The organism is Streptomyces sp. NPDC045846 (genome assembly GCF_056431605.1).
Genome location: NZ_JBWKKJ010000011.1, coordinates 288,358 through 344,176, shown reverse-complemented (window position 1 = coordinate 344,176; position 55,819 = coordinate 288,358). Strand labels below are relative to the sequence as shown.

At 73.2% G+C, this 55,819-nt stretch carries 51 protein-coding genes (2 of these 51 running past the window's edge); 27 read left to right on the top strand and 24 right to left on the bottom strand.

Features of this window, described 5'->3' with window-relative positions; genetic code table 11:
* The 3 genes from AC07F3_RS30470 to AC07F3_RS30460 all read right to left on the bottom strand — a co-directional run.
* Window positions 1-1,557 carry the 5' portion of a transporter gene (locus AC07F3_RS30470; protein WP_479117621.1) on the bottom strand. It extends 51 nt beyond the left edge of the window, so only the first 1,557 of its 1,608 coding nucleotides appear in the window; the start codon lies at window positions 1,555-1,557; the stop codon falls past the left edge of the window.
* Entirely contained in the window at window positions 1,554-2,378 is an 825-nt protein-coding gene (locus AC07F3_RS30465; RefSeq protein ID WP_479117620.1) for an ABC transporter ATP-binding protein, read from the bottom strand. The genes AC07F3_RS30470 and AC07F3_RS30465 overlap by 4 nt, the downstream gene beginning before the upstream one ends.
* 67 nt (window positions 2,379-2,445) lie before the next feature.
* Window positions 2,446-3,135 carry a bifunctional DNA primase/polymerase gene (locus tag AC07F3_RS30460; protein ID WP_479117619.1) on the bottom strand — a complete coding sequence of 230 codons (690 nt, stop codon included), beginning with the start codon at window positions 3,133-3,135 and terminating at the stop codon, window positions 2,446-2,448.
* 259 nt (window positions 3,136-3,394) lie between these two features.
* Between AC07F3_RS30460 and AC07F3_RS30455 the strand changes: the two genes are divergently transcribed.
* Both AC07F3_RS30455 and AC07F3_RS30450 read left to right on the top strand, forming a co-directional pair.
* Window positions 3,395-4,777: a transcriptional regulator gene (locus AC07F3_RS30455; RefSeq protein WP_479117618.1), complete on the top strand. Its 1,383-nt coding sequence runs from the start codon at window positions 3,395-3,397 to the stop codon at window positions 4,775-4,777.
* Window positions 4,778-4,868: 91 nt separating this feature from the next.
* Window positions 4,869-6,431, top strand: a complete 1,563-nt coding sequence (locus AC07F3_RS30450; RefSeq protein WP_479117617.1) for a hypothetical protein — start codon at window positions 4,869-4,871, stop codon at window positions 6,429-6,431.
* Window positions 6,432-6,455: 24 nt separating this feature from the next.
* On the opposite strand, the gene AC07F3_RS30445 is transcribed toward AC07F3_RS30450, so the two are convergent.
* Window positions 6,456-7,640 (bottom strand): ABC transporter substrate-binding protein, encoded by a 1,185-nt coding sequence (locus AC07F3_RS30445; RefSeq protein WP_479117616.1) that lies wholly within the window; start codon window positions 7,638-7,640, stop codon window positions 6,456-6,458.
* Here AC07F3_RS30445 and AC07F3_RS30440 point away from each other — a divergent pair.
* The 3 genes from AC07F3_RS30440 (at window position 7,618) to purU (ending at window position 9,345) form a co-directional block, all read left to right on the top strand.
* Window positions 7,618-7,794, top strand: coding sequence for a hypothetical protein (locus tag AC07F3_RS30440; protein ID WP_479117615.1), 177 nt, complete (start codon window positions 7,618-7,620; stop codon window positions 7,792-7,794). The genes AC07F3_RS30445 and AC07F3_RS30440 overlap by 23 nt on opposite strands.
* A 196-nt stretch (window positions 7,795-7,990) precedes the next feature.
* On the top strand, window positions 7,991-8,437 hold the full coding sequence (locus AC07F3_RS30435) for an SCO4402 family protein (RefSeq protein ID WP_114040492.1): 447 nt from the start codon (window positions 7,991-7,993) through the stop codon (window positions 8,435-8,437).
* Between the two features lie 56 nt (window positions 8,438-8,493).
* Window positions 8,494-9,345 (top strand): formyltetrahydrofolate deformylase, encoded by an 852-nt coding sequence (gene purU / locus AC07F3_RS30430; RefSeq protein ID WP_479117614.1) that lies wholly within the window; start codon window positions 8,494-8,496, stop codon window positions 9,343-9,345.
* A 94-nt stretch (window positions 9,346-9,439) separates the two neighbouring features.
* On the opposite strand, the gene AC07F3_RS30425 is transcribed toward purU, so the two are convergent.
* Window positions 9,440-10,864, bottom strand: coding sequence for a zf-HC2 domain-containing protein (locus AC07F3_RS30425; RefSeq protein WP_479117649.1), 1,425 nt, complete (start codon window positions 10,862-10,864; stop codon window positions 9,440-9,442).
* An 8-nt stretch (window positions 10,865-10,872) separates the two neighbouring features.
* Window positions 10,873-11,457: a sigma-70 family RNA polymerase sigma factor gene (locus AC07F3_RS30420; protein WP_479117613.1), complete on the bottom strand. Its 585-nt coding sequence runs from the start codon at window positions 11,455-11,457 to the stop codon at window positions 10,873-10,875.
* A gap of 210 nt (window positions 11,458-11,667) precedes the next feature.
* Here AC07F3_RS30420 and AC07F3_RS30415 point away from each other — a divergent pair, with 210 nt between their 5' ends.
* Together AC07F3_RS30415 and AC07F3_RS30410 are read left to right on the top strand one after the other, a co-directional pair.
* A complete protein-coding gene (locus AC07F3_RS30415; RefSeq protein WP_114040495.1) occupies window positions 11,668-12,042 on the top strand; it encodes an STAS domain-containing protein in 375 nt (124 codons plus the stop codon).
* A 99-nt stretch (window positions 12,043-12,141) separates the two neighbouring features.
* Entirely contained in the window at window positions 12,142-12,672 is a 531-nt protein-coding gene (locus AC07F3_RS30410; protein ID WP_479117648.1) for an EF-hand domain-containing protein, read from the top strand.
* 9 nt (window positions 12,673-12,681) lie between these two features.
* Here AC07F3_RS30410 and AC07F3_RS30405 read toward each other — a convergent pair whose 3' ends face one another.
* Complete coding sequence (locus AC07F3_RS30405) at window positions 12,682-13,626, bottom strand: phosphatidylinositol-specific phospholipase C (RefSeq protein ID WP_479117612.1); 945 nt, start codon at window positions 13,624-13,626, stop codon at window positions 12,682-12,684.
* 37 nt (window positions 13,627-13,663) lie between these two features.
* Window positions 13,664-15,199, bottom strand: a complete 1,536-nt coding sequence (locus AC07F3_RS30400) for a class I adenylate-forming enzyme family protein (RefSeq protein ID WP_479117611.1) — start codon at window positions 15,197-15,199, stop codon at window positions 13,664-13,666.
* Between the two features lie 149 nt (window positions 15,200-15,348).
* Between AC07F3_RS30400 and AC07F3_RS30395 the strand changes: the two genes are divergently transcribed.
* The 3 genes from AC07F3_RS30395 (at window position 15,349) to AC07F3_RS30385 (ending at window position 18,311) form a co-directional block, all read left to right on the top strand.
* Window positions 15,349-16,512: an acyl-CoA dehydrogenase family protein gene (locus AC07F3_RS30395; protein ID WP_479117610.1), complete on the top strand. Its 1,164-nt coding sequence runs from the start codon at window positions 15,349-15,351 to the stop codon at window positions 16,510-16,512.
* The gene (locus AC07F3_RS30390; RefSeq protein ID WP_479117609.1) at window positions 16,512-17,390 is read left to right on the top strand and encodes an acyl-CoA dehydrogenase family protein; all 879 of its coding nucleotides are present in this window, start codon (window positions 16,512-16,514) and stop codon (window positions 17,388-17,390) included. The genes AC07F3_RS30395 and AC07F3_RS30390 overlap by 1 nt, the downstream gene beginning before the upstream one ends.
* A gap of 399 nt (window positions 17,391-17,789) precedes the next feature.
* Window positions 17,790-18,311, top strand: a complete 522-nt coding sequence (locus AC07F3_RS30385) for an ATP-binding protein (protein ID WP_479117608.1) — start codon at window positions 17,790-17,792, stop codon at window positions 18,309-18,311.
* Between the two features lie 249 nt (window positions 18,312-18,560).
* Here AC07F3_RS30385 and AC07F3_RS30380 read toward each other — a convergent pair whose 3' ends face one another.
* A complete protein-coding gene (locus AC07F3_RS30380) occupies window positions 18,561-19,487 on the bottom strand; it encodes a cyclase family protein (protein ID WP_479117607.1) in 927 nt (308 codons plus the stop codon).
* An 86-nt stretch (window positions 19,488-19,573) separates the two neighbouring features.
* On the opposite strand from AC07F3_RS30380, the gene AC07F3_RS30375 reads away from it, so the two are divergent.
* The 3 genes from AC07F3_RS30375 (at window position 19,574) to AC07F3_RS30365 (ending at window position 23,298) form a co-directional block, all read left to right on the top strand.
* A complete protein-coding gene (locus AC07F3_RS30375) occupies window positions 19,574-20,500 on the top strand; it encodes an SDR family oxidoreductase (protein WP_479117606.1) in 927 nt (308 codons plus the stop codon).
* 612 nt (window positions 20,501-21,112) lie between these two features.
* Window positions 21,113-22,252, top strand: a complete 1,140-nt coding sequence (locus AC07F3_RS30370) for an acyl-CoA dehydrogenase family protein (protein WP_479117605.1) — start codon at window positions 21,113-21,115, stop codon at window positions 22,250-22,252.
* Window positions 22,249-23,298 (top strand): Zn-dependent alcohol dehydrogenase, encoded by a 1,050-nt coding sequence (locus tag AC07F3_RS30365; RefSeq protein WP_479117604.1) that lies wholly within the window; start codon window positions 22,249-22,251, stop codon window positions 23,296-23,298. Before AC07F3_RS30370 ends, AC07F3_RS30365 begins: the two co-directional genes overlap by 4 nt.
* 28 nt (window positions 23,299-23,326) lie before the next feature.
* Here AC07F3_RS30365 and AC07F3_RS30360 read toward each other — a convergent pair whose 3' ends face one another.
* The gene (locus tag AC07F3_RS30360) at window positions 23,327-24,331 is read right to left on the bottom strand and encodes a GlxA family transcriptional regulator (protein ID WP_479117603.1); all 1,005 of its coding nucleotides are present in this window, start codon (window positions 24,329-24,331) and stop codon (window positions 23,327-23,329) included.
* A gap of 117 nt (window positions 24,332-24,448) precedes the next feature.
* On the opposite strand from AC07F3_RS30360, the gene AC07F3_RS30355 reads away from it, so the two are divergent.
* Both AC07F3_RS30355 and AC07F3_RS30350 read left to right on the top strand, forming a co-directional pair.
* Entirely contained in the window at window positions 24,449-25,756 is a 1,308-nt protein-coding gene (locus AC07F3_RS30355; protein WP_479117602.1) for an MFS transporter, read from the top strand.
* 81 nt (window positions 25,757-25,837) lie between these two features.
* On the top strand, window positions 25,838-26,515 hold the full coding sequence (locus AC07F3_RS30350; protein ID WP_479117601.1) for a hypothetical protein: 678 nt from the start codon (window positions 25,838-25,840) through the stop codon (window positions 26,513-26,515).
* Between the two features lie 271 nt (window positions 26,516-26,786).
* On the opposite strand, the gene AC07F3_RS30345 is transcribed toward AC07F3_RS30350, so the two are convergent.
* The 4 genes from AC07F3_RS30345 to AC07F3_RS30330 all read right to left on the bottom strand — a co-directional run bounded on the left by AC07F3_RS30345 (window position 26,787) and on the right by AC07F3_RS30330 (window position 32,544).
* Window positions 26,787-27,377 (bottom strand): flavin reductase family protein, encoded by a 591-nt coding sequence (locus tag AC07F3_RS30345; RefSeq protein ID WP_479117647.1) that lies wholly within the window; start codon window positions 27,375-27,377, stop codon window positions 26,787-26,789.
* Window positions 27,378-27,463: 86 nt separating this feature from the next.
* Window positions 27,464-28,276 carry an enoyl-CoA hydratase/isomerase family protein gene (locus AC07F3_RS30340; protein ID WP_479117600.1) on the bottom strand — a complete coding sequence of 271 codons (813 nt, stop codon included), beginning with the start codon at window positions 28,274-28,276 and terminating at the stop codon, window positions 27,464-27,466.
* Window positions 28,277-28,372: 96 nt separating this feature from the next.
* Window positions 28,373-30,598, bottom strand: coding sequence for an acetate--CoA ligase family protein (locus tag AC07F3_RS30335; protein ID WP_479117599.1), 2,226 nt, complete (start codon window positions 30,596-30,598; stop codon window positions 28,373-28,375).
* Window positions 30,599-31,401: 803 nt separating this feature from the next.
* On the bottom strand, window positions 31,402-32,544 hold the full coding sequence (locus AC07F3_RS30330; protein WP_479117598.1) for a flavin-containing monooxygenase: 1,143 nt from the start codon (window positions 32,542-32,544) through the stop codon (window positions 31,402-31,404).
* Window positions 32,545-32,771: 227 nt separating this feature from the next.
* On the opposite strand from AC07F3_RS30330, the gene AC07F3_RS30325 reads away from it, so the two are divergent.
* Together AC07F3_RS30325 and AC07F3_RS30320 are read left to right on the top strand one after the other, a co-directional pair.
* Window positions 32,772-33,224, top strand: a complete 453-nt coding sequence (locus tag AC07F3_RS30325) for a DoxX family protein (RefSeq protein ID WP_479117597.1) — start codon at window positions 32,772-32,774, stop codon at window positions 33,222-33,224.
* Window positions 33,225-33,370: 146 nt separating this feature from the next.
* Window positions 33,371-33,805 (top strand): Zn-ribbon domain-containing OB-fold protein, encoded by a 435-nt coding sequence (locus AC07F3_RS30320; RefSeq protein WP_479117646.1) that lies wholly within the window; start codon window positions 33,371-33,373, stop codon window positions 33,803-33,805.
* A 390-nt stretch (window positions 33,806-34,195) separates the two neighbouring features.
* Here the strand turns inward: AC07F3_RS30320 and AC07F3_RS30315 are convergent, their stop codons facing one another.
* Window positions 34,196-34,846 (bottom strand): pyridoxine/pyridoxamine 5'-phosphate oxidase, encoded by a 651-nt coding sequence (locus AC07F3_RS30315; protein ID WP_479117596.1) that lies wholly within the window; start codon window positions 34,844-34,846, stop codon window positions 34,196-34,198.
* 99 nt (window positions 34,847-34,945) lie between these two features.
* Window positions 34,946-36,121 (bottom strand): thiolase C-terminal domain-containing protein, encoded by a 1,176-nt coding sequence (locus AC07F3_RS30310; protein ID WP_479117595.1) that lies wholly within the window; start codon window positions 36,119-36,121, stop codon window positions 34,946-34,948.
* 608 nt (window positions 36,122-36,729) lie between these two features.
* Here AC07F3_RS30310 and AC07F3_RS30305 point away from each other — a divergent pair.
* Window positions 36,730-37,917: an acyl-CoA dehydrogenase family protein gene (locus AC07F3_RS30305; RefSeq protein WP_479117594.1), complete on the top strand. Its 1,188-nt coding sequence runs from the start codon at window positions 36,730-36,732 to the stop codon at window positions 37,915-37,917.
* Window positions 37,918-37,955: 38 nt separating this feature from the next.
* Window positions 37,956-38,414, top strand: coding sequence for a nitroreductase family deazaflavin-dependent oxidoreductase (locus AC07F3_RS30300; RefSeq protein ID WP_479117593.1), 459 nt, complete (start codon window positions 37,956-37,958; stop codon window positions 38,412-38,414).
* Window positions 38,415-38,512: 98 nt separating this feature from the next.
* Here AC07F3_RS30300 and AC07F3_RS30295 read toward each other — a convergent pair whose 3' ends face one another.
* Complete coding sequence (locus AC07F3_RS30295; protein WP_386037238.1) at window positions 38,513-39,160, bottom strand: TetR family transcriptional regulator; 648 nt, start codon at window positions 39,158-39,160, stop codon at window positions 38,513-38,515.
* 427 nt (window positions 39,161-39,587) lie between these two features.
* On the opposite strand from AC07F3_RS30295, the gene kbpA reads away from it, so the two are divergent.
* From kbpA to AC07F3_RS30280, 3 genes are all read left to right on the top strand, one after another.
* Complete coding sequence (gene kbpA / locus AC07F3_RS30290) at window positions 39,588-40,379, top strand: AfsK-binding protein KbpA (RefSeq protein ID WP_479117592.1); 792 nt, start codon at window positions 39,588-39,590, stop codon at window positions 40,377-40,379.
* A gap of 161 nt (window positions 40,380-40,540) precedes the next feature.
* Window positions 40,541-42,898 (top strand): protein serine/threonine kinase AfsK, encoded by a 2,358-nt coding sequence (gene afsK, locus AC07F3_RS30285; protein ID WP_479117591.1) that lies wholly within the window; start codon window positions 40,541-40,543, stop codon window positions 42,896-42,898.
* A gap of 335 nt (window positions 42,899-43,233) precedes the next feature.
* Entirely contained in the window at window positions 43,234-44,022 is a 789-nt protein-coding gene (locus AC07F3_RS30280) for a putative protein N(5)-glutamine methyltransferase (protein WP_479117590.1), read from the top strand.
* Window positions 44,023-44,025: 3 nt separating this feature from the next.
* On the opposite strand, the gene AC07F3_RS30275 is transcribed toward AC07F3_RS30280, so the two are convergent.
* The 4 genes from AC07F3_RS30275 to AC07F3_RS30260 form a co-directional block, all read right to left on the bottom strand.
* The gene (locus tag AC07F3_RS30275) at window positions 44,026-44,643 is read right to left on the bottom strand and encodes a hypothetical protein (protein WP_479117589.1); all 618 of its coding nucleotides are present in this window, start codon (window positions 44,641-44,643) and stop codon (window positions 44,026-44,028) included.
* Between the two features lie 97 nt (window positions 44,644-44,740).
* Window positions 44,741-45,502 carry an enoyl-CoA hydratase/isomerase family protein gene (locus tag AC07F3_RS30270; protein WP_479117645.1) on the bottom strand — a complete coding sequence of 254 codons (762 nt, stop codon included), beginning with the start codon at window positions 45,500-45,502 and terminating at the stop codon, window positions 44,741-44,743.
* Window positions 45,503-45,510: 8 nt separating this feature from the next.
* On the bottom strand, window positions 45,511-45,942 hold the full coding sequence (locus AC07F3_RS30265) for a Zn-ribbon domain-containing OB-fold protein (RefSeq protein ID WP_479117588.1): 432 nt from the start codon (window positions 45,940-45,942) through the stop codon (window positions 45,511-45,513).
* Between the two features lie 3 nt (window positions 45,943-45,945).
* A complete protein-coding gene (locus tag AC07F3_RS30260) occupies window positions 45,946-47,094 on the bottom strand; it encodes a lipid-transfer protein (RefSeq protein ID WP_479117587.1) in 1,149 nt (382 codons plus the stop codon).
* A 142-nt stretch (window positions 47,095-47,236) separates the two neighbouring features.
* On the opposite strand from AC07F3_RS30260, the gene AC07F3_RS30255 reads away from it, so the two are divergent.
* A complete protein-coding gene (locus AC07F3_RS30255) occupies window positions 47,237-48,829 on the top strand; it encodes a FadD3 family acyl-CoA ligase (RefSeq protein WP_479117644.1) in 1,593 nt (530 codons plus the stop codon).
* Between the two features lie 24 nt (window positions 48,830-48,853).
* Here AC07F3_RS30255 and AC07F3_RS30250 read toward each other — a convergent pair whose 3' ends face one another.
* The 3 genes from AC07F3_RS30250 to afsR form a co-directional block, all read right to left on the bottom strand.
* On the bottom strand, window positions 48,854-49,018 hold the full coding sequence (locus tag AC07F3_RS30250) for a hypothetical protein (RefSeq protein WP_479117586.1): 165 nt from the start codon (window positions 49,016-49,018) through the stop codon (window positions 48,854-48,856).
* A 208-nt stretch (window positions 49,019-49,226) separates the two neighbouring features.
* Window positions 49,227-49,436: a hypothetical protein gene (locus tag AC07F3_RS30245; RefSeq protein WP_479117585.1), complete on the bottom strand. Its 210-nt coding sequence runs from the start codon at window positions 49,434-49,436 to the stop codon at window positions 49,227-49,229.
* Window positions 49,437-49,638: 202 nt separating this feature from the next.
* Window positions 49,639-52,650, bottom strand: a complete 3,012-nt coding sequence (afsR, locus tag AC07F3_RS30240) for an SARP-family global regulator AfsR (protein ID WP_479117584.1) — start codon at window positions 52,648-52,650, stop codon at window positions 49,639-49,641.
* A 229-nt stretch (window positions 52,651-52,879) separates the two neighbouring features.
* Here afsR and AC07F3_RS30235 point away from each other — a divergent pair, with 229 nt between their 5' ends.
* From AC07F3_RS30235 to AC07F3_RS30220, 4 genes are all read left to right on the top strand, one after another.
* Complete coding sequence (locus tag AC07F3_RS30235; RefSeq protein WP_479117583.1) at window positions 52,880-54,100, top strand: amidohydrolase family protein; 1,221 nt, start codon at window positions 52,880-52,882, stop codon at window positions 54,098-54,100.
* A 320-nt stretch (window positions 54,101-54,420) separates the two neighbouring features.
* Window positions 54,421-54,834, top strand: a complete 414-nt coding sequence (locus AC07F3_RS30230) for a PaaI family thioesterase (RefSeq protein ID WP_479117582.1) — start codon at window positions 54,421-54,423, stop codon at window positions 54,832-54,834.
* Window positions 54,835-55,048: 214 nt separating this feature from the next.
* Window positions 55,049-55,330: a hypothetical protein gene (locus AC07F3_RS30225; protein ID WP_479117581.1), complete on the top strand. Its 282-nt coding sequence runs from the start codon at window positions 55,049-55,051 to the stop codon at window positions 55,328-55,330.
* A 201-nt stretch (window positions 55,331-55,531) separates the two neighbouring features.
* Window positions 55,532-55,819, top strand: partial view of an LLM class F420-dependent oxidoreductase gene (locus AC07F3_RS30220; protein WP_479117580.1) — the start only. It continues 657 nt past the right edge of the window; only the first 288 of its 945 coding nucleotides appear in the window; it begins with the start codon at window positions 55,532-55,534; the stop codon falls past the right edge of the window.

Here is a 55,819-nt window from a genome sequence, read left to right as displayed (position 1 = left end):
GGGGGCCGCCGCCTTCAGGCCGAGCCAGCTGATGAGTGCGCCGTACGCGGCTCCCAGGGGGAGCAGCAGCCACAGGGCGTCGTGGTTGGCGGACACGTGAAGCCAGATCGCCAGCGCGATCATCGGCGCGCACAGCACCGTGCTCACCGCCATCCCGCCCAGGATGGACAGGAACGCGATGCCGCCCTGCCCGGGCGCCACGTTCTTGCGGCTGTCCTGCGGGATCGAGTACGCCAGCGTCGCCGACGCCACCGAACCCGTCGCCAGCATCGCGCCGAGCAGCGCGAGCGCCAGCCCGATGACCTCGGGCAGCTTCGCCCAGTCGCCGAGCAGGCCGGCCGTCACCGCCGCCACGAGCAGGGTGTACGGAAGCGTCACGAGCAGCAGCGCCAACGCCCGGGCGCGCAGCTCCAGATAGGCGTCCCGGGTCGAGGAGATGGTCAGGAGCACCATCCAGAACGCCGAGGTGTCCTGCCCGAACTGGTTGTACATCTGCATGCCGAGCATGCCCGTGGCGAAGCACGCGAAGTAGACCGTGCCGCTGCCCTGGAGGGCGTTGAAGACCGGCACGATCAGGCCGATGGCGAGGGAGGTGATCCACGCGGCCTTGGTCTTGGGATCCCGCCAGGCGTAGCGCAGCGTACGCAGCATCACGGTGCCGGTGCGGCCCTCGGGGAGCAGCGCGACGAGGCCTTTGCCCGAGGTGTCCTTGCGGGCGGCGTCGGCGGCCTGGAGCGTCGAGCCGTCCGGCGTCGTCATCAGCTGCACGAGCGAGCGCTGCCAGGCGTACAGGAGGAGGCCCAACCCGGCCGCGCCGAGCAGGAGTTGGGCCGCCGCGCGGCCGTACGCGCCGGTGCTCGCCGAGTCGACCGCGCCGATCGCGGAGGCCGGCGGCAGCCAGCGCACCACGTGCGCGACCGGGTCGAGGGCGGAGAGGCCGCCGGTGCGGCCGAGCCGCTGCGCGCCGAAGTTCACGAACTGGATGCCGACCGCGATGACCAGGCCGCTCAGCACGGCGAGGTCGCGGCCCTTGCGCGAGGTGAGGAGCCGGGTGTTGGCGGTGGCGACGGCGCGGGCGAGCGCCACGCACCCGAGCAGCGCCAGCGGCACCGCGAGGACCGCGGTCACCGCCGCGCCCGTCCCGTGCGCCACGGCGATCGCCGAGCCGAGGATCAGGCAGAGCGTGAACAGCGGCCCGATGCCCACCAGGGAGGCCGCGAGCAGCGCGCCGACCAGCGGTCGCGGCCGCAGCGGCAGCATGACGAGCCGGGTCGCGTCCAGGGTCTCGTCGCCCCTCGGGAAGAAGAGCGGCATCACGGTCCAGCCGACGGCCGTCAGCGCCACGGCCAGCACGGTCAGGGTGCCGGCGTGCTCGTTCCCGCGCAGCGCGATCAGGCCCAACAGTTGCAGTGCCGCGAAGAGCAGGGCCAGGACCGCGGAGGTGATGTAGGCGGCCCGGCGCCCGCCGGACTGCCGCAGCCCGTTCCTGAGCAGCGACAGCTTGAGGCGTACGAAGAGGGGCGTCAGGGCGGCGGCGTGGGGCGTGGGCGCGGTCACCGGGCGCCGCCACCGAGCCAGTCCAGCGAGTCCCCGGTGTCCCGGCCGCTCGCGCCGACCAGTTCGAGGAAGGCGCTCTGCAACGAGGTAGCGTCGCCACGGACCTCGGCCAGCGTGCCCTGGGCGCGGATGCGGCCCGCGGCCATCACGGCCACCCAGTCGCACAGCGACTCCACGAGCTCCATGACGTGACTGGAGAAGACGACGGTGGCGCCGGAGGCGGTGTAACGCTCCAGGACGCCGCGGATGGTCTGGGCGGAGACCGGGTCCACGCCCTCGAACGGCTCGTCCAGGAACAGCACTTCGGGGTTGTGCAGCAGCGCCGCGGCGAGCCCGATCTTCTTGCGCATGCCGGTCGAGTAGTCCACGACCAGCTTGTGCTGGGAGCCCGCGAGGTCGAGTACGTCCAGGAGCTGGGAGGCCCGCTTGTCGACCTCGGCGCCGGGCAGACCGCGCAACCGCCCGGAGTAGCCGAGGAGTTCGCGTCCCGAGAGCCGCTCGAACAGGCGCAGCCCCTCCGGCAGCACGCCGATGCGGGACTTCACGGCGACCGGGTCGCGCCACACGTCGTGCCCGGCGACCTCGACCGTGCCCTGATCGGGCCGGAGCAGCCCGGTCACCATGGACAGGGTGGTGGTCTTGCCCGCGCCGTTCGGTCCGACCAGACCGATGAACTTGCCCGCGGGCAGCTCCAGATCGATCCCCGCGACCGCGATCTGCTCCCCGAAGCGCTTCCACAGTCCCTGGACGCGGACGGCGGGCGGCGCCGTACGCGCTCCGCCCGCCGTGTCCGCCGATGTCTTGGACGCCTGGTCCGGCATGCTCGTGCCTTTCGTCCCCGTGATGATGTCTACCTGGACACCATAGGAGCCGGGGGCGGCGCGAGCGCTAGGGGCGGCGCGACCTCGCCGCGGCGGCCTCGCGTCCACAGGCGTAGGCGAGCGGGCTGATCAGTTCCTCGGCGTCGGGCAGCCAGCGGTTCGCGGGGGTCGGGCGGCGCGCCCACTGCACCGCGCCGGACCCGCCGACCCGGGTCGGCGGCGCCGCCACGTAGTCGCCCTCGCCGCGCGTGATCAGGTCGACCGAGGCGGGCGTCCACCCCAACTTGCGGACGAGATCGGGGACCTTGGCGCCCGCGCCGGGCAGTACGAAGAAGAGCATCCGGCGGTCGGGGGTGCAGGTGACCGGGCCGAGCGTGAGCTCCATCCGCTCCATGCGGGCCAGCGCCAGGAACCCGGCCGACTCCGGTACGTCGATGGCGTCGAAGGTGCGCCCGGTGGGAAGCAGGATCGAGGAACGGGGGTGCTTGGACCACAGACGGCGGGCGGCGCCCGCGCTGCCGGTGGCCTGCGTCGCCCAGTCGGGCCGGGCCGGATGCGCACCCGGTTTCGGGCACGCCGCGTCACCGCACGAGCAGCGCTCGACCCCCTCGTGGGCCTCGAGGGAGGTGCCGGGGAAGACGTCCCAGTGCCGCTCCTCCGCGTACCGTACGGCGCTGTCCAGGAGCTGTTCGCCGCGCTGCTTGGGGATCTGTGCGGATTCCGTATCCGTGACCGTGCCTGTGATGGTTTCTTCCACGACGGACTCAACTCCGCCCACCACCGAGGGTTACGGGCTCGGCGAGCGTGGGATCAGCGGTATCGGTCCTGCATATGGGGCGCATGGGTGCATGGGCGGGGGCGCGCGTGAGGCTGTGTGTCGGTCGGCGGGTAGCCATATGCGGGGGAAGCACACAGGAATTCTGGCAATGACGCCATATTCCCGATTCCCCTCGTTTCTCTGCATATTCGCAGGGCAATGATCACTGTGCTGATCACTGCCGCTCCAGGGGGTTCTCATGGCAGCCAGGCCTCTCGTCGCCCGCCAGCCCAACGAACGGCTGCAGGCGCTCATCCAGGAAGCCGGATGTTCCAACGCCGGCCTCGCCCGCCGCGTGAACATGGTCGGCGCCGAGCGGGGCCTCGACCTCCGCTACGACAAGACGTCCGTGGCGCGCTGGCTGCGCGGACAGCAGCCGAGGGGGCGGGCGCCCGGCATCATCGCGGAGGCGCTCGGCCGCAAGCTGGGCCGTACGGTCACGATCGACGAGATCGGCATGGCCAACGGCAAGAACCTCGCCTCGGGGGTGGGGCTCCAGTTCTCGCCCACCGTCCTCGGCGCCATCGAGCAGGTCTGCGAGCTGTGGCGCAGCGACGTGGGGCGGCGCGACTTCCTGTCCGGCTCCACCGTGGCGGCCTCGGCGCTGGTCGAGCCGAGCCGGGACTGGCTGATCACCGGGGCCGACGCGCAGGTCGCGCGCAACGCGGGCCAGCGCGTGGGCACCGCCGACGTCGAGGCCGTCAAGGCGATGACCGAGGCGCTGGTGCAGCTGGACCACCGGTTCGGAGCGGGGCACGTGCGCCCGGTCGTCGTCCACTACCTCAACAGCGTCGTGTCCGGACTGCTGGCCGGGTCCTACCGGGAGTCCGTCGGGCGGCAGTTGTTCGCGGCGGTCGCCCGGCTCACCGAACTCGCCGGATACATGGCCGTCGACACCGGCCAGCCCGGCCTCGCCCAGCGCTACTACATCCAGGCGCTGCGGCTCGCCCAGGCCGCCGACGACCGGGGGTACGGCGGCTACGTCCTGGCCGCCTCCATGAGCCACCTCGCCGCGCAGCTCGGCAATCCGCGCGAGATCGCCCAACTGGCGCGCGCCGCACAGGAGGGCGCGCGCGGCCGGGTCACCCCGCGCGCCGAGGCGATGTTCTACGCGGCCGAGGCGCGCGGACACGCGCTGCTCGGCGACGCCCGCACTTGCCAGACGGTGGCGGGCCGGGCGCTGACCGCGCTGGACGCGGCGGACCCCGAGTCCGGCGACGACCCGGGCTGGATCGCGCACTTCGACCACGCCTACCTCGCGGACGAACTCGCCCACTGCCACCGGGATTTGGGCCAGCCGGAGGCGGCGGCCCGGCGGGCCGAGGAGTCGCTGGCCGGGCACCCCGAGTCGCGGGCCAGGCGGCGCGCCATCGGCCTCGTCCTGCTCGCCACCGCGCAGGTCCAGCAGCGCGAGGTCGAGGAGGCGTGCGCCACGGGCACCCGCGCGGTGGAGCTCCTGTCCACGCTGCGCTCCAACCGGGGCGCGGACTATCTGGAGGACCTCCAGCAGCGCCTGGAGCCGTACGGGGACGAGCCCGCCGTGCGGGAGTTCGGGGAGCGTCTGGAGGTCCAGGCGGCCTGAGCGGAGCGGGTTGAGGGAGGGCTTGGCAAGGGCGTAGGGGTACCCGGTAGCGTGAACCGACGATTCCGTAGGTCCACGTACAGGAGTTCCGGTGACGCAGAGCCGACAGGGTGACGAGCCGCAGCTTCCGGCTGTACGGCCCGCGCACGAGGGTGTCGTGCTGCCCGCCGACGGAAGCGGCCCCCGTGCCGGGGAGCCGTTGCCCGCGCCTCCTGGAGCCCAGCCCTGGGGTCAGCCCTGGGGCCCTCAGGGCCACGCCTCGCAGCCGCCGCCTCCCGTCGGCCCGCCGCAGGGACCGGCGACGATCGGGCGGCCCCTCCCGCCCGAGAACGGCGGCCGGGACGCGGAGGCCACGCAGTACATCGCGCCCGTGCCCGCCGGTCCGGGCGGCGAGGCGACGCAGTACCTCGCCCCGGTGGCGGGCGGCAACGGCGACTCGGAGGCGACCCAGTACATCGCGGCCACGCCCGGAAGCTCCGGCGGCGAGGCGACGCAGTACCTCGCGCCGGTGGCGGGCGGCAACGGCGACTCGGAGGCGACCCAGTACATCGCGGCCACGCCCGGGAGTTCCGGCAGCGAGGCGACGCAGTACCTCGCGCCCGTGCCCGGCGGTTCGGGCAGTGAGGCCACGCAGTACATCGCCCCGGTCTCCGGCGGGGCCGGAGCGCTGCCGCCGGAGCACGCCAATGAGGGGACCGCCTTCCTCGGCGCCCGGGCCCCCGGCCAGGACGCGGGACCGACCCAGATGCTGCCGCCGGTGCCCCCGGCCCCGCAGGACGCGCCGTACGGGATACGCCCGGGCGCTCCGGGCGAGCGGCAGCCGCCCGCCGAGTTCGACAGCCTCTTCCGGGCCGACGGCCCGCCCCAACAGGGCTCCGAATCCGCCCAGTTGCCCCGCTTCCAGCCCTCCGTGCCGCTGAACAGGCCCCAGCAGCAGCCGCCCTACCAGCCGCCGCAGCCCCCGTACCAGGAGCCCGCCGGGCAGCCGTCCGGGTACGAGCCGGAGGCGCCCCGGCGCAAGTCGCGGGTCGGCCTCATCGCCGCCGTGGTCGTCGGCTGCGCGGCGATCGGGCTCGGCGCGGGCGCGCTGCTCAGCGGCGGCGGGGACGACGCCAAGAAGGACGACAAGCAGCCCGCGGGCGTCAGCTCGCCCGCCACCGGCGACGGCGGCGGCGCGAAGGCGGCCGACGACCCCGCCAAGGCGCAGGCCGAGGCGCTGGACAAGGTGCTCGCCGACAGCGGCAGCAGCCGGGACGCGGTGATCGGCGCCGTCGCCGACATCCGCAAGTGCGACAAGCTCGACCAGGCGGCGGCCACGCTGCGCTCGGCCGCCAAGCAGCGCGGTGACCTGGTGACGCGCCTGGGTCAGCTATCCATCGACAAGCTGCCGAACCACGACCAGCTCTCCGCCGCGCTCACCAAGGCGTGGCAGTCCTCGGCCGCGGCCGACGACCGCTACGCGGCATGGGCGGACGCGGTCGCCGGTGACAAGGGGAAGGGCTGCAAGGACGGGCACGCCAAGCGGACGAAGGACGCGGGGCTTGGCGACAAGGCGAGCGGTGAGGCGACCAAGTCCAAGCAGGAGGCCTCCGGGCTCTGGAACGCCATCGCCACGAAGTGGAACCTGACCAAGCGGGGAGCCACCCAGCTCTAGCGCGCCGGGCGGCGCCCGAGGCGGTCAGCCGTTCGCGGCGGTGTTCTCCAGGGTGGGACTCACGTCCACGAAGCCCTTCTTCAGGGAGACCAGCCGGCCGTCGCGCACGACCTGGAACGTGACCTGGCGGTTGACGATGCGCGGGAAGTCCGGGGCCGCCAGCATGTCCTCGAAGCGCCAGCGCAGGTCGGGAGTGAGGCCGCCGGTGTTCACGCTGACGCCCTTGTTGAGCGCGCGCACCACGTCCACGGCGCGCACCGAGTCCTGGCCGAGCGACTCGACGACCTTCTTCAGGGCGGTGTACGCGATCCACGTGGTCTGCACCCCGGCGTCCGCCGCGTCGATCGCGTCGTCCCCGAAGGCCTGTTCGCGGATGACCTTCTTCATCGGGTCCCAGCGCGGGTCGTCGGCCTCCGGGTACCAGCCGGTGACGTACGCGCCCTCGAAGGGGCCGTCCTTGCCGCCGGTGCGGTCGATGAGCGGCTGGCCGATGGAGCCGATGACGGACGCCACCCGCACCTTCTGGTCGTCGCTCTCCACCCTGCGGAAGGAGTCGAAGAAGGTCTCGGTGCGGTCGCCGAGCACGGCCGTCACGCAGCCCTTCCTCGCCTTCTGCTCGGCCGCCTTGCGGCCCAGCCGGTTCACCTGCGCGGGATCCGCCCCGGCCTGCGCGAGGGCGCGCTGGGCCTCGGCGGTGTAGTCGCCGGCGTCCTCGGTCGTGCGGATGTCGGCGACCGGCTTGCGGTGCACGGCGAGCAGCCCGGCGTTGAGCAGCGCCGGCAGCACGTCGCCGGCGATGGTGTCGGGGCGTACCAGCGAGACCGCTTCGCAGTCCGGGGCGAGCTGCTGCCCGCTGCCCGCGATGAGCGCGGCCTGGCCGCCGTTGACGGGGTAGGACAGCGCGCTGGTGAACTCCTGGTCGGATATGCCGTATCCGCCGAGATAGGGGATGCCGGCCACTTCGAGGGAGGGCATGAAGGCGCTGCCGTACTGGCTGTAGGAGCCGACGACGGCGACCGCCTTCTCCTTCACCGCGCGGCGCGCGCAGTCCGAGGCGCCGGTCGCGGTGTTGTGCTCGTTGCAGGTGTGGACGTTCAGCTCGTGGCCGTCGATGCCGCCGTTGGCGTTGACCCAGCGGGCGAAGGCCTTCGCCATCGCGGGCATGCCGGGGGTGTTGGTGGCCGAGGTGCCGTCGGGGGCCCAGGTCATCACGGTGATGGGCTCCCTGGAGCCCCCCGCGACTCCAGGGAGTACACCGCAGCCGGTCAGGACGCCGGCGCCGACCGCCGAACACGTGGCGAACACGGCGGCCTTCGAGCTGATCGAACTGATCGAGCGCCAGGGCCTGGTCGAGCCCCGATGACGCCGCCATCCGTAACCGGTCATGTGCCCACACACTTCCGCCTCATGGGTAACGGGGAAGTGAGCACGCTTCAACGCAGGGTGACACACAGGTGAATTGCGGGGGCCGGTCGGGCGGCGATCGTGGGGAACGTACGATCGAAAACGTGCAGCAAGGTTCAGCAAGCCCTTCCCGTCGCGGCCGTCGCTCCTCCACCATGGGCGGCATGCCGTTGAATGACATGCCGTGGTGGCGCTGGCGTACGAACGTACGGTCCGCGCTGCACATGCTCTCCGACCCCGTCTTCCACGAGGAGACCTGGCTGGCCGGGCGCGAGGGGTTCGGGGACGTCACCGACGCCGTGTACCGCCTGGTCGAGGACACCTGGCTGGACAACTGGTCCGCCGAGAAGTACGTCGGCACGATCTTCCGCGACTCGGGCGAGGCCGCGCTCGTCGACCTCGCCGTCCTGCGGGTGCTGCGCATCATGCACCAGGTCGGCGCGGACGCCCCGGTCTCCGCCTACCTCGCCCACCACGCCTGGCCCGAGGCCGTCCGCGCGGCGCGTGAGGCGCACGTGCGGCTCGCGCAGAGCGACGGCGAGGACCCCGACGCGCCGCCGCGCTCCCTCGAAGTGCTGCGCATCCTGACCCGCTCGGCCTGAGGTCCGGATCCTGGGCGGGAACCTGCGCGGGTGCCGGATTGTGGCATCCTGCCTGGATGACTGACCAGTACGTCCTCACGCTCTCCTGTCCGGACAAGCAGGGCATCGTGCATGCCGTGTCGAGCTATCTGTTCATCACCGGATGCAACATCGAGGACAGTCAGCAGTTCGGAGACCGCGACACGGGTCTCTTCTTCATGCGGGTCCACTTCTCGGCCGAGGCCCCGCTGACCGTCGACAAGCTGCGCGCCAGCTTCGCGGCCGTCGGCGACTCCTTCGAGATGGACTGGCAGATCCACCGCCCCGAGGAGCGGATGCGGATCATCCTCATGGTGTCGAAGTTCGGGCACTGCCTGAACGACCTGCTGTTCCGCTCCAGCTCCGGCGCGCTGCCGGTGGAGATCGCGGCGGTCGTCTCGAACCACACCGACTTCGCCGAGCTCGTCGCGTCCTACGACGTGCCGTTCCACCACATCCCGGTCACCAAGGACACCAAGGCCGCGGCCGAGGCGCGGCTCGTCGAGCTGGTGCGCGAGGAGCGGGTCGAACTGGTGGTGCTCGCGCGCTACATGCAGGTGCTCTCGGACGACCTGTGCAAGGAGCTCAGCGGGCGGATCATCAACATCCACCACTCGTTCCTGCCGAGCTTCAAGGGCGCCAAGCCCTACCACCAGGCGCACGCGCGCGGCGTGAAGCTGATCGGCGCGACCGCCCACTACGTGACGGCCGACCTCGACGAGGGGCCGATCATCGAGCAGGAGGTGGAGCGCGTGGGCCACGAGGTCACCCCCGCCCAGCTCGTCGCGATCGGCCGGGACGTCGAGTGCCAGGCGCTGGCGCGGGCCGTCAAGTGGCACGCCGAGCACCGCATCCTGCTCAACGGCCGCCGTACGGTCGTCTTCGCGTAAGCCGTACGCGGGCGGGACTCCGGGGCAGCGTCAGCCGTACGCGGGCGAGCCTTCCGGAGCGGTGGGAGCCCGGCCCGGGTGAGCCTTCGAAGGGTCAGAGCCGGCTCAGTGAGGCGGCCGCGAACAGGACGTCCCTGATGGCCTCGCGGTCGCCGAGCTGGCCCACGGCCGCGTCCTGCGGCGGCACGTGACCGGCGGCCAGTCTGCAGAACTCCACGCCGTCCAGGGCGACATGGGCCACCTCGTGCTCGGGCGAGGCGACGGCCGCCGGGGAGTCGAGCGCGATGTGCCAGTCGCCGCCGCCCACGCCCTCGATCTCCAGGCGCAGCGAACGGCCCGGGGAGCCCGCCGTGACCAGGCCGCGGGCGGGCGCGGCGAGCCCCGCCCGGCGGCGGCCGGCCAGGACGGCGGGCAGGATGCGCGCCGCCAGGTCGATCATGCCGTGCAGATGCGACCCCGACGGCGGGTCGTACGGATAGTCCACGGCCTCCGCGATGTCGCCCGCGTGGATCCAGCACTCGAAGGCCCGGTCGAGCATCGCGTCCTGGAGCGGCAGCGCGAACTCCCCGTAGGACACGTCCAGTTCGGCCACGCCCCGGCCCGCGAACGACACCGTGCGGATCAACGTGTGGGACTGCTCGCGCCAGGGGTCGCGGACCGTGCGGGTCAGCGGGTACTGCCCGGCCCGCCACAGCGCCTCGGTGCGCGCGGTGGGGCCGCCCGCCGCGGCCTCGGCGTCGAGCGGCACCGGCTCGTCGAGGCCGAGCGCGGTCGCCACCAGCGCGTCGACAGCCATCAGGTGCCCGATGACTCCGGCGACCGTCGTCCGTCGGGTGGTCCGGCGCTCCTGCTCGAACCACTTCAGACGCACCGGCGCATGCCATTCGGCGTCCCCGAAGTCGTTGAGCAGCGCGGCCTCCGCGTCGTACGGGGCCGCCCAGGCGGGCACCGGAATGCGGGCCGGGCGCCGGACCAGGCAGTTCTCCAGGACGCGGGAGCGCAGCATCGGGTCGAGGTCGAGGCTGCGCTCGGCCTGGAGCAGCCCCACCGCGTCCCGCAGTCGCAGCGCCTCGTCCGCGCAGGGCGCGCACTCGGTGAGGTGCGCCTCGACGGCGTCGGTCTCCTCGGCGGAGCACGCGGCCAGCGCCCAGGCGCCGAGCAGTGACTTCAGCACGGTGTGCGAGGGCGGCTCCGCGAGCGGGGCGGGTTCCTGCGGGACTTCGGGCACCGCTGCTTCCTGGGGGACGGCGTCGGGACCCGCCGGTTCCGGCTCGGCGGCGGGCGGTTCGGCGTCGGGTTCCGTCGAGCCGGGCGGCTCGGGTTCGGGCTCGGGGTCCGGCTCCGGCTCCGCCGCGCGGGACGGTTCCGGGGGCGGCGGGGGGAAACGGTTTGCCTCGCGCGGCCCGGGCACGAACGCGCCGGAGCCCCGCTCGCCGCCCGTCAGGTCGTCGCCCGCCGCCCGCGGTGACGGTATGCGCGGGGTGTTCTCGTCGTCGGGCCGGGGCTCGCCCTGCTCCATCGGCCCGCTCACAGCGCCCGTCCGTATCCGGGCGGCGCGGCTCCTTCCGGCGGCCGGGTGATGGCCGAGGAGAGCAGTTGCAGGCCGAGCCGCAGGCGCCGGCGCGCCTCGTCCTCGGTGATGCTGAGGTCGGCGGCGGCCTGCCGGTAGTCGCGGCGCTGGAAGTAGGCGAGCTCCAGGGCGGCGCGCAGCGGGGCGGGCATCGACGTCACGATGTAGTCGGCGCGGGCCGCCGCCGATGCCCGGCGCACCTTCAGCTCCAGTTCCTCGGTCGAGCAGCCCCCGCCGTTCTCCGCGTACGAGGACGCTTCGTCCTGGCGCAGGCGCTGCACGGCCTGGCGCTGGGTGAGCTTGGCGACCCAGGAGCGCATCGAGCCCTGCTTGGGGTCGTAGGCGTCCGGGTTCTCCCACACGTACCCGAAGACCTCGCGGGTGATCTGGTCCGCCGCGTCCTCGTCGCTGAGCACGCGGTGGGCGAGGCTGTGCACCAGGGAAGCGAACCGGTCGTAGAGCTCGCCGAGAGCGGCCGCCTCGCCGCGCGCGAGCCGCTGCTGCATCCGGCGGTCCCACCGAGGTGGTGCGTCCTTCGGCATAGGCTCCCCAACCCTGTCGTCCCCGTCTGTGCCCCTGTGCGCCCGTCCCTGTGTATCTACGAATGTAATGCGACGGGCTGACAATGCACGGAGGTTTGCACCAAGTGCGCCCTCGCAAAGTCCGCTGGTGGTAAAGGGCGTGTTTCGCGGGAGTGGGGCGGGGCAGTGGCGCAACCACGGGGCACGGCAGCAAAGAGAGGGGCCGGCGACGTGACGCTGAGAGTGGACGAGTCGGAGCAGGGTGCGTGGACGGTGCTGCGCGTGAGCGGCGAGCTGGACCTGGTGACCTCACCGGGGCTGCGCCGGCAGGTGCACGCCGTGGTCGCGGACGGCCGCCGGAATCTGGTCCTGGACCTGTCCGGGGTGGTGTTCTGCGATTCGATCGGCGTGGGCGTGCTGATAGCGGCCCGCCGTCTGATGCGCTCCTGCCAGGGCCGGCTGCGGCTGATCCTGCCCGCGCGCGGCGCCCTGGACGGCAGCCATGTGAACAAGGTGCTCGCCGCGCTCGGGGTGCGCCGGCTCTTCGAGGTGTACGGGGATGTGGGTTCGGCCTCCGACGACCTGGCCGAACCCCTCTCCGCGTAAACCCGTCGCGTCCCGGTCACCGGGACCCCGCTCGCGGTACTCGTCCGCGTAACCCCCTCACGCGGGCGCCGTTGGTCGTACGCTCCGGCCATGGACAGCATGGACAGTCCCGAGAGCCCCGAGAGTGCCGAGTACGAGCGCCGGGTGGCCGCCCGCTTCGCCTCCTTCGACCAGGACGGCAACGGCTGGATCGACCGGGAGGACTTCTCGACGGCGGCCGCCGCCCTGCTCGCCGAGTTCGACACGACCGCCCGCTGCGACAAGGGCCAGGCGCTGTACGGCGGCGCGGAGGCGCTGTGGCAGGGCCTGGCCGGGATCGCGGACGTGGACGGCGACCAGCGGGTGACCCGGCAGGAGTTCGTGGGCGGTGCCCTGAAACGGCTGCGGGACCGCACGGACCGGTTCACCGAGATCGCCCGGCCCTTCCTGCACGCGGCGTTCGCGGTGGCCGACACGGCCGGCGTCGGCACGGTCTCCGTGTCCGACGCCGAGCGTGCGCTGCGGGCGCTCGGCGCCTCGCCCGGGGCCGCCGCCGACGTGGCCGTGGCCCTGGACGGGGACGCCGACGGCCGGATCACCGAACCGGACGCGGTGGCCGCGTTCGCCGCCTACTTCACGACGCTGGCGTAGGCGCGGCGGTCAGTGCCGGTTCCAGTCGATCAGGGTGCGCAGGGTGTCCGAGTGGAAGTCGGGGAAGTCCATCGGGACGACCCCGAGGTGGGTCCGCTCGCTCAGGCGCGCGGTGAGGTAGCTCTGCACGCCGGGCATGATCGCGTCGGCGTTGACCTTGGGCCAGCCGCCGCCCGCGTAGCTCGTGAAGTTGATGTAGAGCTGGGCCGAGTCCTGGTCGGTGCGGGCGTTGTCGAACTGCTGGGTGACCTTGGCGGTCTTCTTCGACGGCCAGGACAGGCCCTGGTAGATGTCCTGGAGCCGGATGTACTGGTTGGACAGGAAGTCGTTGTCTCCGCCCGGCCATTGGAGCACCGGCCAGTCGTTGTCGAACTGGGCGATGAGCACGATCCTGCCGCGCGCCTCGCCGAGCGTGGGCACCCGGTCGGTGATCAGGAACCGGGGCCGCCAGCCCTTCTGGTCGAGGTAGACGTCGAGGACGTTCTTGAAGTCGGCGCCCACGTCGTTGCTGGTGCCGTTCTCCTTCTTGAGCCGCATGAGGAGCACCTCACCGGGGTGCGCGTCGAGGAAGGCGGCGCTCTGGGTGAGCACGTCGCCGAACGTCATGCCCTGGTAGAAGGCGCCGTGGTAGATCCCGAAGGCGTCCTTGAGGTGGCCCTGGAGCCCGTTGGCCCGGATGTCGAAGAAGCGGATCCCCTGCTGCAACTGCTGGGTCAGGCCCCAGTTCTGGGTGTGCGACCACTCGGTGCCGTTGTTCGGGTTCGTACAGCAGGAGTCGTGCGTGCCCGGGATCGTCATGCGCAGCAGCGAGAGGCTGTCGGGCAGCGCCGCCATCCAGTCGGCCGGGTTCGCGCTCGCGCGCGGCCGGACGGCGGCGCGCGCCGTGGCCGGGAGGAGCGTGGTGGCCGAGAGCGCGGCGGCGCCCAGTATCAGGTGTCTGCGGGTGAGTTCCATCGGTCCGTCCTCGTGGGGGAGTGACAGGGCGCAGGGGTCATGCCCCGCCGAAGCGCTCCCGCAACTTGTACTTCAGCACCTTCCGCAGCGTCTCGTTCCTCGGCAGCGCCTCCACCACCTCTAGCCGCTCCGGCAACTTGTGCACGGACAGGCCCTGTTCGCGCAGATACGAGGTGATGCCGGGCAGCGTCAACCCGGCTGCGCCCGGCGGCTGTTCGACCACCGCGCACACCAGCTCGCCGCGCTCGGCGTCGGGGAGGCCGACCACGGCGGCGTCGCCGACGCCGGGATGGGTGTGCAGCAGGTCCTCGATCTCCTTCGCGGAGATGTTCTCGCCCTTGCGGATGATGATGTCCTTGATCCGCCCGGTCAGGACGAGGTGCCCGGACTCCTTGACGTGTCCCACGTCCCCGGTGATCAGGAACCCGTCGGCGTCGAAGACGTCCCTGGACTGGGCCGGGTCGAGATACCCCCGGCACACCGCCTCGCCGCGCAGCCGCACTTCGCCGTCGGTGCCGGGCGGCACCGGGCGGCCCGCTTCGTCGGTGACACGGATCTCCATGCCGGGCGGCGGGCGGCCCTCGGTGGTGGCCAGGTTCTCGGCGGTGTCGTCGGGGTCACCCATCGTGATCATGGGGACCTCGGTCATGCCGTACCCGTGGGTGAGCTGCACGCCCATCTCCCGTACGACCGCGTGGTAGACCTCGGGCGGTTTCGGGGCGCCGCCGCCCGCGAGCAGCCGCAGGGTGGGGATCACCTTCTCGCCGGGCCGCTTGCGCTGCTCGGTCAGGAACATCGAGTAGAAGGCGGTCGAGCCGCCGGCCACCGTCACCCCGTGGCGCCGGTACTCCGCCAGCGCGTCCGGCAGCGCGAAGTGCTCGAACATCACCGCGGGAAAGCCGTAGAGCAGCAGCATCACCGTGTAGTCGGGACCGGCGATGTGGGCGAACGGGAAGGCCATGGAGCCGACGTCGGCGGCCGACAGGCGCAGCGCGTGCGCGAGGCAGGAGCCGCCCGCGATCAGCGAACGGTCGGTGTGCAGCACGCCCTTGGGGTCGGACGTGGTGCCGGAGGTCCAGTAGATCCAGCGGACGGAGGTGCCGTCGGCGGGCGGGGGCGGCAGCAACCCCGGGTCGCCGTCCGGCAGTTGGCCGTACGCCTCGAAGAGGTTCCGCGCGCCGAGGCGGCGGGCCATGGCGGTGTGGTCGAAGCCGCGCCACACCCCGGGTGTCGCGAAGAAGTCCGCCTTGGACTCGCGCAGCGCGAAGCCGACCTCGCGGTCCCGGTAGAAGGGGATCACCGGCGACTGGACCGCGCCGAGCCGGGCCAGCGCGAAGGAGAGCACCGCCGTCTCGATGCGGGTCGGCAGCTGCCAGGCGACCACGCTCCCGGGACGCACGCCCATGCCGTACAGCCCCGCCGCCACCCGCTCGCAGCGCTCGCGCAGGCCGCCGAAGGTGAGCGTGCGGTCGCCCTGGAGCAGCACCGGGCGGTCCGGGGTGAGCTCGGCGCGGCGCTCGATCAGCTCCCAGAGCGTGCGCGAGGAGCTCAGTGCGTGTGCGGTGTCGGTCATGACCCAGCCCCCAACTGACGAGCCGTCAGATATCCGGAGAGGGTAGGCGTCCTCTCCTTGCTGGTCCAGAGGCGCGCGGCTAGCCTGCTTCCTGACGGGGCATCAGATATGTGGGTCGATGGGGCCGCGGGCCTGCCGAGGGAGCGCCGATGGACCTGACGTACACCGAGGAGGAAGAGGCCTTCCGGGCCCGGCTGCGGGAGTGGCTGACGGTCTCGCTCCGCCGACTCCCCGCGAGGCCGGACCCGTTGGACTGGCCGGCGCGCCGTGCGTACGACACCGCCTGGCAGCGGATGCTCTACGACGCCGGGTACGCCGGGCTGCACTGGCCCGAGGAGGCGGGCGGCCGGGGGGCCACCCCCACCCAGCACCTCATCTACCTGGAGGAGACCGAGAGGGCGGGCGCCCCCTACGTGGGCGCGAACTTCGTCGGACTGCTGCACGCGGGCCCCACCATCGCCGCCGAGGGCACCCCCGAACAGCGGGCGCGCTGGCTGCCGCCGGTGCTGCGCGGCGACGAGATCTGGTGCCAGGGCTTCAGCGAGCCGGACGCGGGCTCCGACCTCGCGGCGCTGCGCACCCGGGCGGTGCGCGACGGTGACGACTACGTCGTGACCGGCTCGAAGATCTGGACCTCGCACGCCGAAGTCGCCGACTGGTGCGAACTGCTGGTGCGCACCGAGCCCATCAGCGAGGCGGCGCCCAAGCACCGGGGCATCACCTGGCTCGCCCTGTCGATGGACGCGCCCGGCGTCACGGTCCGCCCGCTGCGCACGCTCGCCGGGTCGGCCGAGTTCGCCGAGGTGTTCCTGGACGAGGTGCGGGTCCCGGTGGGCAACCGGGTCGGCGCGGAGAACGACGGCTGGCGGGTCACCATGGTCACCCTGTCCTTCGAGCGCGGCACCGCCTTCGTGGGGGAGGTGGTGGCCTGCCGCCGGACGCTCGCCGAACTCGCGGCGGCCGCGAAGGCGAACGGCCGCTGGGACGACAGCGCACTGAGACGTCAACTCGGCCGCCTGAACGCCGAGTTCACCGCCTTGTGGCGGCTGACCCAGTGGAACGTGAGCGAGGCGGAGCGCGGGGGCGGGGTGCCCGGCCTCGGCGGCTCCGTCTTCAAGCTCCGCTACTCGCACGCCCGCCAGGAGCTGTACGACACCGCGGCCCGGGTGCTGGGCGCCGACTGCCTCGACCTCGACCGCGACTGGACCCTGGACCGGCTCTCCTCCCTCTCGTACACCATCGCCGCGGGCACCTCGCAGATCCAGCGGAACATCGTCGCCGAGCGCGTCCTCGGCCTGCCCAAGGGGCGCTGATGGACTTCCAACTCACCGACGAGCAACGGGCGTTGAAGGCCGGGATGCGTGAGCTGCTCGACGCCCGGTTCGACCACGAGGCCCTGCGGGCCGCGGTGGAGCGGCCGGGCCTCGACCGCACGCTGTGGCGCGCGCTCGGCGAGGCCGGGTTCTTCGCGCTCCGCCTGCCGGAGGACGAGGGCGGGGTCGGGCTCGGACTGCCCGAGGCGGTGCTCGTGTTCGAGGAGGCCGGGCGGGCGCTGCTGCCGGGCCCGCTGGTGGCGACCCACCTCGCGGCCGGGTCCGTGGCGGGCGCGGCCACCGGGGAGACGGTGGTGACCCGGGTCGACGGGGGGTTCGTCTGCTGGCTCGCGGAGGCCGACCACGTCCAGGGCGACGCCCATGACGCGATCCCGGTGCGCTCGCTCGACCCGCTGACACCGCTGCACCGGACGCCCGGGGCGCGCACGTCCACCCTGCCCGAAGCCGTGCTGCTCGCCGCGGCCGAGCAGCTCGGCGGCGCGTCCCGCACCACCGAGCTGGCCGTCCAACACGCCAAGGAGCGCGAGCAGTTCGGGCGGCCGGTCGGCGGGTTCCAGGCGGTGCAGCACCTCTGCGCCGACATGCTCGTACGCACCGAAGTGGCGCGGGCCGCCGTCTACGCGGCGGCCGTGACCGGCGACCCGGACGAGATCGCCGGGGCCAAACTGCTCGCCGACGAGGCGGCCGTGCGGGGTGCGCGCGACTGCCTCCAGGTGCACGGCGGGATGGGCTTCACCTGGGAGGCCGACGTGCATCTGCACCTCAAGCGGGCCTGGGTGCGGGCCGAGCAGTGGCAGTCGGCGGAACAGGCGGCCGAGGCGCTGGCCGACGCGCTCCAGAGCGGCGTCCAGGGGTGACCCGTGCGCGGTACACGGTCACGGTGCGTTGACAACCGGCGGGCCCGGCGCACTCGCCACGAGCCGGACTCGGGGGCGCTCTCCGGTACTCTCCGTGGGATGCGAGAGGTGGTGTGGCCCGGCTCTCCCGGCGTTGCCGATGCGGCGGCTCCGGGCCCGGAAACGCACGCCGACCGCGCCGGACGGGGGCGTCGTACGTGCTCCCGTTCGGTTCTCCGCACGGTGAGCCGCACAGTATGCACCACGCATACTCCTTCGCGCTGGAATATGCCCGAAGCGCTTGTTGCGGTGACTGTACGTCAACCATGCTGTCTCCCATGGGAATCACGTTCTGTGACCCCGATGGTGGTCCCTGTGAGGCGCGAGGCGATGTGTCCGCCGGTTCGGATGGTGTGAACGGTGCAGGTGCTTCAGGTTCAGTTGGAGGTCGGGCCGGATCCCGCCGAGGTGGGCCGGGCCCGGAAGTGGGCGCGCTCGCGACTGGCGGGGTGCGGCATAGGGCTCGATGAGCCGTGTGCCGAGACGTTGATCCTGCTGATCTCGGAGCTCGTCACCAACGCCGTGGTGCACACGGGCTGTCCGGCGGTGCTGCGGATGCTGCTCGGCCCGGCCGAGGGCGGCACGGTGCGGGTCGAGGTGGCGGACAGCAGCTGTTGTCCGCCCCGGCCGCGCCACGCCCAGGGTGACGACACCAACGGGCGCGGGCTCGAACTCGTCGACGGCCTCGCCGACCGCTGGGGCTGGCGCCCCGAGGGCGGGGGCAAGTCGATCTGGTGCGAGGTGGACCGCGACGCGCCCGGAGCGCCGCCCACACCGGAGCTTTCGGGTCATTCGGGGCTCAAGGAGTGTTCGGGGCGCACGGACGGGGCGTACGGGAGCGGGGCGTATGAGGCTCCCCGCGCTGTCACAAATACGGCATAAGTGGTGAACTGCTCAGCAGGTGTTGACGCATCGTTGCGCCCTGATCACCCTGGGATGAGCGATTCGTCGCGAGGGGACGTCGAGGCCCTGCACGGCCTCGGCGAGTGCGGGTCGCGGCACGGCGTCAGCTCCACCAGGGCGAGGCTCCTCTCAGGGCACACGAGGAGCGGAGCCGGTCGCCGATGCCGGGGTGGCGGCGACGGTGCCGCGCTCGGGGCGCGCACGCGGCGCCGCCACCCGTGAGTCCGGTCAGAGAACGGCCACCGGGGCCACGGGCGTTCCGGTCGCCCCCACGAACGGCTCGGGCATGGCGCTAAGCAGGAACGCGTAGCGCGACGCCTCCGCGCAGGCGGTGGACAGCGCCTCCAGGTTCCAGTTCTGGCCCTGGAGCATCCCCATCTCCACCAGGTCGAGGGCGTGCACCGGCAGCCACAGGTCCTCGATCTCCGGCGGGAAGATCTCGAAGGTGAGGGTGTCGTTGGCGACCGCCGCGACGTCCCGCGCGTGGAACCACTCGGGCGTGCGCACGGAGAGCCCCGGGGACGGATACCCGTAGCCGTGCCGGTCCCCGGACAGGTACACCCGCACCTGTCCGGTGCGTACGAGGACGATGTCCCCGGCGCGCACGGTGACCCCCGCGAACTCCTCCGCCTCCGCCAGGTCCTCCGGGGTCACCGCGTGCCCGCCTTCGAGCCGGTCGACCCCCTTGGCGCGGGCCACGTCGAGCAGGACCCCGCGCGAGACGACGTGGCCCGGCTTGTCGATGCCGCTGAACTCGGCGCCGCCGTGCGCGGTGATGGTGGCGGCCGGGCGGCCGTTGTAGATCTTCCCCGAGTGCGAGACGTGGGTGAGGGCGTCCCAGTGGGTGGCCGCCTGGAGCCCGAAGGTCACCGCGTCGTCGCTGCACGCGACGGTGCCGGGTCCGAAGATCTCCTGGTTGATCTGGACCATGGTGTGCAGCGGGTTGATCCGGCCGGGGATGATCCCGGTCTGGACGCCGTCCTGCCGGAGCGGGAGCGCGAGCGGGACGCGGCGGCCGGACCGGACCTCGGCGGCGGCGCCCCTCATCACCTCGTCGGTGATGAGGTTGAGCGTGCCGCGCTCGTCCTCGGACCCCCAACGGCCCCAGTTGTTCACGCGTTTGGCGATGTCGTGGAACTCGGGCGGCAGTGACATACCCGTCCCTCCCGGGGGCTTGTGGTGACGCGTCCGACGGGTCAAAAATCTAACGGTCCGTCAGAAACCGCGGGAAGGGGCCGGACGTGGGGAACTTCTTGGCAGGCAAGGTCGTCGCCGTGACGGGGGCCGGCCGGGGCATCGGCCGCGCCGTCGCGCTCGCCGCGGCCGCCGAGGGAGCCAGGGTCGTCGTCAACGACTACGGCGTCTCGATCGAGGGCGGTGAGCCGAGCAGCGAGATCGCCGAGGCGGTGGTCAAGGGGATCGTCGCGGCGGGCGGCGAGGCGGTGGCCGTCGCCGACGACATCTCCACGATGGCGGGCGGCCAGCGCATCGTGGACACGGCGCTCGCGCGGTACGGGCGGATCGACGGGGTGGTGTGCGTGGCGGGCATCCTGCGCGAACGCATGCTGTTCAACATGTCCGAGGAGGAGTGGGACCCGGTGGTCGCCACGCATCTGAAGGGCACGTTCACAGTGTTCCGGGCCGCGTCGGCGGTGATGCGCAAGCAGGGCTCGGGCACGCTGATCGGCTTCACCAGCGGCAACCACCAGGGCAGTGTCGCCCAGGCCAACTACAGCGCGGCGAAGGGGGGCATCATCTCGCTGGTACGCAGCGCCGCGCTCGGGCTGCACAAGTACGGGGTGACGGCGAACGCGGTGGCGCCCGTTGCCCGCACCCGGATGTCGGCCAACGTCCCCATGGAGCTGAAGGAGATCGGCTCGCCGGAGGACGTGGCGGCGCTGGTGGTCTACCTGCTGTCCGAGCGGGCCCGGGACGAGGGGATCACCGGGCAGGTGTACACGGTCGCGGGCCCCAAGATCGCGGTGTGGGCGCAGCCGCGGGAGCTTCGCGCGGGGTACGCGGAGGGGGGCTGGACGCCGGAACGCATCGCCGACTTCCTGCCGGGGACGGTGGGGGTGGATCCCATGCCGATGCTGGCGCGGCTGGAGGAGATGGCCCAGGCGGCGGCCTCCTCGACCCGTCCCAACGCGGCCCCCCCAACGAGCTGACCGTGCGCCCCTCTTGGCCCCCGGAACCCCTCCCCGTGGCTCCCCGAACCGGCCCACCCGGGGCTCGCCCCCAGCCCGCCCAGGGCTCCCCGGACCGGCCCACCCGGGGCTCGCCCCACCCCGCCCGGGGCTCGCCGGACCGTTCCACTCGGGGGTCGCCCCAGCCCGCTCGGGGTTCGCCCCGAACCCGGTGTGCCTGGGGCTCCGCCCCAGACCCCGGGGGCTTGCCCACCCACCCGCCCGCACAGGGGGTCGAGACGGCGGGCCCCCGGGGGCGCTGCCCCCGGACCCCCGCTCCTCAAACGCCGGAGAGGCTGGATGCCCGGACGACGCTCGCCCGCGGCCCGCAGGTGGCCGGTCGCGCAGTTCCCCGCGCCCCTAACCCGCTTTCGTCCTCGGACCGTGCCCGCTTCTCGCGCAGTTCCTCGCGCCCCTAAGCGGCACCGGTGCTGGCCTGCATGGGCATCTTTAGCCCGTCCGGCGTTTGAGGACGAGCGCCCTTTAGGCGCGAACGGGGTCTGGGGCGGAGCCCCAGGAGCGCACTTCAACCCCCGGAGGGTCTCGGGAAGGGGCGGGGTGGGGGAAAAGGCCGCTCTCTCGACTGGAGGCACCGTGGACTTCCGCACAGACCCGCAGGACGACACCTTCCGCCACACCGCCCGCACCTGGCTGGCCACCCACATGGCCGAGCAACCAACCGATTGGGAAAGGGAGTTGGGCCAGGGCGGATGGATCGGGCTCGGGTGGCCGGACGGAGCGTACGGCAACCGCACCGCCACCCTCACCCAGCAGGTCGCCTGGGCCGAGGAGTACGCCCGCGCCGGCGCCCCCACCCGCACCGGCCACATCGGCGAGAACCTCCTCGCCCCCACCCTCTTCGCCCACGGCACCCCCGCACAGAAGGACCGCTTCCTGCCCCCTATCGCCCGCGGCGAGGAGCTGTGGTGCCAGGGCTACAGCGAACCCGGCGCGGGCTCCGACCTGGCCGGTGTCCGGACCGCCGCCCGCCGCGACGGCGACACGTACCGCGTCACGGGTCAGAAGATCTGGACGTCGCTGGCCCACGAGGCCGACTGGTGCTTCGTGCTGGCCCGTACCGAGGAGGGCTCGCGACGCCACCGCGGCCTGTCGTTCCTGCTCGTCCCGATGGACCAGCCGGGCAGGATCGAGGTCCGGCCGATCCGGCAGCTGACCGGCACGAGCGAGTTCAACGAGGTGTTCTTCGACGGGGCCACGGCGCGGGCCGAGCACCTCGTGGGCGGCGAGGGCAACGGCTGGCAGGTCGCCATGAGCCTGCTGGAGCTGGAGCGCGGGGTCTCCACGCTGGCCCAACAGGTCGGCTTCACGGCCGAGTTGGAGCGCGTCGTCTCGCTCGCGCTCGACAGTGGCGCCGTCCGTGATCCCGTCCTGCGGCGGCGCCTCGTCGACCAGTGGGCCGAGCTGAGGATCATGCGCTGGAACGCCCTGCGCACCCTGGGGGGCTCGGGGGAGGCGGGTTCGTCCAGCGTGGCCAAGCTGCTGTGGGGCGGCTGGCACCAGCGGCTCGGGGAGCTGGCGATGGCGGTACGGGGGGCGGCCGGCACCGTAGGACCGGCCGACTGGGACGAGGCGCGGCCCTACCCACTCGACCCGCTCCAGCACCTGTTCCTGTTCACCAGGGCCGACACGATCTACGGCGGCTCGGACGAGATCCAGCGCACCATCATCGCCGAGCGGGTGCTCGGCCTGCCCAGGGAGGTCCGTGTTCCGTGAGAGGTGTCGTGTTCGACGGGAAGCAGAGCCAGGTCGTCGACGATCTGGAGATACGGGAGCCGGGGCCGGGGGAGGTGCTCGTCGCCGTCGCGGCGGCCGGGCTGTGCCACTCCGACCTGTCCGTCATCGACGGGACGATCCCGTTCCCGGTGCCGGTGGTGCTCGGCCACGAGGGCGCGGGCGTGGTGGAGGCGGTGGGCGCGGGGGTCGGCCATGTGGCACCGGGCGACCACGTCGCACTGTCCACGCTGGCCAACTGCGGGGCGTGCGCGGAGTGCGACCGGGGCAGGCCGACGATGTGCCGCAAGGCGATCGGCATGCCGGGCCGCCCGTTCTCGCGGGGCGGGTCACCGCTCCACCAGTTCGCCGCCAACTCGGCGTTCGCGGAACGCACCCTGGTCAAGGCCGTACAGGCGATCAGGATCCCCGAGGACGTGCCGCTCACCTCGGCGGCCCTGATCGGCTGCGGGGTGCTGACAGGGGTGGGCGCGGTGCTCAACCGGGCCAGGGTGGACATCGGCGAGACGGTGGTGGTCATCGGCACCGGGGGCATCGGCCTCAACGTCCTCCAGGGCGCGCGCATCGCGGGCGCCTCGGTGATTGTCGCCGTGGACACCAACCCGGCGAAGGAGCCGCTGGCCCGCCAGTTCGGCGCGACCCACTTCCTGCCCTCCACCGACGGCGTCCGCGACATCCTGCCCAGCGGCGCCGACCACGCCTTCGAATGCGTGGGCCACCCGGCCCTGGTCCGCGCGGCCGTCGACCTCCTGGACCGCCACGGCCAGGCGATCCTGCTCGGCATGACGGCCCCCACGGTCGAGGCGTCGTTCCCGCCCGCCGGCCTGTTCCTGGACAAGTCCATCCTGGGCTGCCGCTACGGCAGTTCGCGCCCCCAGCGCGACATTCCGCGTTACGCCGACCTGTACCGCCGCGGAGCCCTGCTCCTCGACGAACTGGTCACCAGGACGTACCCCGTCGAGGACTTCACCAAGGCGGCGGACGACCTGCACCACGGGAGGGTGGCGCGGGGGGTGCTGACGTTCTAGCCGGGCCGCGCCCTTGGCCGCGCCGGGGTCAACTCCCCACGCCCGCGCGGAAGGCGCGGCGGTAGGCGGTCGGGGGGACGCCGAGGGCCGCCTGGAGGTGCTGGCGCAGGGAGGTCGCCGTGTTGAAGCCCGCCGCGCGGGCTATCGCGTCCACTGAAAGATCCGTGGATTCGAGCAGGTGGCGGGCGTGCTCCACGCGCTGCTGGGTGAGCCACCGGCCGGGGCTCAGGCCCACCTCCTCGCGGAAGCGGCGGGTGAAGGTGCGCACCGACATCGCCTCCCGCTCGGCCAGGTCGCGCAGCTGGATCGGCTCGTGCAGCCGGCCGAGCGCCCAGGCCCGCGCGCCCGCCGTCGTCGCCAACCGCGGCTCGGGGACGGGGCGGCGGATGAACTGCGCCTGACCGCCCGGCCGGTGCGGCGGCACCACCGTGCGCCGGGCCACCTCGTTGGCGACCGCCGAACCGTGGTCGCGGCGCACGATGTGCAGGCACAGGTCGATCCCGGCGGCCACCCCGGCCGAGGTCAGCACGTCGCCGTCGTCGATGAACAGCACCTCCGGGTCCACGTCGACGGCGGGGAAGAGCCGCTGGAAGTGCTCGGCCGAGGACCAGTGCGTGGTGGCCGGGCGCCCGTCCAGGTAGCCCGCCGCCGCGAGGACGTAGCCTCCGATGCAGATGGCCACCATGCGGGTGCCGGGGCGTACGAGGGCGAGGGCGGCGGCCAGTTCGGGGGTGAGCACACCCTCGTCGAAGACGGGGCCCAGCGCGTACGAGGCCGGGATCACCACGGTGTCGGCGGTGGCCAGCGTCTCGGGCCCCTTCTCGACGAGGACCGAGAAGTCCGCGTCGGTGCGCACCGGCCCCGGCGGCCGCACCGAGCACGTCACCACCTCGTACAGCGCCCCGCGCTCCGGGTCCACCGCGCGCCCGAAGATCCGCTGCGGGATGCCGAGCTCGAAGGGGAGCAGCCCGTCGAGCGCGAGCACCACGACGCGGTGGGGCGCGCTTCCCGTCCGGCCGGGACGCTGGTTCATGGCGGTCCTTCCCCTCGGTCCCGGGCCGCGGGCGGCGGCCGGGCGTGGCCCGATCCCTGCGAAGAGCGACCTTCGGGCCACTCGTTCGGGGACCAGCGTACGGCCAGGCTGTGTGACGTGACCCAGACAACCGACAGCCCCCAGGTCGAGCCCGCGCCGCCCAGGAAGGACGCGTCCAGGATCCACCGCGCGTGGTTCGTGGCGGCCGTCGCCTTCGTCACGATCATCGGGGCGGCCGCTTTCCGCTCGCTGCCCGGCCTCCTGATCGACCCGCTGCACGACGAGTTCCACTGGTCGCGCGGCACCATCGGCGCCGCGGTCTCGGTGAACCTCGCCCTGTACGGCCTCACCGCCCCCTTCGCCGCGGCCCTGATGGACCGCTTCGGCATCCGCAAGGTCGTCGCGGTCGCCCTCACCGTGATCGCGCTGGGCTCGGGGCTCACCGTCTTCATGCACGCGGCCTGGCAACTCGTCCTGTACTGGGGCTTGTTGGTGGGCCTGGGCAGCGGCTCGATGGCGCTCGCGTTCGCGGCCACCGTCACCAATCGCTGGTTCACCGAGCGCCGCGGCCTGGTCACCGGCATCCTGACCGCCGCCTCCGCCTCCGGCCAGCTGATCTTCCTGCCGCTGCTGTCCTGGATGGTCGAGGCCCACGGCTGGCGCCCGGCCGCCATCACCGTGACCCTGGCCGCGCTCGCCGTCGTCCCCTTCGTCTGGCTGCTGCTGCGCGACCACCCGGCGGACGTGGGCCTCGCACCGTACGGATCGCGGGCGGACACACCCAAGCCCGCCCCCGTCACCGGCGCGGCCCGCCGCACCCTCACGGTGCTCGTGAAGGCCGCCCGCACCGGGCCGTTCTGGCTGCTCGCGGGCACCTTCGCGATCTGCGGGGCCTCCACCAACGGCCTGGTCCAGACCCACTTCGTACCCGCCGCCCACGACCACGGCATGCCGGTCACGGCCGCCGCGGGACTCCTCGCCGTCATCGGGGTCTTCGACGTGGTGGGCACGATCTTCTCCGGCTGGCTCACCGACCGCTTCGAAGCCCGCCGCCTGCTCGCGACGTACTACGCCCTGCGCGGCGTCTCGCTGCTCTTCCTGCCCATGCTGCTCGCACCCGCCGTCCACCCGCCGATGGTCTTCTTCATCGTCTTCTACGGGCTCGACTGGGTGGCCACCGTGCCGCCCACCATCGCCCTGTGCCGTCAGCACTACGGCGAGGACAGCGCGATCGTCTTCGGCTGGGTGCTCGCCTCGCACCAGGTCGGCGCGGCCCTCATCGCCTTCCTCGGCGGCCTGGCCCGCGACGTCTTCGGCAGCTACGACGTCGTCTGGTACGCCGCGGGCGCGCTGTGCGCGGCGGCCGCCCTGATGGCCCTGGTCATCCGCCGCGGCAGCCCCACCGGGGAACCGCTCGCCGTGTGATCCCCTCTTCCCGTACGGGGACGGCGCCGGGTGACGCTCGGCGGGACCGCGTTCCCCGACGGGCGACCGAGGGGGAACACCATGAACGCCGGGAGACCGGGAGCCGTACCGCGCGCCGTGCTGGTCGCGGCCCTGCTGTGTGCCGCCGTGGCCGCCTGTGGAAAGTCCGGCCCGGGCGACCCGGCGGCCGTCGCCCCGGCGAAGTCGTCCGCCACGTCGGCCGCTCCCTGCGGCGACGGCACGACGGAGGAGGGCGCGGGCCCGGCGACGGAGGACGAGGCCGGGACGCCGGGTCCGCCGACGGACCAGGACGCGGGCAGCCCCGGCCCGCCGACGGACGGGGACGACGCCGCGGGCACCCCGGGCCCGCCCACCGACGGCGACCCGGGCAGCCCAGGCCCGCCCACCGACGCCGACCCCGGCACGCCCGGGCCGCCCACCGACGGCACGGCGCCGCCCTGCCTTCCGGCGGGCTGGTTCGACATGACGCGGGACTTCGTCGACTACTACGGCAAGCACCTCACCAAGGCCGACGACGGGATGTGGCCCTCGGTGGTGGCGGTGCGGATCCGCAAGCAGGGCGCGGCCGAGCAGGCCGTGGTGACGGTCAACTTCAATCCGCCGGCGGGCGCGGGCGACGGGGAGGGCGGCCGGGTGGCCGAGGTCTTCGCGAACTGGCGCCACGCGGAGTACGGCGACAAGGGAACCCTGCGCGTGGAGACCCGCAGCGGGGGCCTCATCACCGAGGGGTCCTGGTGAGCGGGAGCCGGGAGGTTCAGGAGCCCCGGCAGTGAGCGGCGGGCGGGCCGTGCGGGAGCCGCGGGCGCGAGCGGCGGCCGGGCTGTGCGGGAGCCGCGCGTGAGCGGGAGCCGGGTTGTCCAGGAGTGGCGAGTGGGCGTGAGCGTGGCCACTCAGAAGCCGTGAGTGAGAGCGGGCGCCGGATCGCTCAGGAGCCGCGCGTGAGCGGGAGCCGGGGTGCTCAGGAGCGCTGAGCTGCCCTGGCGCGGGCGGTTGGGAGGACCGGCTTCGTTCAGTCGGTGAAGCGGCCGAACCGGCCCCGGTGGAAGAGCAGCGGCTCGGCGTCGTCGCCGGTGCCCAGCGCCTCGACGCGGCCGACCACGATGAGGTGGTCACCGCCGGTGTGCACGGCGTGGACGCGGCAGTCGATCCACGCCGGTACGCCGTCGATGCGGGGCGAGCCGGTCGCGGGCGCGGCGTCGTGGTCGACCCCGGCGAACTTGTCGGCCCCGCTGACCGCGAACCCCCGGCACAGCGCGCCCTGTCCGGCTCCCAGCACGTTCACGCAGAACACCCCGGCGCGGGCGATGCGCGGCCAGGTCGTCGACGTACGCGCCACCATGAAGGCGACCAGGGGCGGGTCGAGGGAGAGCGAGGCGAAGGACTGGCACGCGAACCCGGTGGGCCCGTCGGCGTCCTCGGCCGTGATGACGGTGATGCCGGTCGCGAACTGGCCGAGCACGCGGCGGAATTCGGCCGGATCGACGGGTGCCCGCTCGTCGTCCCGTACGGCCCGCAGGTCGGGCCGGGGCAGGAACTCGACGGGCTCGGCGGCCGTGGCGGCGCCGACGGACCTGAGGTATCGGACGACGGTGGCCGCCATCCCTGCGTGTCCCATCACACCAGCCATTGAACCTGACGGTATGTCAGATAGGAAGCCCCGCGCCGTCCGCGCCGTGTCGAAAGCGCTTACAAACCGCGGTATTTGGGGTTCCGGCGCTCCTTGAACCCGGCCACTCCCTCGTTCGCGTCCCGGGTGGTCATGTTGATCTCCTGGGCCCAGGCCTCGGCGGCGAGCGCGGTGCTGCGGTCGGTGTCGAGGGAGGCGTTCACCAGGTGTTTGGTGAGGGCGAGGGCGCGGGTCGGCCCGGTGGCGAGCCGCTCGGCCCACTCCTTCGCGGTGGCGGCGAGCTCGGCGTCGGCGACGACCCGGTTGACCAGGCCCATGCGCTCGGCGTCGGCGGCGAGCAGCGCGTCGCCGAAGAACATCAGCTCCTTGGCGCGCTGCGGTCCCACGAGGCGCGGCAGCAGGTAGGCGCCGCCTCCGTCCGGCACGAGTCCCCGGCGTACGAACACCTCGATGAACCGGGCCGATTCGGCGGCCAGGACCAGGTCGCAGGCGAGTGCGAGGTGGGCGCCGAGACCGGCGGCGGTGCCGTTGACGGCCGCGATCACCGGCTTCTCGCAGTCGAGTACGGCCGTGACGAGCCGCTGGGCACCCTGCCGGATCATGCGGGCGACGTCCCCCGCGATCCGCTCGCCGTCCGACCCGGAGTCGGCCGGGGCGGCGCCGCGCAGATCGGCGCCCGCACAGAACCCCTTGCCCGTTCCGGTGATCACGACGGCCCGGACGGCGGGGTCGGCCGAGGCCGCGCCGAGCAGCTCGATGACCCGTTCCCGCTGTTCCCAGGTGACGGCGTTCAGGGCGTCGGGCCGGTTGAGCGTGATCCACGAGACGCCGTTGTCAGTGGCGTGCAGTACCAATGAATCGAGCGGTTCCATGCGGGCTCCAAGACGGGCGCGGGCTGGGCTGCGGGACGGGGGAGCGGGATGGCGGTCGGGCGTGCGTCGGGTTCACCGGTCGACCGAGGCTCGGGATCAGCGGCAGACGGCGAGGGCGTCGAGCGCGACGGCGCCCTGTCCGCGCGGGAGTACCACCAGGGGGTTGATGTCCAACTCGGAGAGCTCGTCGCCGAGTTCGAGCGCCATGCGCTGGACGCGCAGGACGACCTCGACGAGCGCGTCCACGTCCAGCGGCGGCCCGCCACGCACACCGTCGAGGAGCGCCCGCCCCCGGAGCTCGCCGAGCATGTCCCGCGCCTGCCGCTCGCCGAACGGCGGCACGCGTACGGCCGAGTCCCCGAGTACCTCCACCAGCACCCCGCCGAGCCCCACGGTCACGGTGGGGCCGAACAGCGCATCGTGTGTGACCCCGACGACCATCTCGACGCCGCGCTCGACCATCTGGCAGACCAGGATGCCGTCGAGTTCGACGCCCTCGTAGCGGGCGATGTCGGTGAGTTCGCGATAGGCGTCCCTGATCTGGCTGGCCGACGTCAACCCGATCTTGACCAGGCCGAGTTCGCTCTTGTGGGCGAGACGGGCGCCGGAGGCCTTCATGACGACGGGGTAGCCGACGAGCCCCGCCGCCCGCACGGCGGCCGCCGCGCTGGTCACGAGTTGTTCGCGCGGCACCCGGATGCCGTACGCCCGGAGAAGCTGTTTCGCTGCGTGCTCGCTGAGCTGCTGGCCCGGGCGCATCAGCGCCTGCGCCTTGCGGAAGGAGGGGGAGGGCACCCGGGGCGCCTCGTCGAAGGGGGAGCGGTAGCCGCTGGTGAACCGGTGGTGGTCGAGGTAGGCCCGCACGGCCCCGATGCAGTTGGCGAACGTACGGAACGTGGCGACCCGGCCCGAGCCGAGCAGGGTCTCGCGGTAGGCGGTCTCGGTGCCCAGCGGCGACCCCCACACCACGCACACCAGCTTGTCCGTCTGTTCCGCCGCGTCCACCAGGTCCTGCGCCAGCTTGTCGCTCATGGGCGGGAACGGCCCGGTGATGGGGCAGATCAGCACCCCGACGGAGGGGTCGTCCAGGATCGCGTCGATGATCTTGCGACCGCGCCAGTCGCCGACGGGGTGGCCGCCGTTGTCGACGGGGTTGGCGACGTTCAGGTAGGACGGTATCCACGTGTGGAGCTCGTCCTGCTTGGCGGGCGAGAGGGTCGGGAGGTGGAGCCCGGCGGCGGTCGCGAGATCCGAGAAGTGAGCCCCCGTGCCGCCCGAGATCGAATACACGACGACGCCGTCGGCCTGCGGCGTGCGAGCTCTGGCCAACAGGGCTGCGGTGTCCTGGAGTTGGTCGAGTCCGTCGACGCGGATGACGCCGTACTGGCGCATCGCCGCGTCCACGACGTCGTCGGCGCCGGTCAGTTTGCCGGTGTGTGACGCGGCCATGCGCGCGCCCGCGTCCGTGCGGCCGACCTTGACGGCCACCACCGGCACCCCGGCGCGGGCCGCGCGGTCGGCGGCGAGCAGGAAGGACCGCCCGTCCTTGAGCCCCTCCACGTAGCAGGCGATGGCGCCGACCTCGGGGCGCTCGGCGAAGTAGGAGATGAAGTCGGCGGTTTCGAGGTCGGCCTCGTTGCCGGTGGGCGCCCAGTGCGAGAGCCGCACGCCGAGCTCCTGCATCGTGAAGACGGGCCGCCCCTGGTGCCCCGACTGCGTGATGAGGGCGATGGCCGGGCCGTCGAGGTCGTCCCGGAAGCGTTCGAAGGCGTTGAGGTTGGTGTTGGGCCCGAGCAGCCGCAGACCGGACCGCTTGACGGCACGGGCCAGCCGTTCCTGGGCGGCGGCGCCCTGCTCGCCGGTCTCGGCGAAACCGGAGGCGAAGGCGACGGCGAACTTCACCTTGGCCTCGGCGAGTTCCTCGACGACGGGGAGCGGGTCGCCGACCAGGAGTACGGCCAGATCGACCTGTTCCGGCAGGTCGGATACGGAGGGGACGCAGGGCAGCCCGAAGACGGAGGCGCGGGTGGGGTGGACGGGGTGGATGCGGGCGCCGACCCGGCGGGCCCAGTCGATGAGCTGGCGGGTGATGCCGGTGTTGGGGCGGCCCTCGGCGTCGGAGGCCCCGACGACGGCGACGGACTCGGGCCGGAAGAACCGGTCGAGGTCGGGTACGTCGGCGTACAGGGGGCGGCCGCTGACGTCCAGGTCGCCCTCGCCGGCCGCTCTGCCGTGGACGGCGCCGGGGGCGGGCTGCTCGCCGCAGGCGACCACCCGCGCGCGGAAGTCGGTCGTGAGGGTGCCGTGAGTCGATCCAAGCATCGTTCCGCCCGCTCCTGGTCGATGGCCAACATGACTGAGCCGTGCCGGTCGTAACTGACGTATAGTCAGATTACAGACCTGACGACTTGTCAGGAACTGCTCTGCGAGCAAAGCCTGAACCCTGCGGGGCGTGGGGGTGCCGTCCCCCACCCGGGGGAACGTGCGCTGGACCTCCCCTCAACCCTGGGGCACCCAAACCCCGTTGAGCCGGAACGGGCGGGAGGTCCTCACTTTTGTCCGAGAACCCCCACCAGGTGGCCGGGCCCCGGCTCTGGCGTCCCTGCGGGCCGGGGCTGCCCGGCCACCGTGCGCGGTTGCTCGCGCCGTTCCCCGCGCCCCATGACCTGATGTCGGCCTCGCGTCGTGCGAGGGTGCTCGCGCCGTTCCTCGCGCCCCTTTCAGGCCGTCCTTCGCCTGGCCACCGTGCGTGGCTGGTCGCGCAGTTCCCCGCGCCCCATGACCCGATGTCGGCCTCGCGTCGTGCGTGGGTGCTCGCGCCGTTCCTCGCGCCCCTCAACCCCCTTCGGCCTGCGGGCCGTGCTCGCTTCTCGCGCAGTTCCCCGCGCCCCTGGCGGTACTGGTGCTGGCCCGCATGGGGCATTTCAGCCCGTCCGGCGTTTGAGGACGAGCGCCGTTCAGGCGCGAAACGGGGGTGTGGGGGCGGAGCCCCCGCCGGGGTTCGAGGGGCGGAGCCCCTCGCGGGGTCTGGGGCGCAGCCCCAGGGGCCGTACCCATCAACTCTGCGTCACGGGTGGGCGGGTGGGCGAGCCCCCCGGGGTCTGGGGCGGAGCCCCAGGGGGGTGCTAGGGGGACAGGGCCTTGGCGATTCGGGTCGCGTCGATGCGCAGCTCCCGCAGCATCCCGCTGATGGGATTGGTGAACCCCGTGAAGTACAGCCCCGCCGCCCCCCGCACCGTACGGGCGCCGTGGGCGCGGGGCCGGCCCCGCTCGTCCAGGACGCCGAGGTGCCCCGCGAGGCCCTCCAGCCCCCGCCGGTACCCCGTCGCGCAAATGACCGCCTCGGGCGAGATCCGCGTCCCGTCCGCGAGGACGACCTTGTCGCCCTCGAAGGACTCGACCGCCCCGACGGGCTCGACCCGCCCCGCGTGGACCGCCTGGATCAGCCCCACGTCCTGCACGGGAATGGCCCCTTCCCGCACCCGCGAGTACAGGCCCCCGGCCGGCCGGGGCAGACCGTACGCCGAGAGGTCGGGCACGGAGAGCCGTTCCGTCACTGCCGCCGCCCGGTCCACGAGGCGTACCGGCAGCCGTCGCACCAGGATGCCGGTGGCCTGCGCGGGCCACCCCGCCGTGGACCGGCGCAGGATGTGCGGCGCGGTCCGCACCGCGAGCCGCACCCGCCCGGCCCCGCCCTCGGCGAGGTCGGCCGCGATCTCGGCCCCGGTGTTGCCCGCGCCGACGACCAGGACGTCCTGCCCGGCGTAGGGCCCGGGGTTGCGGTAGCGGCTCGCGTGGACGAGTTCACCCGGGTACGCGTCGGCCCCGGCCCACTCGGGAACGTACGGCGTGTGGTTGTACCCGGTGGCCACCACCACCGCCCTGGTCGCCAGCCGCCGCCCCCCGGTCGCGTGCAGCACCCAGCCCTCGCCCCCCGGTCCGCGCTCGATCCGCTCGACCTCGACCCCCGTGACGATCTCCAATTCGTGGACCAGCGCGTACTTCTCCAGATAGCGGACCACGTCGTCACGCGAGACCCACCGCCCGAACCGGCGCGGGATGCGCAGCCCGGGCAGCGCGGAGAGACGGCGGGTGGTGTGCAGATGGAGCCGGTCGTAGTGGCGCCGCCACGAGGCGCCCACGGCGTCGGACTTCTCCAGTACGACGGCCCGCACGCCCCGGGCGCGCAGCGCGGCGGCGACGGCGAGACCGCCGGGCCCGGCGCCGATCACGTAGACGGGGCTCGTGGCATGGGTGGTGTCGGCCATGAACGCTGAGCGTAACGGCGTGAATACTTGATGGGTCTCGGTCAAGACCGGAATCGGTTGCGATCTGATCACGCGTGCGCACCGCTTCGCCCCACCCCCGCCTCTTGGTGCGCGTCGGGGCGCCCCGCGCCACCCTCCGCCCGTACGCACCTCTTGCGCCCGCGTCCCCGATCCGCTGAACTGACGTACCGTCAGAAACTGAAGTGGAGCACCGGAAGGGGCCCAGGGTGGACTCGATCTGGCTCAGCGGCGCCGAGTGGCTGGCCGTCCTGCGCATCGGCCTCGGCCTGTGGTGGCTGGAGAGCTGGCGCCACAAGGACAAGAAGGACTGGTTCGAGCACGGCACCGGCATCGGCTGGGCAGCCGACGTCGCCGCCAAGCACAAGTGGAACGCGGTCCGCAGCGGCTTCGAGGTCGTGGTCAACCCCCGCCCCAAAACGATGGCGTACGTGGTCGTCTACGCCGAACTCGCCCTCGGACTCAGCCTGGTGACCGGCTTCCTGACCCCGATCGCCCTCATCTGCGGCCTTCTGCTCAACCTCGTGTACCTGGTGCTGATGATCCACGACTGGGCCGAGCAGGGTCAGAACGGGATGATGGCCCTCATCTCGCTCGTCGGCCTCGGGGCCATGTCGTGGCAGACCTGGTCCCTCGACCACGCGCTGGGACTGTTCCAGTGAGCCCGGCCGACCCGATCAGCCCGGCCGACCCAGTCACTCCGAACGGCCGGATGGGCTCGGCTGAACCGCTCGCCGCGACCGGCGTGACCGCCGCGTCTGCCGTGACTGCTGCGTCCGGCGTGACCGCCGTGACCGCCGCGTCTGCCGTGTCCGGCGCCCCGCGTGCCAGTGTCACGACCGCTGCCACCCCCGAGGCGGACGCCTTCACCCGGCCGTACTGGGACGCGGCGGCCGAGGGGCGCCTCCTGATCCGGTACTGCGCCGACTGCGACCGCCACCACCACTACCCGCGCGAGTTCTGCCCGTACTGCTGGAGCGACGACGTGGAGTGGCGCCCGGCGAGCGGCCGGGCCACGCTCTACACCTGGTCCGTCGTGCACCGCAACGACCTGCCGCCGTTCGGCGCGCGCGTCCCCTACGTCGCCGCCGTCGTCGACCTGGCCGAAGGGCCCCGGATGATGACCGAGGTCGTCGATTGTCCACACGAGCGACTGCGGATCGGGATGGAGCTGCGCGTGGCGTTCCGCACCGGGGCCGACGACGGCGTGAGCGTGCCGGTGTTCGGCCCCGCACCGGCCTGAACCTCAGGCGGGGGCACTTCCTGGTGTTCCGCGCGAACACCACCATCCCCTCCTGCCCGCTGGATGTGATCACCCCCGGGCAGGAGGGGGAGGTCGGCGCCGTACGTCCGGAAAGGCGCCCCGCCCCGGTCCGCCCCGGTCCGTTCCGCGTCGTCTCGTTCGCCGGTCCGTGTCGTGCCGTCTCGCCTCCCGGTCGGTCCCGCGCCGCCTCGCCGCCTGCCGGTCCGTTCCGACGCCGCCTCGCCTTCCGGTCGGTCCCGTGCCGCCGCGCCCCGGGCCGTTCCGCGGCGTCTCGCCTGCCGGTCCGTTCCGACGCTGCCTCGCCTCCCGGGCCGTTCCGACGCTGCCTCGTGCCCCGGTTACGGAACCTGGCTCGGGTGATCCGGCCGGTTACGGCCAGAGGAGTTCGCGGGTCCAGGCGGAGTCCTCGCGGCGGTAGCGCAGCCTTACGTGCCGGCGCTGTGCGTCACCCTGGAAGAACTCGACCTCCGCCGGGTCCAGGACGTACCGGGTCCAGGTGGGCACCGGCGTCTCCGGCTCCGCCCGCGCCCGCTCCCATGCCACGGCCGACGCGTCCTCCAACTCCCGGTAGTCGCTCAGCACTTCACTCATGCGGCCGACCAGCGCCGCCGCGAGCGCCCCCGTCGAGCGGGCGTGCAGATCGGCCTGCGAGGCGGCCTCTCCGGCCGGGGTGACGCTTCCGCGCACCCGGACCTGGCGGCCCACCGCGGGCCAGTAGAAGCCGAGCGCGGCGACGGGGTGGGCGGCCAGCTGCCGCCCCTTCGCGCTGGTGGAGTGCGAGGCGAAGTGCCAGCCGTCCGCGTCGGCGTCGTGCAGCATGAGGGTGCGTACGTCGGGGCGGCCCCGCGGGTCGACCGTCGCGAGCGACATGGTGTGCGGCTCGGCCTGGCCCGCCGCAGCCGCGTGCATCAGCCACTCCTGGAAGAGGGGCAGGGGCGCGGCGGGCGCCGTGTCCGGGTCGAAGTGCGGAAGCTCCACGTCCCAGACGCGCAGCGTGTGCAGAAACTCGCGGAATTCCATGGCCCGATTCTCCCGGGCCGCCGGAGCCGGGGTCGCCTCGCCCAGCCGTTGAGCCCGCGCGGTCGCCCATCCCGCGCCACGCCCGGGGGCGTCACCGGCTCACCCCCGGCCGAGCACCACCGTCCCCGACGAGCAGAACCACCCGCCGGTGCCGGACGCCACCGCGATCTCGGGCAGCCGTCCCCCCGCCTTGCGCACCTGGCCCGCGCCCGCCTCGCCCCTCAACTGGCGTACGGCTTCGACCAGGAGGAACAGGCCCCGCATCCCCGGATGGCAGGCGGAAAGCCCGCCGCCGTCCGTGTTGACCGGCAACTCACCCTCCCGCAGCAGCCGGCCCTTCTCCACGAACGCCCCGCCTTCGCCCTTCGCGCAGAACCCGAGGTCCTCAAGCGTCACCAGCGTCATGTAGGTGAACGCGTCGTAGATCTCGGCCAGGTCGACGTCCGCCGGGCTCACCCCCGCCCGCTCGAAGGCGAGCCTGCCGGAGACCGCGGCCGGGGACACCGTGAAGTCCTCCCACTCCGACATCGTGGTGTGCGACACCGACGTGCCCGAACCCAGCACCCACACCGGCGACTTGGCGGTGTCCGGTACGTACTCCTCGGCCGCGAGCAGCACCGCGCAGCCGCCGTCGGACCGGATGCAGCAGTGGAGCTTGGTGAACGGGTCCGCGATCATCGGGCCGCTCAGCACCTCGTCCACGGTGATCGGCTCGCGGAACATCGCGTCCGGGTTGGTGGCCGCGTTCGCCCGCGCCTGCACCGCGATCTCGGCCAACTGCTCGACGGTGGTGCCGTATTGGTGCATGTGGCGGCGTGCGACCATCGCGTACTTCGAGATCAGCGTGTGGCCGTACGGGGCCTCGAACTGGAGCGGGCCCCGGGCTCCGAAGGAGAGGTTCGAGGTGCGCCGCCCCGCCTTGATGTCGGCGCGTGCGGTCGATCCGTACACCAGGAGTACGGCGTTGGCGTGCCCGGCCGCGATGGCGTCGGCGGCGTGCGCGGCCATGACCTCCCAGGTCGCGCCCCCGACGGACGTCGAGTCGACCCAGGTGGGGCGGAGCCCGAGGTACTCGGCGACCTCGACCGGCGCGAGGGTGCCGAGGCCCGCCGAGCCGAACCCGTCCACGACCGAGCGGTCGAGCCCGGAGTCGGCGAGTGCCCGGCGGGCGGCCTGGGCGTGCAGGGCGTACGGGGTGGCGTCGTCGACGCGGCCGGTGTCGGAGAGGGCTATGCCTACGGCGGCGACCTTGCGGGGGGTTGGGGGTGGGGGCATGTTTCTGACGGTACATCAGATTCGCTTCCGGGGGCTGCGGTTCAGCACGTGCTGGGGCTCCGCCCCAGACCCCGGAGGCCCCCACCCCGCCCCTTCCCTAAACCCTCCGGGGGTTGAAGGCGCTCCTGGGGGCTCCGCCCCCAGACCCCCGTTCGCGCCTGAACGGCGCTCGTCCTCAAACGCCGGACGGGCTGAGGATGCTCATGCCGACCAGCACCGGTGCTGCCAGGGGCGCGGGGAACTGCGCGAGGAACCACGCACGATCCGCAGACCGAAGGGGCCGGGGAGTGCGCCCGGGCACCCCGCGAGGCCCGACACACCCAGGGGCGCGGGGAACTGCGCGAGAAGCGGGCACGGTCCGCAGACCGAACGGGTCGGGGGCACGCCTCGGCACCCCGCGAGGAGCCACGCACGGTCCGCAGGCCGAAGGGGCCGGGGGGTGCGACCGGGCACCCCGCGAGGAAACACGCACGGTCCGCAGGCCGAAGGGGGCTGGGGGCGCAGGGGGTCGGGCCCATCCCCCCGCACCCCTGTCCATCTCCACCCCCCGCCCCTAACATGACGCCCCGTCAGATCAGAGGCTCGGGCCTCTGGGGGAGGAGCCGACGATGGACGCCGCCTTCACCGCGGAGCAGGACGAGATCCGCCGCACCCTGCACGAACTGCTCGCCAAGCACTGCGGTCCACAGGACGTGAAGAGTGCGGTGCGCACGCCGGTCGGTCACGACGCCGCGCTCTGGGGGCGGCTCGCGGCCGAGCTCGGGCTGCCGGGGCTCGCGCTGTCCGAGGAGTACGGGGGCGTCGGCTGCACCACCGCCGAGCTCGCCCTCGCCTGCGAGGAGACCGGCCGCGCCCTGCTGCCCTCGCCGCTGCTCGCCACCGCCGTGCTCGCCGCCCCGCTCATCGCGGCCCTCGGCACCGGCGCGCAGAAGACGGCGCTGCTTGCGCTCATCGCGCGCGGCGAGCGGAGTGCCACCCTCGTCGTGCCCGGCGCCGGTCTCGCCCTCGCGCTCGGGCTCACCGGCACGTACGCGGACGGCGCCTGGGCGGGGGGCGGCCGGGCCGGGGGCGTCCAGGCCCGGCGGACGCCGGACGGCGGGTGGCGCCTCTACGGGGAGGCCGAGCAGGTGCTCGACGGGCACAGCGCACAGCTCCTGCTCGTCGCCGCCCACACCGGCGGCTTCGCGCGCGGCCGCACCCTGCTCTTCGTGGTGCACGGCGACGCGGCCGGGCTGCGCCGCACCCGGCAGACCACGCTCGACGAGACCCGCTCCCAAGGGCGGGTCCAACTGCGCGACGTCGAGGCCGAGTTGCTGGGCGACGACGATGCGCTGGACGTCCGGGCGCCGCTGGCCGCCGCCGGGCGCCAGGCCGCCGCCTGCCTCGCCGCCGAGGCGGTGGGGGCCGCGGCCGAGGCGCTGGAGCGGACCGTGGCGTACGTCAAGGAGCGGGAGCAGTTCGGCCGGGCCATCGGGTCCTTCCAGGCGGTCAAGCACCGCCTCGCCGACCTGTACGTCCAGGTGCAGGCGGCCAGGTCGGCGGCGTACTACGCGGCGTGGGACCCGGGGGCGGGCGCCCTCGCCCTCGCGCAGGGGCTCGACGCGCTGCGGGCCGCGGCCTCCGAGGCCGTCCAGCTGCACGGCGGCATCGGCTTCACCTGGGAGCACGAGGCGCACCTCTACTTCAAGCGGGCCGCCTCCGACGAGCTGCTCTTCGGTCCCGTGCACCGCCTGCGCGACCACGCCGCCGAGCAGGCAGGACTGTTCGGCCCCGCCGAGGTCGAGGTGGCGGTGTGAGCCCCGCGCCCAGCAGGACCGCACCCGGGGTGCGGCTCATGCAGAGGGTGTCCTCGACCCGTACGTTCGCGAGGATCGCCCCGCACTTCGTCCCGGCGATGGACCGCGCCGTGCACCGGCTGACCCGCGGCCGGGTCATCCTCAGCGCCAAGATGCTGCCCGGTGTGGTGCTCACCGCGCGCGGCGCCAAGTCGGGTCTGCCGCGCACCACTCCGCTGGCCTGCATGCCGGAGGAGGGGCGGGACACGTGGACCCTGATCGGGTCCAACTTCGGGCGGCCCGGCCACCCGGCGTGGACCGGCAACCTGCTCGCCCACCCGGACGCGGAGATCAGCTGGAAGGGCCGCGACATCGCGGTCCGGGCCCGGCTGCTCGACGGCGAGGAGCGGGCCGAGGCGTGGCGGGCGGTGCTGAACTTCTGGCCGCCGTACGCGACTTACCAGTCCCGGATCGAGCGTGAGATCCGGCTCTTCCGCCTGGAGCGCCGGGACCGGTAGGCGCGCGCAGACGAGAACGCCGACGGCGGTCGCCCCCGGGAGGGGCACACCGCCGTCGGCGCGACAGGACGACGTGGGTATCGGCCGACGTGTGTGGGCTACTTCGTCGGCTTCTTGCCGGTGATGCCCAGGTGGACCAACAGTGCCAGGTTCGGCTTCAGTTCGGCCTGCTTGACGCCCCAGGTCTGGAAGCCCTTCTGGTGCGAGGCCACCGACGCCAGCATGGCGACGAGCGAGCCCGCCATCGCCGCGGGGCTGACGTCCTTGTCGACCTTGCCCTTGGACTGGAGCTCGGTGACCGCGTCCGTAAGGGAGTTGGTGACCGAGTTCAGGATCTTCATGCGGATCTTGTAGAAGCGCTTGTCGCCCTCGGCCGCGCCGAGATCGACGACCCGCAGGATCGCGTCGTTCTTGCGCCAGAAGTCGAGGAAGCCCTCCACGAGTTCCTCCGCCGTCTGCCAGCCGGCCCGCCCGACCCAGGAGCGGCCCTCGACCAGCGCGGTCAACCCGGCGCCCTCCTTGGCCATTTCCTCGGCGATCTCCAGGACGGCGCCCTCGACGTCGGGGAAGTACTGGTAGAAGGTCGCGGGCGAAGTGCCCGCCTTCCGGGCCACGTCGATGACTTTTACGTCCCGGTACGGCGAGGAGCTGAGCATCTCACTGAGGCAGTCGAGCAGCTTCTGCCGGGTCGCCTGGCCGCGTCGGCCGGCCACGCGGCCGTCGACGGTGCGTACTTGTCCTGTCATGCCGTCAGCTTACCGAGGGGTGATCGGAGCGCTATTCGGCCGAGTGCAAATGGGGGCCCGGGGGCGGTACGTCCCGATGAGCGCGGGGAACCGGGTGCCCCGGGCGCCCGGTCGGCGGGGCGGTCGCCGGGTCGTGGCGCGGACCGGCCGGCGGGCCCGAGGGCGGTGGAGGCGTCGGGTTTCGGCCGTTGCCGCTCCGTGGCCGCCCGACCCGCCCGGCCACTCGAATGGTGTTATCAACACCCTGTGGACAACTTTGGTGGACAAGCCGTGCGGGGCTTGGCCCGTCGCCCCGCTGCATGCGGATATCTGGCCATATGTTCGAATTGTGCGACCGCGTCGCACGTGATGGGTCGTTAGTTTGACCCCGAACGCGGCCGCACCCCGGCCCCCCCCCGGCGGGGCACCTCAGGAAGGAATCAGGCGCATGGGCGGATATCCGGAAGGCGCGCCGTGCTGGGCCGACGTCTCGCTGTCCGACGTGGCGGCCGGCAAGAGGTTCTACGGGGAGCTCCTCGGCTGGACCTTCGACGAGGACGCCGAGGCGGCGTACGGGAACTACACCACCGCCTACAAGGACGGACGCCGCGTCGCGGCCCTCCGGCCCAAGCGGGACGGCCGGATGCCCACCTCCTGGACCATCTACCTCGCCACCCCCGACGCCCACGCCCTCGCCGCCCGGATCCGCGCGGCGGGCGGACAGGTGATCACCGACCCGATGCCGGTCCCGCCCTACGGCACCATGGCGGTCGCCGCCGACCCGGGCGGCGCCGTCTTCGGCCTGTGGCAGGGCCTGGCGCACACCGGCTTCGAGCTGATGCGCAAGCCCGGCTCGTACTGCTGGACCGAGGTGTACACCCGCGACAAGGACCAGGCCGACGCGTTCTACGAGTCCGTCTTCGGCTACCAGGGCGGCGACCCGGGCAGCCCCGACGAGATCGGCGCCGACTTCCGCACCTGGTCGCTGCCCGGCACCGAGCCCGGCCCGGACGGCGCGATCGGCGGCCGCAGCCTGATGTCGGACGCCTTCCCCGCCGCCCTGCCCGACCACTTCCTCGTCTACTTCAGCGTCGAGGACTGCGACGCGGTGGCCGCCGCCTGCACCCGCCTCGGCGGCCGGGTCACCGCCGAGCCGTTCGACATTCCGTACGGGCGGATGGCGGTCCTCAACGACAACCAGGGCGCGGCCTTCGCCGTTCTTCAGGGTTCAGGCACGTAAAGCGCGCTCGGCGTGCCCGGGGTGTCCCGGATCGGGAGGGGACATCCCGGTCTGGACCCGGGTTGGCCACCGGCCACCTCCGGCAGGGAGAATCGGGGTGCCGCGTGAGACGCTGCACGGGGCCGAATTTTGCACGGCCCGTACGGGGAGGTGGCAGGCAAGTGGAGCAGCTGACGCAGCACGACCCGAGGCGGATCGGCCCCTTCGAGGTGCTGGGACGGCTCGGTGCCGGCGGCATGGGGCTGGTCTATCTGGCGCGCTCGGCCTCCGGCCGCCGCGTGGCCATCAAGACGGTGCGCACCGAGCTCGCCGAGGACCAGCTCTTCCGGGTCCGCTTCACCCGCGAGGTGGAGGCGGCCCGCGCGGTCAGCGGCTTCTACACGGCCGCCGTCGTCGACGCCGACCCGCGCGCACCCGTCCCGTGGCTCGCCACCGCCTATGTCCCGGCGCCCTCCCTCGAAGAAATAGTGAACGAGTGCGGGCCGCTCCCGGCCCAGGCGGTGCGCTGGCTCGCGGCCGGCATCGCGGAGGCGTTGCAGTCCATCCACGGCGCGGGCCTGGTCCACCGCGACCTGAAGCCGTCGAACGTGCTGGTCGTCGAGGACGGGCCGCGTGTGATCGACTTCGGCATCGCGTCCGGGGTCTCCAACACCCGCCTGACCATGACGAACGTGGCGGTGGGCACCCCCGCCTACATGTCGCCCGAGCAGGCCAAGGACTCCCGCAGCGTCACCGGCGCCTCCGACGTCTTCTCGCTCGGCTCGACCCTCGTCTTCGCCGCGACCGGCCACGCGCCCTTCCACGGCGCGAACCCCGTCGAGACCGTGTTCATGCTGCTGCGCGAGGGCCCCGACATCACCGGCCTGCCGGACGAGCTGCGCCCGCTCATCGAGTCCTGCATGCAGATGGAGCACCCCAACCGGCCGTCCCCCGAGGACCTCCAGGCGCAGCTCGCGCCCCACCTCTTCGCCTCGGGCTCGGACGACAGCGGCACCGCGTCCGCCTGGCTGCCGCCCCGCTCCGTCGCCATGATCGAGCAGCGCAGGGGCGGCGGCCGCATGCAGCTCGCCCCGGCCGCCGGACCCGCGCCGAGCTCGGTGCGCTCCAGCAGGCCGGGCCCCCCGGCGCCGCCCCGCCCGGCCGAGCCCCCGTACACGGGCCGGCACGCCGGTTCCTCGGTCACCTACCCGCCCGTCCACGCCGACGAGCCGGTGCGGCTGCCCGGCGCCAAGGTGCCGATCGGGCCGGGCCCCAGGGCCTCCGACGCGTCCCGGGTGGCCGTCGACGCGGGGCCCACCACCGGCTGGGTGCGCAGGCCCGGCGCGCCCGTCGCCAACGGCGCCCAGGCCGCCCCGGTGCCGCCGCCCGCCCATCCGCCCGAGGTCCCCGGCCGCTGGCGCCCCTGGCGCTTCCGCATGTCGAACGACGTGTGGGGCACCCCGGCCGTCGCGGGCGACCTCCTCTACGTCACCTCCTTCGAGGTGCACGCGCTGGACGTGGGCACCGGCCGCCGCCAGTTCAAGACGCGCGACGTCGCCTGGGCGATGGCCGTCGAGGCGGGCCGCATCCACGCCTCCGACGGGCCCACCCTGTACGCCCTGGACGCGAGCGACGGCGGCGAGCTGTGGCGGCTGCCCACCGACGCCTGGGTGTACTCCCTGAAGGCCGACCGGGGCACCGTCGTCACCGCCACCCGCGGCGGTGGCGTCCAGGCCTGGGAGGCCGCGAACGGCGAGAAGCTGTGGGAGACCGCCGGCGCCCAGACCGACTTCGAGACCCCCGAGGCCGGGCCCGCGATCCACGACGGCACCGTGTACGTCTGGCAGGACGCCCGGCTGCGCGCCCTGGACGCCCGCACCGGCGTCGAGCGCTGGTCCTACCCCGTCGGCGACGCGGCCTCCTGCGGCGGCGTCCCGGTCCGGGTGGCACCCGCGCAGGACGGCTACGTCTACGTCTCGGCGGGCACCCGCGTCCTCGCGATCGACATCGCGTCCGGCCACGTCCGCTGGCACTTCGAGGCCCCCGCGGTCTTCCTGTGCCCGCCGGCCTTCGCCCCGGGCCCCGCGGTGGCGGGCGGCGGCGTGTACCTCGCCGACTACCTCGGCACCGTGTACGCACTCGACGCCTCGACCGGCAAGGACCGCTGGCGCATCGCCACCGAGTCCCGCCAGTCCGTCGAGCCGGTCCTGGTGGCCGACGGCAACGTCCACGTGGGCAGCGGCAACGCGCTCTACACCCTGGACGCGGTCACCTCGACCCCCAAGTGGCGCTTCGCGGCGGGCGGCGAGGTCGTGGGCGCCCCCGTCGTCGCCGACGGCCGCATCCACTTCGGCTCGGCCGACCACTGCCTCTACACCCTGGACGCGGCGGGTGGCCAGCTCCGCTGGAAGCTGGCCACCGGGGGTGAGATCACCGGGTCGCCCGTCGTCCGTGGCGGGGTCGTGTACGCGTGCAGCAAGGACCGGTGCGTTTACGCTCTGGACGCGGTGAAGGGGACGGCGACCTCGGGGTCCCGCTAGGCGCGGGCTGCCTTGTCCGGGCCCGCTGGGCCCGGGTCCCGCTGGGCGGGGGCTTGGTTGGCTTTCCGCGGGCCGTGCGTGGCTGGTCGCGCAGTTCCCCGCGCCCCTCAGGGGGTTCCGGTGGCTCGGTCCGCAATGGTGACCCGCGCCCCTCAGGGGGGGGCCGGTGGCTCGGTTCCAATGGCGGCCCCGCGTCCCTGAGGGGGGCCGGTGGCTCGGTTCCAATGGCGGCCCCGCGTCCCTGAGGGGGGCCGGTGGCTCGGTTCCAATGGCGGGCCCGCGTCCCTCAGGGGGTTGGGGTGGCCGGGCCGGAATGGTGAAAGGGCTTGATCTGTATGGCAGTTGAGGTGCTCTCGTCCTCCGTCGTCGTCGAGCGGCTGCGGGCCGCAGGGTGTGTGTTCGCCGAGGACGAGGCCGAGTTGATACTCGGCACGGCCAAGGACGCCGCCGAGGTCTCCGCCATGGTGGAGCGCAGGGCCTCGGGGCTGCCGCTCGAACACGTCGTGGGGTGGGCCGAGTTCCACGGGCTCAGGGTCGCCGTCGACCCCGGGGTCTTCGTGCCGCGCCGCCGTACCGAGTTCCTCGTGCGCCAGGCCCTGACCGTCGCCGACGCCGCCCGGCCGGTCGTCGTGGTGGACCTGTGCTGCGGCTCGGGCGCGCTCGGTGCGGCGCTCGCCACCGCGCTGCCCGGGGCCGAACTGCACGCCGCCGACATCGAGGCGGCCGCCGTGCGCTGCGCCCGCCGCAACGTGGCCGCGCTGGGCGGCCGCGTCTACCAGGGCGACCTCTTCGCGCCGCTCCCGCCCGGGCTGCGCGGCCGGATCGACATCCTGGCCGCGAACGTGCCCTACGTGCCCTCCGACGAGGTCGGCCTGCTGCCCCCGGAGGCCCGCGACCACGAGCCGCTCGTCGCCCTGGACGGCGGGACGGACGGCCTCGACATCATGCGCCGGGTCGCCCTCGAAGCGCCCGACTGGCTCGCTCCGGGCGGCACCCTGCTCGTCGAGACCAGCGAGCGGCAGGTGCCGGGCGCGCTGGCGGCGATGTCCGCGGGCGGGCTGCGCGCCCGCCTCGTCACCTCGGAGGAGCTGTACGCCAACGTGGTGATCGGCGTCCGCGACTGAGCCTCAGGGCCGGGGCGGCTCGTACGGGGGCTGCGGCTCGTGCGGCGGCGGCCCGGGAGGCGGCTCGGAAGGACCCTCGTAGGGGCGCTCGGGCGGAGGCTCGTACGGGCGCTCCGAAGGCGGCGGCTCGTACGGATACTCCGAGGGCGGCGGCTCGTACCGGGCGTCCGGGGGCGGTGCTCCGGCGGCGGCCGGTTCCGGCTCGGTCCTGCGGCGGCCGGACATCAGGGCCGCCGCGAGCAGCAGCACCAGCCCGCCGCCCAGCGCGATTCCGACACCCTGTCCCAGGCCGCGGCCCGACGAGTCGACCGTCAGGCTGCCGGTCGCCTGGCCCTGCCGCACCATCCACAGGATCGTGAAGCCGAGCACGACGAGACCGGCCACGGCGACCAGGACGCGCGAGCGCAGCACCAGGCCCACCAGCGTCACGAGCGCCGCGAAGGCCAGGGGGAGCAGCACCGAGCCGGCCACCTCCGCCTTGGTCGCGGAGATGCCCGAGAACAGGTCGTCGATCCGGTACGTGCTGCCGTGACGGCCGTCGTACCAGGCACGGAAGGGGCTCCAGACGGCGGCCGTCGCTCCGATGAGAGCGAGGATCGAGCCGAGGACGTTGCGGACCATCTCCGGCCCTCCTTGTTGGCGGCTCTCGCTGCCGACGCTACGCCCGGCGCGAGCACCCCGCTACCCGGGGCGGCCTCGCACGCGGCCGTCCCGCTCCTCACCGCACCCGGAAGTCCTTGGAGCGGCGCTCGGTGAACAGTTCCGCCTGGCGGTCGGGGGGCAGGTTGCCCAGGGCCACGAAGGCCGGGGCGCGGGAGTGGGCCGCGGCGAGGGTGGCCTCCTTCGCCGCCCACACCGAGCGGACCGTGCCCTGCACGGCCTCGGTCGGGTACGAGGCGACGGTCTCCGCGCAGCGCAGCGCGGCCGCCAACTCCCCTCCGGGCGCGGTCACTTCGCTCACGAAGCCGATCTCGCACGCCCGCCGCGCCGACATCCGCTCGGCCGTCCCCATCAGCGCGAGCCGGGCCGCCTCGCCGTGCGGCATCCGCAGCGCCAGGTACATCGACTCGTACGCGCTGACCATGCCGTACGTCGTGTGCGGGTCGAAGAACGTGGCGTCCTCGGCGGCGATCACGAACTCCGCCTCGCCCAGCAGGTAGAACGCGCCGCCGCAGGCCATCCCGCGCACGGCGGCGATCACCGGCTTCCACAGGTCGTTCGCCTTCGGCCCGATCGCGATCAGGGGATCGTCGGTGGAGTACGGGGAGGAGGGCTGCGCCACCGCGGCCGAGCGGTCGATGCCGGTGCAGAAGGCCCGCTCGCCGGCGCCGGTGACCACCACCGCCCGGACCGCCTCGTCGAACCTCAACTCGCGCCAGACGGAGCTGAGTTGAGCCGCCGTCTCCAGATCGACCGCGTTCAGGCGCTCGGGGCGGTTCAGGGTGACCACCGCGACGCCGGTCTCCTTGTCGCGGGTCATCAGCACGCTCACGAGCGCTCCAGGAGCCAGCGCGGCACGGCCACCCCGTCGACCTCGGTGAACGCGACCTGCACCCGGGCGCCGATCCGCAGGCGCCCCGGATCGACCGAGTCCAGGGCGGCGCCCGGCTCGGCGACCACATTGCCGACCAGGCGGATCAGCGGGTCCTCGGCGAGCTCGACGACCACCGCGTTGTACGGGGCCTGCGCCGCGTAGTCGGGGAGCAGCGGGGGGTGGGGGAAGACGTACGACCAGATGCGGCCGCGGCCCGACATGCGGCGCCACGCGCTGTCGAAGGACTGGCAGTGCGGGCAGCAGGGCCGGGGCGGGAAGCGGAGCCGGCCGCAGTCGGGGGCGGCGCAGGCCTGGACACGGAGCTCGCCGCGGGCCGCGTACTCCCAGAAGGGGGCGCCGTCGTCGTCCACAACAGGGGAAAGCATCTCTCAACTCCTCAGCAGAACAGCGGAGGTGGGCACGCCCTCGCCCGCGGTGACCAGGCAGGTGGCGGCGTCGGGGACCTGGGCGGTGCTGGTGCCGCGCAGCTGTTTGACACCCTCGTTGATGAGGTTGAACCCGTGGACGTAGGCCTCGCTCAGGCCGCCGCCCCCGGTGTTGATGGGCAGCCGCCCGCCGATCTCCAGCGCGCCGCCCTCGGTGAACGCGGCGCCCTCGCCGCGCCCGCAGAAGCCGTAGCCCTCCAGGGAGAGCGGGATGAGCGGGGTGAACGCGTCGTAGATCTGGGCCACGTCCACGTCGTCGGGGCCGAAGTCGGCCTGCTTCCACAGGTGCCGGGCGGCGGTCCAAGCGGGGCCGGTCAGCGGATCGTCGTTCCAGTAGTTGACCATGCCGTGGTGCTGGGCGGGCAGGCCCTGGGCCGCGGAGTGCACGTACACCGGCCGGTGGCGGCAGTCGCGGGCCCGCTCGGCGGAGACGAGCACGCACGCCAACGCGCCGTCCGTCTCCAGGCAGTTGTCGAAGAGGCAGAGCGGTTCGCTGATCCAGCGGGACGTCATGTACATCTCGCGGGTCAGCGGGCGCTCGTACATGATCGCGTCCGGGTTCTGGTTGGCCCGGTTGCGGCAGGCGAGGGCCACGTTGAACAGGTGGTCGCGGGTGGCGCCGTACTCGTGCAGATAGCGGCGGGCCAGCATGCCGATCTCGTCGGCGGGCCGCAGCAGGCCGAAGGGGCGGGTCCACTGGGCGGGGGTGGGCAGCTGAACGGCCGTGTTCTTCCACGGCCTTGGGCCGCTGCCGCGTTTGCGGGAGCGCCAGGCGACGCCGACACTGGCCTGGCCGGTGGCGATCGCGGCGGCGAGGTGGGCGAGGGTGGCGCAGGAGCCGCCGCCCCCGTAGCCGACCTTGCTGAAGAACGTCACGTCTCCCGCGCCGATGGACTTGGCGACCTCGACCTCGTCCGTCTCCTCCATCGTGTACGAGGCGAACGCGTCCACCTCCGCCGGATCGATGCCCGCGTCGTCGAGCGCGGCGAGGATCGCCCGGCACGCCAACGTCTTCTCCGACTCGGGTAGTTGCTTGGCGAAGGCCGTCTGCCCGATCCCCACTATGGCTGTCGCGTCCTTCAGGGTGGCCATGGCCCCACCTCCACGAGCGTCACCAGTACTGACAGCGGAGGAGGCTACAGCTAATCTGACGGATAGTCAGCAACGGGGAATCCCCTGCTCGAACGGGATCGGGAGCGCGGGGAAGGCGGAGGGGGTTGCGATGGGGCGTGCGATACGCGGGGACCTGGAGTGGGGCACGATCGCGCGGCTGGTGCGCGACGCCGCCGGGCGCTACGGCGAGCGCGAGGCCGTCGTCGAGGGGCGCGGCCGTATCTCGTACGCGGAGCTCGGCGAGCGCGTCGAGCGCGCGGCCGCCGCCTGCATGGCGGCCGGGGTGGCCCCCGGCGACCGGGTCGCGGTGTGGGCGCCCAACACCGCGGACTGGATCGTCTCGGCCCTTGGCGCGGTGACGGCGGGCGCGGTCCTCGTGCCGCTCAACACGCGGTTCAAGGGCGCGGAGGCGGCGTACGTGCTCGAAAGCAGCCGGGCCAGGCTCCTCTTCGTGACCGGCACGTTCCTGGGCACCTCCTACGTCGCCTCGCTGCGCCGCGCGACCGCCGAGGGGTCCGGCCCCGGCCCGCTGCCCTCGCTGCCGCACCTGGAGCAGGTGGTGGTCCTCTCCGACGACGCCCCCGACACCTTCCGCACCTGGAAGGACTTCCTCGCGGGCGGGGAGGGGGTGTCCCGCGCCGAGGTGGCGGCCCGGTCGGCGCTCATCGGGCCGGGGTCGCCCTCCGACATCGTCTACACCTCGGGCACCACCGGCCGCCCCAAGGGCGCGGTGATCACCCACGCCCAGACCCTGCGCGGCTACGCCGTCTGGTCCGAGCTCGCGGGCCTGCGCGAGGGAGACCGCTATCTGATCGTGAACCCGTTCTTCCACACCTTCGGCTACAAGGCGGGCATCCTCGCCTGCCTGATGCGGGGCGCCACGATGGTGCCGCAGCCGGTGTTCAACGTCGACACCGCGCTCGCGAACATCGCCTCCGAGCGCATCTCGGTCCTGCCGGGCCCGCCCACCCTCCACCAGTCGCTCCTGGACCACCCGGCCCGCGACCAGCACGACCTGAGCGCGCTGCGGCTGGTGGTGACCGGGGCGGCGGTGGTCCCGCTGCGCCTGGTCGAACGGCTGCGGGCCGAGCTGGGCGTCGGCACCGTCCTGACGGCGTACGGGCTGTCCGAGGCGAGCGGCATCGTCACGATGTGCCGCCGCGGCGACCCGGCGGAGGTCATCGCCTCGACCTCGGGCCGCGCGATCCCCGGCACCGAGGTGCGGGTCGCGGCGGAGGGGGGCGAGCCGGGCGAGATCCTGGTGCGCGGCTTCAACGTGATGCGGGGCTACTTCGAGGACGAGCCCGGCACGGCCCGGGTGATCGACGCGGACGGCTGGCTGCACACCGGCGACATCGGCGTCCTGGACGAGGCGGGCAACCTCCGCATCACCGACCGGATCAAGGACATGTTCATCGTCGGCGGCTTCAACGCCTACCCGGCCGAGATCGAGCAACTCCTGGGCCTGCACCCCGAGGTGGCCGACGTGGCGGTGATCGGCGTCCCGGACCCGCGCCTGGGCGAGGTGGGCCGCGCGTACGTCGTCCGGCGGCCCGGGTCGGTCCTCACGGCCGACGACCTGATCGCCTGGTCCCGGCGCGAGATGGCCAACTACAAGGTGCCGCGGGAGGTCGAGTTCCTCGCGGAGCTGCCGCGGAACGCGAGCGGCAAGGTGGTGAAGGGTGAACTGCGGGCCCTCGGTACCCGTAGCTGACAGCTCCGCGCGGCGGCTGCCGGCTCAGGTGGCGTGGATGTCCTGCGGGGAGACCACCGTGGCGTGGATGTCCTGGGTGGAAAGGTCTCCCGCGGTGGTGTGCGGGGCGGCCGTCGCCGGGGCCAGGGCGGCGAGGGCCGCCGATATGAGGACGGCGAACGTGGCGAGTGCGCGGGTGGTGCGGGTCATGGCAACTCCATCTGCGGTACTGGGTGTTGGGCGTGCGGGACGCGGGGCGCCGGCCCGCTCCGATGATGGTGCGGGTGCCGCCCGCACGCAATGATCGCCGGTCCCGGTGGTGCGGGCACGGGGGCCCGCCGGAGCAGGCCGCACGACATGCCACGGCCGCGGCGGCTCCCCTCCCGCGCCGCCGCGGCCGTCCCCCGCTCAGAAGGAGCTACTTGACCGGCTCCGAGGTCGCGTGGACATCGTTCGTCGAGGCGTCCCCGGTGGCCGTCGCATGGACGTCCAGAGGCCCGATCGTGCCGTCGTCCGCGGCGGCCGTGGCGTGCACGTCCAGCGGCTTGACCGTGCCGTCGTCGCCCACGGCGGTGGCGTGGACGTCCAGCGGCTTGATGATCGGTTCGGTGCTCTTGATGTCGCCCATGGTGTCTCCCGTTGGCCGCGCAGTTGTGATGGACAGGACCCGTCCGGCCGCTCCCCCGAGGGCTTCCGGACGGGTCCTTCAGGGCCGCTCAGACTAGTACCGCGGCCGTTCGTCCTCCCGCTTGCCCCCCGGCGCCACGGAACGACTGAGTTAGAGAGTGCCGGGTGGCGATAAACGAACGATGAACGCGCTGTACCGGGCCCTATGCGGCGTGTGCGGGGGCCAGCAGCAGGCGGACCGCCTCGGCCTCCGGCGCGCCCAGCGCCTCGAACAGCTCCAGCGACTCCCGCCAGCAGACCTGGGCCCGCCCGGTCTGCCCGATGGCGTTCAGCGCCTGCCCGAGGACGATCAGGACGTTGCCCCGCCGCCAGTCGCCGCCGATGCCGCGCAGCCGGGTGAGCGCCATCTCCGCGTTCGCGGCGGCCTGCGCCGGGCGGTGGGCCACGACGTCGACCTCGGCGAGGCGGAACAGGGCCATCCCCTCCCACAGGCGCTGCCGGCCGTCCCGGAAGACGTCCAGGGCCTCCTGGAGCCGCAGCACCGCCTCGGCGTGCTGTCCGTTCTTCGCCAGGGCCAGGCCCAGCGCGTAGCGGGCGTTGGCGCCCCGCAGGGAGTTGCCGAGCCCGTCGTAGATGGCGATGCCGTTCTTCGCCAGGTCCACCGCGCTGGCCGTGCGGCCCATGGCGAGGTGGATGCGCGACAGGTTGCACAGCGCGCTGGCCTCACCGGGGCGGTCGGCGCCCCGCGCGTAGTTCTCGATCGCCGTGGTGAGGTGCTTCTCGCCCTCCTCGTAGCGGTTCTGGTAGAGGGCGATGACGCCGCGGATGTTGGGGGCCCAGCAGCCGGGCAAGGGGTCCGCGGCGATCTCGGCGAGCCGCATTCCCTCGGCGGCCTCGCGGTCGGCCTGGTCGAAGCTTCCCGCGGTGTGCCGGGCGTTGGCGAGCGCGGTGAGCGCGCGGCCCTCCGCCCGCACGTCGCCGCAGGCGTGGGCGGACACCTGGAGCGCGGCGGCGGTGGCCACGTACTCCTTGGAGTTGGTGCCCGACTCGGCGAGGTCGAGGGCGGACCACAGGAGGTCCACGGCCCGGCGCAGCGCCCGCGGCCGGTCGGCGGCCTGGCGCACGCAGGCGAGCAGCGGGATCGCCTCCGCGTACAACCAGTCCTGGGCCGCGTGCCGGTCCGCGAAGGACAGGCCCGCACGCCCGGTCGGCTCCAGATGGTCCACGAGCCGGTCGCCAGGCCGCTCCAGGGCGTACACCCCGGCCGCCGTCGCCAGATAGAAGTCCAGCAGCCGCGACATGGCCAACTCACGCTCAACGGGCGGGAGTTCGTCGCGCTCCGCGCAGGAACGCGCGTAGAGCCGCACCAGGTCGTGATAGCGGTAGCGGCCGGGCGCCGCGGACTCGAGCAGGGACGTGTCGACCAGCGATTCCAGCAGGTCCTCGGTCTCCTGCTCGGGCAGGTCGAGGACGGCGGCCGCGGCGGCCAGCGAGATGTCGGGCCCGTCGGGCAGGCCGAGCAGCCGGAAGGCGCGGGCCTGGGCGGGCTCCAGCTGGCCGTAGCCGAGCTCGAAGGTCGCCTTGACCGCGAGGTCGCCGGCCTGGAGCTCGTCCAGGCGGCGGCGCTCGTCGGCGAGCTTCGCCGCGAGCACCGACACCGTCCAGGTGCGGCGCGAGGCGAGCCGGGAGGCGGCGATGCGGATGGCGAGCGGCAGGAAGCCGCAGGCGGCGACCACGTCGAGGGCCGCCTCGCGCTCGGAGGACACCCGCTCCTCTCCGACGATCTTGGTGAAGAGCTGGAGCGCCTCCTCGGGGGACATCACGTCCAGGTCCACCAGGTGCGCGCCGACCAGGTCGACCATGCGGATGCGGCTGGTGACCAGGGCCGCACACCCCTCGGTGCCCGGCAGCAGCGGCCGGATCTGGGCCGCGTCGCGGGCGTTGTCGAGCAGGACCAGGACCCGGCGGCCGTCGAGCGTGGAGCGGAACAGGGCCGCGCGCTCCTCCATCGAGTCGGGGATCGCCGAGTCCGCGGTGCCGAGGGCGCGCAGGAACGCGCCGAGGACGGTGTCCGGCTCGGTGGAGTGCGAGCCCGCGCCCTGGAGGTCGACGTAGAGCTGGCCGTCGGGGAAGTAGGGGCGGGCGGCGTGGGCCACGTGCACGGCGAGCGTGGTCTTGCCCACGCCGCCGATGCCGGCGAGCGCGGAGACCGCCATCACCGTGGTCTCGGCGCTCGCCAGGCGCGCGGTGAGCTCGCGCACGAAGGCCGCGCGTCCGGTGAAGTCCGGTACGGAGGCCGGGAGTTGGGCCGGGCGCACCGGGATCGGGGCGGCCGCGGGCGGGGCGGCGGGCGGGCGCGCCAGGTCCTCGTCGGCCCGCAGGATGCGGTGCTGGAGGCGGGCGAGTTCGGGGCGCGGGTCGACACCGAGCTCGTCCGCGAGCAGCCGCCGCGTGTCCGCGTACACCGCGAGGGCCTCGGCCTGGCGGCCGCTGCGGTACAGGGCCAGCATCAGGAGCTCGCGCAACCGCTCGCGCAGCGGGTGGGCGGCGGTCAGCGCGGTCAGCTCGGAGACGGCCTCGGCGTGGCAGCCCGCCTCCAGGTCCATGTCGAGCCGGGCCTCGGTGAGTTGGAGGCGCCACTCGGCGAGCCGGGTGCGCTGGTTCTCGGCGTACGGGCCCGGCACGCCCGCCAGGGGCTCGCCGTCCCAGTGCGCGAGCGCGCTGTTGATCAGGTCGCGGGCGCGGGTCCGGTTGCCGCCCGCCCGGGCCTTCTCGGCGGCCGTCGCCAGCTCCTGTGCCTCGGTGAGGTCGAGGGTGGCGGCGCCGGCCCGGATCGCGTAGCCGCCGGACTCGCTGACCAGCACCCCGGGGTCGAGGACCTTGCGCAGCCGGGAGGCGTACGTGCGGAGCGCGGCCAGGGCCTGGGAGGGCGGCTCGTCGCCCCAGATGGCGTCGATGAGTTCGGCGGCCGTGGCGGTGCGGCCGTCGCGCAGGAGCAGGGCGGCGAGCAGGGCGCGCTGCTGGGGCGAGCCGGAGGGCAGGGCCTGCTCGCCCCGCCAGGCCCGCACGGGTCCGAGAACGCCGAAGCGGAGCCCGGCGCCGGATGTCTCCGGGCCGCGCTCGGCCGCCTCCTGGGCGAGGTGCCCCGTCGCGCGCTGCGGCGGCGGTACCGGAGCGCGCTGCTCCGGTACGCGCGGCCCGCCGTCACGGTCCATAGCTGCCCCCTGTACCCCCGTACTCCTGGCATTGCTCCTGCCAGTCTGCCCTGTCCGGAGGGGTCGCGTCAGCAGCGGGTGACGCTCTGCACAAGGCTTCGACACATGCCCTGCACACTCATCGCAAGCCCCCCGGGGCGGATTTCGCGCCCGGGACGGGGCGGAGCGCCGTGCGGAGGTGCCGTCCAACTAGCTGACGGATCGTCAGATCGGGTCTACCGTGAACGACATGGAGACCTTCCCGAAGATCATCTCGGTGGACGACCACACCGTGGAGCCCCCCAACGTCTGGCGGGACCGCCTCCCGTCCGCGTACCGGGACACCGGCCCGCGCATCGTCCGGGCCCCCCTGAAGGAAATGACCTTCCTCGGCGGCAAGTTCGCCCCGGTCATGGGCGCCCAGGGCGACGAAGGACCGATCGGCGACTGGTGGGTGTACGAGGACCTGCACCGCCCGCTGACCCGCCTCGACACGGCGGTGGGCTACGACAGGGACGAGATAAAGCTGGAGGTCATCACGTACGAGCAGATGCGGCCGGGCTCGTACGACGTGGCCTCGCGCCTCGCCGACATGGACGTGAACCACGTCCAGTCCGCCCTCTGCTTCCCGACCTTCCCGCGCTTCTGCGGCCAGACCTTCACCGAGGCGAAGGACCGCGAGCTCGGGCTGCTCTCGGTGCGCGCGTACAACGACTGGATGGTGGAGGAGTGGTGCGGCCCCGAGGCGCACGGCCGCCTCATCCCCCTCACCCTCATCCCGCTGTGGGACGCGGAGCTCGCCGCCGCCGAGGTGCGCCGCAACGCGGCGCGCGGGGTGCGCGCGGTCGCCTTCTCCGAGATACCGCCACACCTGGGCCTGCCCTCCATCCACACGGACGACTGGGACCCGTTCCTCGCCGCGTGCGACGAGACCGGCACGGTGATCGCGATGCACATCGGCTCGTCCAGCAGGATGCCCTCGACCTCCCCGGACGCCCCGCCGGCCGTCGGCTCGACCATCACCTTCGCCAACTGCTGCTTCTCGATGGTCGACTGGCTGATGAGCGGCAAGTTCGAACGCTTCCCCCAGCTGAAGATCATGTACGCGGAGGGCCAGATCGGCTGGATCCCGTACATCCTGGAGCGCGCGAACGTGGTCTGGGAGGAGAACCGGGGCTGGGGCGGAGTGGCGGACAAGGTCCACCGCCCCCCGTCCGAACTGTTCGCCGAGCACGTCCACGGCTGCTTCTTCGACGACGCGTTCGGCCTGCGCAACCTGGACGCGATCGGGGTGGGCAACGTCCTGTACGAGACGGACTACCCGCACTCCGACTCGACGTGGCCCAAGTCGAGGGAGGTCGGAGAGGCGCAGATGGGGCACCTGGCGCCCGACGTGGTGGAGCGGATCGTACGGGGCAACGCGATCGAACTGCTGGGGCTCAGTCCGGAAGGGCTCTGGCCGGGGGCGTAGGCAGGGCGCACGGCCGGTGCGGGCGGAACCCACCCTGCTGGGGCGGCTTGTCCGTTGGGTGGGTCCACGGTGAGCCCCAGCACCGCTGACGGCTCGAGCATCCTGGCCCGGAGCGATTGAGTACGCGTACTCATGAACGCGGGCGTCGGCGGGCAGGGGCGGTGACCTGAGACGTTGGACATCGAAGCGCTGAAGGCGCTCAAGCCGCACGAGTTCGAGGAAGCGGCCCTCGGGTGCCGCTCCAGCAGCGACATGGCGAGTCAGGCCAAGGACGCGCTGGAGCGGTGACATTTGACCGGTCCGCCGCCACGATGAACGCCATGACGCTGACACCCGCTGAAGCAGAGAAGATCCTGGCCGACAACTTCGCCCCCTGGGTGCTCGACCTCGGGCTGACCGTGGAGGAGACCGGCGAGCGGCATGCCGTGCTGCGGCTGCCGTGGAGCGACGCGCTCGCCCGGGACGGCGGGGGGATCAGCGGGCAGGCCCTGATGGCCGCCGCCGACACCGCCACCGTCATCGCGGTGGCCTGCGCGCGCGGGGCGTACGGACCGATGACGACCGTCCAGCAGTCCACCACCTTCCAACGCCCGGTGACCGGCACCGACGTACTCGTCGACGCGCGCGTCACCAAGCTCGGGCGCCGCATGGCCTTCGCCGACATCACCCTGACCGCCGAGGGCGCCGAAGAGCCCGCGGCCCGGGCGTCCACGGTGTACGCGCTGCTCGGCTGATCCGGCCCGGGCCACCTCGAATCGGTCGTCCCCGCCCCGGGCCACCCTGCTGCGGTCAGGCCCCCGACGCACAACTCGATCGTCCCGTGCGATGGTTGGTCTTGACCAACACATTGCCAGCGCAATACCGACCACCGACCACCGGTCACCGGCCGCGAATCCCGGGAGGTGGTGACTGTGGTCGGTGTACTGGCACGGAGACGGAGCGTCCTGGATGAGCGAGACCGAGTCCGCCCGCGTTGCCCGGGCGGGCACGTGGGCCCTGCCCCTGGTCGCGCTGGCGCCCTTGGCGGCCGTCGGAATCCTCGCGGATCGGGCATCCGCTCCCTGGAACGCCCTTTCCTGGGTGCTGTGGGCCCTGTCCGTCCTTGCGGTGGCGGTCGAGTGGGCGGCGGCACGTGGCCGTGGAACGCGCGGGCCCGCGCCGTGGGGCATGTGCGCTCTGGTCCACGCCGTGCTGGCCTGGCAGTTGATTGCCCTGGTGAAGCAGGGCTGAAAGAGATCCGGGAAGGTGGTACCGAATCCGCGGCCCGAAATCCGTGCCTGCCCGGACTGATAAAGGCGATCGCGGCGGCGCGACGCGGCGCCCGGCCGACAGCACCGCGTCCCGCACACCCCTTGCCTGACGATGCGTCAGCTACGACGATGGGCCCCATCGGAGCGAACATGACGGGTCGTCAGATCAGAGGTGCGAGACGTGCCGATACTGCCGAACGGGCGCCTGGTGTACGGGATGCAGCTCCCCGTCCAGTCGCAGAGCACCATCTACGCGGAGGCGTGGGAGGCCGAGGCCGGGCCCCGGGACCTCGTCGAGATCGCGCGGGTCGCCGACCGGTCCGGCTTCGCCTACCTCGCGAGCTGTGACCACGTCGCGATCCCGCGCCGCCTCGCGGGAGCGATGAGCACCATCTGGTACGACCCGGTCGCCACCCTCGCCTTCCTCGCCGCGGTCACCGAGCGGGTGCTGCTGATGAGCCATGTCGCG

Excerpts from the sequence above, each read along its gene's own strand:
- AC07F3_RS30465 (WP_479117620.1), bottom strand. The coding sequence starts at position 2,378 with ATGCCGGACCAGGCGTCCAAGACATCGGCGGACACGGCGGGCGGAGCG.
- AC07F3_RS30455 (WP_479117618.1), top strand. The coding sequence starts at position 3,395 with ATGGCAGCCAGGCCTCTCGTCGCCCGCCAGCCCAACGAACGGCTGCAG.
- AC07F3_RS30445 (WP_479117616.1), bottom strand. The coding sequence starts at position 7,640 with ATGACCTGGGCCCCCGACGGCACCTCGGCCACCAACACCCCCGGCATG.
- AC07F3_RS30435 (WP_114040492.1), top strand. The coding sequence starts at position 7,991 with ATGGGCGGCATGCCGTTGAATGACATGCCGTGGTGGCGCTGGCGTACG.
- purU (WP_479117614.1), top strand. The coding sequence starts at position 8,494 with ATGACTGACCAGTACGTCCTCACGCTCTCCTGTCCGGACAAGCAGGGC.
- AC07F3_RS30425 (WP_479117649.1), bottom strand. The coding sequence starts at position 10,864 with ATGGAGCAGGGCGAGCCCCGGCCCGACGACGAGAACACCCCGCGCATA.
- AC07F3_RS30420 (WP_479117613.1), bottom strand. The coding sequence starts at position 11,457 with ATGCCGAAGGACGCACCACCTCGGTGGGACCGCCGGATGCAGCAGCGG.
- AC07F3_RS30410 (WP_479117648.1), top strand. The coding sequence starts at position 12,142 with ATGGACAGTCCCGAGAGCCCCGAGAGTGCCGAGTACGAGCGCCGGGTG.
- AC07F3_RS30405 (WP_479117612.1), bottom strand. The coding sequence starts at position 13,626 with ATGGAACTCACCCGCAGACACCTGATACTGGGCGCCGCCGCGCTCTCG.
- AC07F3_RS30400 (WP_479117611.1), bottom strand. The coding sequence starts at position 15,199 with ATGACCGACACCGCACACGCACTGAGCTCCTCGCGCACGCTCTGGGAG.
- AC07F3_RS30395 (WP_479117610.1), top strand. The coding sequence starts at position 15,349 with ATGGACCTGACGTACACCGAGGAGGAAGAGGCCTTCCGGGCCCGGCTG.
- AC07F3_RS30390 (WP_479117609.1), top strand. The coding sequence starts at position 16,512 with ATGGACTTCCAACTCACCGACGAGCAACGGGCGTTGAAGGCCGGGATG.
- AC07F3_RS30380 (WP_479117607.1), bottom strand. The coding sequence starts at position 19,487 with ATGTCACTGCCGCCCGAGTTCCACGACATCGCCAAACGCGTGAACAAC.
- AC07F3_RS30360 (WP_479117603.1), bottom strand. The coding sequence starts at position 24,331 with ATGAACCAGCGTCCCGGCCGGACGGGAAGCGCGCCCCACCGCGTCGTG.
- AC07F3_RS30350 (WP_479117601.1), top strand. The coding sequence starts at position 25,838 with ATGAACGCCGGGAGACCGGGAGCCGTACCGCGCGCCGTGCTGGTCGCG.
- AC07F3_RS30345 (WP_479117647.1), bottom strand. The coding sequence starts at position 27,377 with ATGGCGGCCACCGTCGTCCGATACCTCAGGTCCGTCGGCGCCGCCACG.
- AC07F3_RS30340 (WP_479117600.1), bottom strand. The coding sequence starts at position 28,276 with ATGGAACCGCTCGATTCATTGGTACTGCACGCCACTGACAACGGCGTC.
- AC07F3_RS30335 (WP_479117599.1), bottom strand. The coding sequence starts at position 30,598 with ATGCTTGGATCGACTCACGGCACCCTCACGACCGACTTCCGCGCGCGG.
- AC07F3_RS30330 (WP_479117598.1), bottom strand. The coding sequence starts at position 32,544 with ATGGCCGACACCACCCATGCCACGAGCCCCGTCTACGTGATCGGCGCC.
- AC07F3_RS30315 (WP_479117596.1), bottom strand. The coding sequence starts at position 34,846 with ATGGAATTCCGCGAGTTTCTGCACACGCTGCGCGTCTGGGACGTGGAG.
- AC07F3_RS30310 (WP_479117595.1), bottom strand. The coding sequence starts at position 36,121 with ATGCCCCCACCCCCAACCCCCCGCAAGGTCGCCGCCGTAGGCATAGCC.
- AC07F3_RS30305 (WP_479117594.1), top strand. The coding sequence starts at position 36,730 with ATGGACGCCGCCTTCACCGCGGAGCAGGACGAGATCCGCCGCACCCTG.
- AC07F3_RS30300 (WP_479117593.1), top strand. The coding sequence starts at position 37,956 with ATGCAGAGGGTGTCCTCGACCCGTACGTTCGCGAGGATCGCCCCGCAC.
- AC07F3_RS30295 (WP_386037238.1), bottom strand. The coding sequence starts at position 39,160 with ATGACAGGACAAGTACGCACCGTCGACGGCCGCGTGGCCGGCCGACGC.
- kbpA (WP_479117592.1), top strand. The coding sequence starts at position 39,588 with ATGGGCGGATATCCGGAAGGCGCGCCGTGCTGGGCCGACGTCTCGCTG.
- AC07F3_RS30280 (WP_479117590.1), top strand. The coding sequence starts at position 43,234 with ATGGCAGTTGAGGTGCTCTCGTCCTCCGTCGTCGTCGAGCGGCTGCGG.
- AC07F3_RS30275 (WP_479117589.1), bottom strand. The coding sequence starts at position 44,643 with ATGGTCCGCAACGTCCTCGGCTCGATCCTCGCTCTCATCGGAGCGACG.
- AC07F3_RS30270 (WP_479117645.1), bottom strand. The coding sequence starts at position 45,502 with ATGACCCGCGACAAGGAGACCGGCGTCGCGGTGGTCACCCTGAACCGC.
- AC07F3_RS30265 (WP_479117588.1), bottom strand. The coding sequence starts at position 45,942 with ATGCTTTCCCCTGTTGTGGACGACGACGGCGCCCCCTTCTGGGAGTAC.
- AC07F3_RS30260 (WP_479117587.1), bottom strand. The coding sequence starts at position 47,094 with ATGGCCACCCTGAAGGACGCGACAGCCATAGTGGGGATCGGGCAGACG.
- AC07F3_RS30250 (WP_479117586.1), bottom strand. The coding sequence starts at position 49,018 with ATGACCCGCACCACCCGCGCACTCGCCACGTTCGCCGTCCTCATATCG.
- AC07F3_RS30245 (WP_479117585.1), bottom strand. The coding sequence starts at position 49,436 with ATGGGCGACATCAAGAGCACCGAACCGATCATCAAGCCGCTGGACGTC.
- afsR (WP_479117584.1), bottom strand. The coding sequence starts at position 52,650 with ATGGACCGTGACGGCGGGCCGCGCGTACCGGAGCAGCGCGCTCCGGTA.
- AC07F3_RS30235 (WP_479117583.1), top strand. The coding sequence starts at position 52,880 with ATGGAGACCTTCCCGAAGATCATCTCGGTGGACGACCACACCGTGGAG.
- AC07F3_RS30230 (WP_479117582.1), top strand. The coding sequence starts at position 54,421 with ATGACGCTGACACCCGCTGAAGCAGAGAAGATCCTGGCCGACAACTTC.
- AC07F3_RS30225 (WP_479117581.1), top strand. The coding sequence starts at position 55,049 with ATGAGCGAGACCGAGTCCGCCCGCGTTGCCCGGGCGGGCACGTGGGCC.